Annotated in this window: 33 protein-coding genes and 2 tRNA genes (1 of these 35 running past the window's edge); 12 read left to right on the forward strand and 23 right to left on the reverse strand. The window is 72.1% G+C overall.

Going from position 1 to position 57,671, the window contains the following annotated elements:
- Nucleotides 1-46 precede the first annotated feature (46 nt).
- From ACSRUE_RS46680 to ACSRUE_RS46710, 7 genes are all read right to left on the reverse strand, one after another.
- A complete protein-coding gene (locus ACSRUE_RS46680; RefSeq protein ID WP_441289181.1) occupies nt 47-988 on the reverse strand; it encodes an alpha/beta fold hydrolase in 942 nt (313 codons plus the stop codon).
- Entirely contained in the window at nt 985-1,299 is a 315-nt protein-coding gene (locus ACSRUE_RS46685) for a hypothetical protein (RefSeq protein ID WP_441289182.1), read from the reverse strand. Before ACSRUE_RS46685 ends, ACSRUE_RS46680 begins: the two co-directional genes overlap by 4 nt.
- Nucleotides 1,300-1,681: 382 nt before the next feature.
- The gene (locus tag ACSRUE_RS46690) at nt 1,682-3,328 is read right to left on the reverse strand and encodes a fumarate hydratase (protein WP_437761958.1); all 1,647 of its coding nucleotides are present in this window, start codon (nt 3,326-3,328) and stop codon (nt 1,682-1,684) included.
- Nucleotides 3,329-3,484: 156 nt separating this feature from the next.
- Nucleotides 3,485-4,261: a thioesterase II family protein gene (locus ACSRUE_RS46695; RefSeq protein WP_441289183.1), complete on the reverse strand. Its 777-nt coding sequence runs from the start codon at nt 4,259-4,261 to the stop codon at nt 3,485-3,487.
- A gap of 40 nt (nt 4,262-4,301) precedes the next feature.
- The gene (locus ACSRUE_RS46700) at nt 4,302-5,252 is read right to left on the reverse strand and encodes a hypothetical protein (protein ID WP_441289184.1); all 951 of its coding nucleotides are present in this window, start codon (nt 5,250-5,252) and stop codon (nt 4,302-4,304) included.
- A gap of 187 nt (nt 5,253-5,439) precedes the next feature.
- The gene (locus ACSRUE_RS46705) at nt 5,440-6,432 is read right to left on the reverse strand and encodes a PEGA domain-containing protein (protein ID WP_441289185.1); all 993 of its coding nucleotides are present in this window, start codon (nt 6,430-6,432) and stop codon (nt 5,440-5,442) included.
- Nucleotides 6,429-8,054, reverse strand: coding sequence for a serine/threonine protein kinase (locus tag ACSRUE_RS46710; protein ID WP_441289186.1), 1,626 nt, complete (start codon nt 8,052-8,054; stop codon nt 6,429-6,431). The genes ACSRUE_RS46705 and ACSRUE_RS46710 overlap by 4 nt, the downstream gene beginning before the upstream one ends.
- A gap of 268 nt (nt 8,055-8,322) precedes the next feature.
- Here ACSRUE_RS46710 and ACSRUE_RS46715 point away from each other — a divergent pair, with 268 nt between their 5' ends.
- A complete protein-coding gene (locus tag ACSRUE_RS46715) occupies nt 8,323-9,819 on the forward strand; it encodes a hypothetical protein (RefSeq protein ID WP_441289187.1) in 1,497 nt (498 codons plus the stop codon).
- 34 nt (nt 9,820-9,853) lie between these two features.
- Here the strand turns inward: ACSRUE_RS46715 and ACSRUE_RS46720 are convergent, their stop codons facing one another.
- From ACSRUE_RS46720 to ACSRUE_RS46735, 4 genes are all read right to left on the reverse strand, one after another.
- Entirely contained in the window at nt 9,854-11,812 is a 1,959-nt protein-coding gene (locus ACSRUE_RS46720) for a 4-alpha-glucanotransferase (RefSeq protein ID WP_441289188.1), read from the reverse strand.
- Nucleotides 11,813-11,924: 112 nt separating this feature from the next.
- A complete protein-coding gene (locus ACSRUE_RS46725; RefSeq protein WP_441289189.1) occupies nt 11,925-13,796 on the reverse strand; it encodes an ATP-binding protein in 1,872 nt (623 codons plus the stop codon).
- Nucleotides 13,797-13,821: 25 nt separating this feature from the next.
- On the reverse strand, nt 13,822-15,015 hold the full coding sequence (locus ACSRUE_RS46730) for an FIST signal transduction protein (protein ID WP_441289190.1): 1,194 nt from the start codon (nt 15,013-15,015) through the stop codon (nt 13,822-13,824).
- A 518-nt stretch (nt 15,016-15,533) separates the two neighbouring features.
- Nucleotides 15,534-16,610 (reverse strand): hypothetical protein, encoded by a 1,077-nt coding sequence (locus ACSRUE_RS46735; protein WP_441289191.1) that lies wholly within the window; start codon nt 16,608-16,610, stop codon nt 15,534-15,536.
- A gap of 30 nt (nt 16,611-16,640) precedes the next feature.
- Between ACSRUE_RS46735 and ACSRUE_RS46740 the strand changes: the two genes are divergently transcribed.
- The 3 genes from ACSRUE_RS46740 to ACSRUE_RS46750 all read left to right on the forward strand — a co-directional run bounded on the left by ACSRUE_RS46740 (nt 16,641) and on the right by ACSRUE_RS46750 (nt 31,052).
- On the forward strand, nt 16,641-17,882 hold the full coding sequence (locus tag ACSRUE_RS46740; protein ID WP_441289192.1) for a class I SAM-dependent rRNA methyltransferase: 1,242 nt from the start codon (nt 16,641-16,643) through the stop codon (nt 17,880-17,882).
- Between the two features lie 470 nt (nt 17,883-18,352).
- Nucleotides 18,353-18,934: a cupin domain-containing protein gene (locus tag ACSRUE_RS46745; protein ID WP_441289193.1), complete on the forward strand. Its 582-nt coding sequence runs from the start codon at nt 18,353-18,355 to the stop codon at nt 18,932-18,934.
- A 553-nt stretch (nt 18,935-19,487) separates the two neighbouring features.
- Nucleotides 19,488-31,052: an amino acid adenylation domain-containing protein gene (locus tag ACSRUE_RS46750; protein ID WP_441289194.1), complete on the forward strand. Its 11,565-nt coding sequence runs from the start codon at nt 19,488-19,490 to the stop codon at nt 31,050-31,052.
- A 36-nt stretch (nt 31,053-31,088) separates the two neighbouring features.
- Here ACSRUE_RS46750 and ACSRUE_RS46755 read toward each other — a convergent pair whose 3' ends face one another.
- Together ACSRUE_RS46755 and ACSRUE_RS46760 are read right to left on the reverse strand one after the other, a co-directional pair.
- Nucleotides 31,089-36,149 (reverse strand): protein kinase domain-containing protein, encoded by a 5,061-nt coding sequence (locus tag ACSRUE_RS46755; protein WP_441289195.1) that lies wholly within the window; start codon nt 36,147-36,149, stop codon nt 31,089-31,091.
- A gap of 148 nt (nt 36,150-36,297) precedes the next feature.
- Nucleotides 36,298-37,458 carry a M20 family metallopeptidase gene (locus tag ACSRUE_RS46760; protein ID WP_441289196.1) on the reverse strand — a complete coding sequence of 387 codons (1,161 nt, stop codon included), beginning with the start codon at nt 37,456-37,458 and terminating at the stop codon, nt 36,298-36,300.
- Nucleotides 37,459-37,603: 145 nt separating this feature from the next.
- On the opposite strand from ACSRUE_RS46760, the gene argB reads away from it, so the two are divergent.
- Both argB and ACSRUE_RS46770 read left to right on the forward strand, forming a co-directional pair.
- Nucleotides 37,604-38,458, forward strand: coding sequence for an acetylglutamate kinase (argB, locus tag ACSRUE_RS46765; RefSeq protein ID WP_441289197.1), 855 nt, complete (start codon nt 37,604-37,606; stop codon nt 38,456-38,458).
- A gap of 78 nt (nt 38,459-38,536) precedes the next feature.
- Entirely contained in the window at nt 38,537-39,013 is a 477-nt protein-coding gene (locus tag ACSRUE_RS46770; protein WP_441289198.1) for a hypothetical protein, read from the forward strand.
- Here the strand turns inward: ACSRUE_RS46770 and ACSRUE_RS46775 are convergent.
- On the reverse strand, nt 38,956-39,246 hold the full coding sequence (locus tag ACSRUE_RS46775) for a hypothetical protein (RefSeq protein WP_441289199.1): 291 nt from the start codon (nt 39,244-39,246) through the stop codon (nt 38,956-38,958). The genes ACSRUE_RS46770 and ACSRUE_RS46775 overlap by 58 nt on opposite strands.
- Nucleotides 39,247-39,449: 203 nt before the next feature.
- On the opposite strand from ACSRUE_RS46775, the gene ACSRUE_RS46780 reads away from it, so the two are divergent.
- Both ACSRUE_RS46780 and ACSRUE_RS46785 read left to right on the forward strand, forming a co-directional pair.
- The gene (locus ACSRUE_RS46780; RefSeq protein ID WP_441289200.1) at nt 39,450-41,603 is read left to right on the forward strand and encodes a hypothetical protein; all 2,154 of its coding nucleotides are present in this window, start codon (nt 39,450-39,452) and stop codon (nt 41,601-41,603) included.
- Between the two features lie 315 nt (nt 41,604-41,918).
- Nucleotides 41,919-41,991: transfer RNA gene (locus ACSRUE_RS46785), tRNA-Ala, on the forward strand.
- Nucleotides 41,992-42,438: 447 nt separating this feature from the next.
- On the opposite strand, the gene rd is transcribed toward ACSRUE_RS46785, so the two are convergent.
- Both rd and ACSRUE_RS46795 read right to left on the reverse strand, forming a co-directional pair.
- Nucleotides 42,439-42,603 (reverse strand): rubredoxin, encoded by a 165-nt coding sequence (gene rd, locus ACSRUE_RS46790; protein ID WP_437761977.1) that lies wholly within the window; start codon nt 42,601-42,603, stop codon nt 42,439-42,441.
- 165 nt (nt 42,604-42,768) lie between these two features.
- On the reverse strand, nt 42,769-43,608 hold the full coding sequence (locus tag ACSRUE_RS46795) for an SDR family NAD(P)-dependent oxidoreductase (RefSeq protein ID WP_437761978.1): 840 nt from the start codon (nt 43,606-43,608) through the stop codon (nt 42,769-42,771).
- Between the two features lie 537 nt (nt 43,609-44,145).
- On the opposite strand from ACSRUE_RS46795, the gene ACSRUE_RS46800 reads away from it, so the two are divergent.
- From ACSRUE_RS46800 to ACSRUE_RS46810, 3 genes are all read left to right on the forward strand, one after another.
- Nucleotides 44,146-45,255, forward strand: a complete 1,110-nt coding sequence (locus ACSRUE_RS46800) for a cytochrome-c peroxidase (RefSeq protein WP_441289201.1) — start codon at nt 44,146-44,148, stop codon at nt 45,253-45,255.
- Nucleotides 45,256-45,336: 81 nt separating this feature from the next.
- Nucleotides 45,337-48,942: an AAA family ATPase gene (locus tag ACSRUE_RS46805; protein ID WP_441289202.1), complete on the forward strand. Its 3,606-nt coding sequence runs from the start codon at nt 45,337-45,339 to the stop codon at nt 48,940-48,942.
- Between the two features lie 26 nt (nt 48,943-48,968).
- Nucleotides 48,969-52,604 (forward strand): AAA family ATPase, encoded by a 3,636-nt coding sequence (locus ACSRUE_RS46810; protein ID WP_441289203.1) that lies wholly within the window; start codon nt 48,969-48,971, stop codon nt 52,602-52,604.
- A gap of 54 nt (nt 52,605-52,658) precedes the next feature.
- Here the strand turns inward: ACSRUE_RS46810 and ACSRUE_RS46815 are convergent, their stop codons facing one another.
- Both ACSRUE_RS46815 and ACSRUE_RS46820 read right to left on the reverse strand, forming a co-directional pair.
- Nucleotides 52,659-53,126 carry a hypothetical protein gene (locus ACSRUE_RS46815; RefSeq protein ID WP_437761982.1) on the reverse strand — a complete coding sequence of 156 codons (468 nt, stop codon included), beginning with the start codon at nt 53,124-53,126 and terminating at the stop codon, nt 52,659-52,661.
- Nucleotides 53,123-53,485, reverse strand: a complete 363-nt coding sequence (locus ACSRUE_RS46820) for a c-type cytochrome (RefSeq protein WP_437761983.1) — start codon at nt 53,483-53,485, stop codon at nt 53,123-53,125. The genes ACSRUE_RS46815 and ACSRUE_RS46820 overlap by 4 nt, the downstream gene beginning before the upstream one ends.
- A gap of 361 nt (nt 53,486-53,846) precedes the next feature.
- On the opposite strand from ACSRUE_RS46820, the gene ACSRUE_RS46825 reads away from it, so the two are divergent.
- Nucleotides 53,847-54,140: an SET domain-containing protein-lysine N-methyltransferase gene (locus tag ACSRUE_RS46825; RefSeq protein WP_441289204.1), complete on the forward strand. Its 294-nt coding sequence runs from the start codon at nt 53,847-53,849 to the stop codon at nt 54,138-54,140.
- Nucleotides 54,141-54,301: 161 nt separating this feature from the next.
- On the opposite strand, the gene ACSRUE_RS46830 is transcribed toward ACSRUE_RS46825, so the two are convergent.
- The 5 genes from ACSRUE_RS46830 to ACSRUE_RS46850 form a co-directional block, all read right to left on the reverse strand.
- Nucleotides 54,302-54,373, reverse strand: a tRNA-Cys gene (locus ACSRUE_RS46830).
- Nucleotides 54,374-54,622: 249 nt separating this feature from the next.
- Entirely contained in the window at nt 54,623-55,396 is a 774-nt protein-coding gene (locus ACSRUE_RS46835) for a hypothetical protein (RefSeq protein ID WP_441289205.1), read from the reverse strand.
- 272 nt (nt 55,397-55,668) lie between these two features.
- Nucleotides 55,669-56,574, reverse strand: coding sequence for a sulfate ABC transporter permease subunit CysW (gene cysW / locus ACSRUE_RS46840; protein ID WP_437761986.1), 906 nt, complete (start codon nt 56,572-56,574; stop codon nt 55,669-55,671).
- On the reverse strand, nt 56,574-57,428 hold the full coding sequence (gene cysT / locus ACSRUE_RS46845; protein WP_441289206.1) for a sulfate ABC transporter permease subunit CysT: 855 nt from the start codon (nt 57,426-57,428) through the stop codon (nt 56,574-56,576). Before cysT ends, cysW begins: the two co-directional genes overlap by 1 nt.
- Nucleotides 57,429-57,484: 56 nt before the next feature.
- Nucleotides 57,485-57,671, reverse strand: partial view of a sulfate ABC transporter substrate-binding protein gene (locus ACSRUE_RS46850; protein ID WP_441289207.1) — the 3' portion only. The gene runs 836 nt beyond the window's last position; only the last 187 of its 1,023 coding nucleotides appear in the window; its start codon lies off the right edge, out of view; its stop codon occupies nt 57,485-57,487.

Raw genomic sequence — 57,671 nt, forward strand, 5'->3', positions numbered from 1 at the left:
CGCGGAGCTCCCTACCAGGCTGTCCTGGTCGTTCTGTGGAGGAGAGCTACCAAGGGTCCTGCGCCCAGAACCTGCGCACGACATCGAGCGTGGCGTCGAGCTGCTCGAAGTGCGGGAGACCCAGCGTGGGCGCGATGCGGGCGGCTTCCACGCGGGCGTTCCGCTGCGTGAGCTCGGCGAGGCGCTCGAAGCCCGAATACGGGTCACGGTCGTGGAGGATCAGCGTGGCGACGGGCAGACGCGCATAGAGGCGCTGGAGAGCGTCGTCCGTGAACAGGGCACCGGCGATGAACGCGAGGGGGGCCTGGTGGGCAAAAGGCTCCTTCGACGCGCGGATGGCATAGTCGACGAGGCCCGGATCCGGCGCGCCGACGAAGCTCTTCTTCAGGAACCAGCGAATGCTGGGCGGCGCAGCCAGCACGCGAAAGAGCGCCTCCGCGGCGTAGGGGACGCGCGAGACAGCCCGGAGGAGGGCGCTCGCGCCGGGAGGTTCACGGCCGAGCCCCGTCGGGGAAATGAGCACGAGGCTGTGAACAATGCTCATCTCCTCGCAGGCGACGGCGGCGGCGAACTCCGAGGAGAGGGAGAGCGCGATGACGTCGGCGCCGCCCGGCGCGCGGACCACGTCCGTGAGGAAGCGGCGCAGCGCGGCGCGGTAGAGCTCGCGATCGTACACGCGGTCCGCCCGCTCCGAGAGGCCGAAGCCGGGAAGATCGAGCGCATAGACGGGCCGCTCGCCGCGGAGCGCATCGAACAGGGGCGCCATCTCCCTGGACGAGGCGGCCGCGTCGACCCCGTGCACGAGCACCACGGGGCGCCCCGCAGCGCGGGCGTCCACGTAATAGGCGAGGCGCCCCGCGCTCCACGTGTCGACGTGCCGTACCTCCGCGTCGAGCGCAGGGGCGAGGGGCGCGCGCTCCGCGGGGCGGAGCGCGCTCGGCACGAGCCGATCGACGAGCCCCTCGAGGCTCATCGCGCGTGCGCTCACGTCTCCCCCGGCGGCAGCATTCCCTCGTTGTCCGCGCGCTCGAGGTCGGCGATGCTCGGGTTCCTCGGCGCCGGACGCGACTTGACGCCGCCGTCACCGGGCTTCGCCTCCTGGCCCGCGTCGCTGCGCTTCTCGCGCTCGCGACGCTCTGCTTGACCAGCGATCTCCTGCGCTGCGCGCACCAGCCGATCCAGGCGATCCACCTCCAGCTGATGGCGAGATCCATCGGGGCCACCGTGCCGATCCTCGAAGCGGTGGTGCCCGGCGTCAGCGCGGCCATGAGACACCGTGCGATCAGGTCGAACCGTCATGCTCAGCTCCTTCCGCACGAGGTCAAAGCACGGACCGTGCCCCCGCGGACCGCGGCCCCAGCAGCGCTCGTCGAGCCGACATCGGGCTGAACAGGGGCCAAGACGCCTCGAATGTGACCATTTGCCTCGGTCACCCTCGTCATCCCCTGATGGCAGCAGGGGAAGCAGGCGACGAGCCGTGGCACGAACGGATGGAACCGGGCCTCGACGCCGATCCGGAGGAGACATCGTCGCCAGTCGACCTCGCTGTCGCTGCGCCGCCAAAGCGGAGTTTGCGCAGGTCCTGGAAGGTCTGGCGCGGATGGAGAGGGCGGCCGGCGCCGCCGCGCCGGCGCTGGAGGTAGAGGGGAGCTGCCCGGCCGCGATTCCCGGGCTCCGGACGTCAGCCGGCGACTTCGAGCTTCCGGCCGGCCGGCTTGTTGATGTCGGCGAAGAAGTCGTTGCCCTTGTCGTCCACCACGATGAAGGCGGGGAAATCCTCGACCTCGATCTTCCAGACCGCTTCCATTCCGAGCTCGGGGTACTCGAGCACCTCGACCTTCTTGATGCAGTCCTTCGCGAGGCGCGCGGCCGGACCGCCGATCGAGCCCAGGTAGAAGCCGCCGTGCTTCTTGCACGCCGCGGTGACGGCGGGCGAGCGGTTGCCCTTCGCGAGCATGACGTAGCTGCCGCCGCTCGCCTGGAAGAGGTCGACGTACGCGTCCATCCGGCCGGCCGTGGTGGGGCCGAACGAGCCGGAGGCGTAGCCCGCGGGCGTCTTCGCGGGCCCGGCGTAGTAGACCATGAACTCCTGCAGGTAGCTCGGCATGCCGTCGCCGCGATCGAGGCGCTCCTTGATCTTCGCGTGCGCGATGTCCCGCGCGACGATCATCGGGCCGCTCAGCGAGAGCCGCGTGCGGATGGGGTACTTCGAGAGCTCCGCGCGGATCTCGCTCATGGGACGGCGGAGGTCGAGCTTCACGACCTCGCCCTCGAGATCCGCGTCGGTGGTGTCGGGCAGGTACTTCGCGGGATCGGTCTCGAGCTGCTCGAGGAAGATGCCCTCGCGCGTGATCTTGCCGAGCGCCTGACGATCCGCAGAGCACGAGACGGCGATGCCGACAGGGCACGAGGCGCCGTGGCGCGGCAGGCGGATGACCCGGACGTCGTGGCAGAAGTACTTGCCCCCGAACTGCGCCCCGATCCCCGTCCGCTGCGCGAGCTCGAGCACCTTCTGCTCGAGCTCGCGGTCGCGGAAGCCGCGCCCGCGCGCGTTGCCGTCGGCCGGGAGCGTGTCGAGGTAGCGCGCGGAGGCGAGCTTCGCGACCTTGAGCGTGTACTCGGCCGACGTGCCGCCGACGACGATGGCGAGGTGGTACGGCGGGCACGCCGCGGTGCCGAGCGCGCGGATCTTCGCCTCGACGAAGGAGAGCAGGCTCTCCGGGTTCAGGAGCGCCTTGGTCTCCTGGTAAAGATAGCTCTTGTTCGCGGAGCCGCCGCCCTTCGCCATGAACAGGAGCTTGTAGGCGTCGCCGTCCGTCGCGAAGATCTCGATCTGCGCCGGCAGGTTGTCGTTCGTGTTGACCTCCCGGTACATGTCGAGCGGCGCGAGCTGCGAATAGCGCAGGTTCTGCGCGCGGTAGGTCTCGAAGACGCCGCGCGCGATCGCCGCCTCGTCGCCGCCGCCCGTGAAGACGAGCTGGCCCTTCTTGCCCATGACGACGGCCGTGCCGGTGTCCTGGCACGACGGGAGCACGCCCCCCGCGGCGATGCTCGCGTTCTTGAGGAGCTCGAGGGCGACGAAGCGATCGTTCGAGGAGGCCTCGGGATCGCCGAGGATCCGCGCGAGCTGCGCGAGGTGACCGGGCCGGAGGAGGTGGGCGATGTCGCGCATCGCCTCGCGCGCGAGCAGGGTGAGCCCCTCCGGCTCGACCTTGAGGAACGTCGAGCCGGCGGCCTCGAAGGTCGAGACATGGTCGCGGCTGACGAGGCGGTACGGGGTCTCGTCATGGCCGAGGGGGAGCATGTCCTGGTACTGGAAATCGGTCATCGTTCGGGTCTCCGGGGAAGCAGAGGAGCAGAGGAGCAGAGGAGCAGAGGAGCAGAGGAGCAGAGGAGCAGAGGAGCAAAGGGGCAGAGAGGCTGCGGGTCCCTCCTTCTTTGCATGGCTCCCGCCCCGGGCTCAACACCCACCCAGCGCCGGCCGTCACGCGGGGAGCGCGCGCTCGACGTCGCCGAGGACGGCCGAGATCGACCGCAGGAGCGGCTCCCGGGCGTTCCGCAGGAAGAAGTGTCCGCCGGGGAACATCTCGACCCGGAAGGCCCCGCGCGTGTGATGGCGCCAGCCCTCGAGATCGGCGCGGCCCGCGCGCTCGTCGTCGAGGCCCCCGAACGCGGAGATCGGACACTCGAGCGGGGCCCCCGGGACGAACGGCTCGACCTCGTTGACCGCGAAATCCGCGCGCAGGACAGGCAGGAAGAGCGCCAGGAGCTCCGGGTCGCGGAGCACCTCGTCGGGCGTGCCCCCCATGCGGCGGATCCGCTCCAGAAACTCGGGCTCGGGCAGGCCGTGGAGCGGCTCCGAGCCGCGAACGTGAGGAGGGCGCCGGCCGGACACGAAGAGGTGGCGCGGCAGCGGTGCGCCCCGGCGGCGGAGCTCGCGCGCGAGCTCGAAGCAGACGAGCGCGCCGAGGCTGTGGCCATACAGCGCGAACGGCTTCGTGAGCCATGGCTCGAGCGCGGTGGCGAGGGCCTGGACGAGCGGCGAGAGGCGCTCGAACGGCGGCTCGCTCATGCGCGCCTCCCGGCCGGGGAGCTTGAGCGGGCAGAGCTCCGTGTGCGCGGGGAGCTCGCGCCACCAGGCGCTGTAGATCGACGACCCGCCGCCCGCATAAGGCGCACAGAAGAGTCGAAGCCGGGCAGCAGGGTTCGGCCGCGGCACGCCGACCCAGGGGTCGCGGCTCGGGCTGGGGGTCGTCGTCACGGGCCGCTCAGCGTAGCTCGCCCCCCGCGGCGCTCGCTCCCTACCATTTGCTGCCCAGGGCGACGCGGATGGTGGCGACCTTCCCCTGATCGAGGCCGAAGCCGAGGTCGTCGTCGAGCGCGACCAGCGCGCCGACGCGGGTGAAGGAGCCCTTCACGAGCGGCTCCCAGCCGACGAACGGCTCCGCCGCGAGCTGGGCTGAGTTGCTCGAGGAGAGAGGGAACGCCGCCTGAAGGCGCATGCCGATGCCAAAGTTCCCGAACGGGCGGAACTCGATCTCGTTTCCCTGCTCGATCACGGTCTTCGTGTCCTCCCCGTCCCGGGTCGGAAAGAAGACCTGACTCGCGAGATCGTGGGTGAAGAACAGGACCTTGCCGACGTTGATCTCGGTCCCGACGCGCGCCCGGAAGGCCCAGTGGGCGAGCAGCACCCGTTGCGCATCGAAGTAAGCCCGCGCGGGGAAGTTCGCCACCGACGCGACCTCGAGCTCCGTCCCCGGGTGCGGGTGGAGCGGGATCGTCAAGCTCATGCCGCCGAAGAGCGCGAGGATGGGAAGGGCGTTGGCAGCGTAGTGGAGGCCGAACGTGGGATTGCCGATGAAGAACTGGCTGTATCCTGCGCCGCTCGTGAACCGCCTGCCGAACAGGTCTGTCGACTGGGGGCCCGAGACGTCGCCGTAGGCGAACGGGATCTCCGCGTCGAGGTGGAGGCCCGCGAAGAGCTTGTACTGGGCGGCGGCGGTGATGGCGACGCCGAGCCGCGACGACTCCTCGACGGAGGCCTCTTCGCCGGCAGCCGCCGCGATCTCCTGCTGGTAAGACGAGCTGAGGACGTCGATCTCGAAGCCGAACCGGCCTCCCTGGCTCTTCGCCCAACGCTCCTTCGTCTTGTCCGTGACGGGCTGCCGCGGCGCCGCCTCTTGCGCGAGCGCAGGCGCGGCCAGGGAGAGCATGAGGAACAGGGTCCCAAGAGACGCTTTGGTCGTGCTCACCTGGTGTCTCCCATCTCGTTCTCGACTCGCTGGCAGCGCGGGTGATTGACCACCTTGTCGCACCGTCGCCGCGGCGTCGCACGGGAGAGGCCCCCATGACCGCGGCGATCGCCCGGATCAATGCAGCTCCAGCGCGCTGGATGCAAGCGTTTTGACCGTCGCGACCCTGCGACGCTCTGCGTCGGTCCTAGAAAGAGCCCGCGAGCTCGAGAGACGCCGGCGCGATCGTGAGCCTCACCGGAGGAGATGACGCGCGCTCTCCATCGCCGCGCTCCGGGCCTGCGCCAGCGACAGTGAGGTAGATCGAGATGCCGCCGGCGAGCACGGCGGCGCCCGCGAGCAGGTCGGTGGTGAGCGCGAGCGCCTCGCTCCTCGCCCGCGCTCGCTCGACGGCGCGGGCGTCGCCGGGATACCGATCGAGCTCCGCGTCGAGGTCCCCGGAAGCGCCGAGCGCGAGGACCCCGGTGGCGGCCGCGCCCGCGGCGAGCGCGCCGGTCGCGAGCCAGGGGAACACGGGCACGCTCCGCTGCTGGCGAGGCGCGCGGTCCATCCGCAGCGCGCCAAGCGGAGCCGGCGCGCCGCCCGCGCCCTCGGCGGGGCCCTGCGGGGCGCGCGCTTCGGGGAGCTCGATCGTGAGCCGAACGTGATCGCCGCCGGCCACGTCGACGACCCTCAACACGGCCGGGCGGCCCGGCGCCTCGGCGGCGATGCGGCGGCGCCCGGCGCTCATCAGGAGGGGCTCGGGGAGCGGCGTCTTGCCCGCCGGCACGCCGTCCACGGAGATCTCGACGTCCGGCGCCGAGGTCGAGATCTCCACCGTCGCGACGCGGCTCCTCAGGACGGCGATGTCCCGCTCCACCTCGGCCCGCCGGCCGCCCGGGAGCTGCTCGCCACCGTCGGCGAGGTACCTCTCGAAGGCGCGCAGCGCGCAGGCGTAGTCCTTGAGCTGATAACACGTACCCGCGATGTTGTAGAGCACCTGATATGCGGGCGCGAGCTCGTAGGCGCGGCGAAACTCGGTGAGCGCAGCGCCATAATCCACCTCGTTGTAGAGCTCGACGCCTCGCCGGAAGCGGGCGTCGGCCTCCTCGGTCTTGTCACCGGCAGGCCGAGCGAACGCGCCGAGCGGGGCGCTGAGCACGATCGCGGCGCAGAGGGCGAGCGCTCTCGGGGTCTTCATCGGGCGTACGGGCTCTCCAGATCGATCCCCCGCTTCGGCTTCTGCTCGGCAGACGGCGGCGCGGGCGCGCTCGACGGCGGCGCGGCGGACGCAGGCGGCGCCGTGGCGACGCTCACCGGGGCGCTCCGACCGACGGCGGCGAGCCTCCCTGGCTGCGCTTGCGGTTCGCTCTTCAAGGCGAGGCTCACGAAGAGATCGTTGCTTGCCGTGACCTTCTCTTCCTGCGCGAGGAAACCCGGCGCCTCGGCGCGGATGACGTGCGCGCGGCCATCCCTGGCGAGGCGGCCCTCGTAGGCGCCGGTCGACATCGGCGAGCCGTCGATGGAGACCTTCGCGTCGACCGGCGAGACGCGCACGACGAGGCGGATGGCCTCTTCCTGCTTCGGAGAGGGCTCCGCCGCGGGCTGCGCGGCGACCTGCGCCTTGTGGTGATCGCTCGCGGCGATCCTCCATGGCTGCGCGCGCAAGACCCCGACGCTCACGGCTCCGCCGATGGCGACGAAGGTGGCCGCGATCATGAATATCGTGCGGTTCGGGCGCGCGGGGCGCTCCTTCGCGCCGGTCATGCTGACCGAGGGCAGCATCGAGCTCCCGTCCGAGGAGACGCTGACCGCCGCAGGCGCGGTCAAGGTCGGCGTCATCGACATCGGACCGGCGCTCAGCTTCGGCAGGTCGGGCGTCAGCGTGACCCTCGGATAGCTCCCGGTCCAGCGCACGCCGCGCAGCTGCTCCTCCACGACTTGCTTGATCCGCGCCCGGTCGTCCGCGAACTGGCCGGCCACGATCTCGCCGGCCTCCCGCGCGGACATGCCCCGGTGGCGCTCGCCGAGCCAGCGCTCGAGATCCGCCTGCAGCTCGGCCGCGGAGGCATAACGGTCCTCGAGCGCGGGCGCGAGCGCCTTCTGGCAGATCCGCTCGATCTCGGGGTCGAGCTCGACCCTGGACGCCTCTTCCGTGAGCCTCGGAACCTCTCCGATGGCGAGCCGCCCGAGGATCGCGAGGTCGTTGAAGCCCTTCCACATGCGCCTCCGGGCGATCGCCTCCCAGAGGATCACCCCCACCGAGAAGACGTCGGAGCGCCGGTCGACGCGCTCTCCGCGCGCTTGCTCCGGCGACATGTACGAGACCTTGCCCTTGAGCGTTCCGGTGCGCGTCTCCGTCAGCGAGTCGGCCGCCTTGGCGATGCCGAAGTCGACCACCTTGATCACGCCATCATAGGTGACGAAGATGTTCTGCGGGCTCACGTCGCGGTGGACGACGTGGATGGGTGTTCCGTCGAAATCGCGCAGGTTGTGCGCATAATGGAGCCCGGCCAGCGCGTCGCACAGGACGCGAACCTGGAGCGGGAGCGGGACCTTGTCGTGCCCCATGCGGGAGCGAATGCTGCCGAGCGGCTGGCCGTCGAGGTACTCCATGGCGATGAAGAAGCGCGCTCCCTCGTCGCCGACCTCGTACGTCTGAACCACGTTCGGATGATTCAATCGGGCCGCGAGCCGCGCCTCGTCGAGGAACATGGCCAGGATGTCGGCGTCCTCCACGAGCTCGGGCCGCACCCGCTTCAGCACGACGAGCTTGTTGAATCCCACGGGGCCCTGGGCGACCGCGAGGCAGACGTCGGCCATGCCTCCCCTGCCGATCTCGGCAATCGGGCGATATTTCCGCCAACCATTGGGATCGCTGGGAGCGCTCATTCGACCTGTGCCGGATCGATCCCCAGAGGGAGGCCAGCCCGGCCCGGAGAATGCCCGCGACCTGTTACCTCGAAGCGGCCGTCATGTGACGTTCTCGCGAATGCGATGGCCTGTCAGCGACGGTTTCGCCACGTCCCTGTCGGCCGGACAGCACAGTCCTGCGTGACAGAGACGATTCCCTTGCCATCGGGTGATTGCAATGAACCACGAGCGCAGCCCCGTCGATTCACCACCTGCCGCCGCCCTCGCGCTGGCCATGGGCGCGCTCGCCACGAGCGCCCTCGCGTGCTCGCTCATCATCGAGCAGCGGGATGTGCAATGCACTTCCGACGCGGACTGCGCGCAGTTCGACGGCGCCATCTGCAATCGGACGGACAGCACCTGCGTCCCCTCGTCGAGCGGCTCAGCCGGCGGCGAGGGCGGCGACCCGCCAGGCGGGTGCGCGGCGGCCGACAAGCCGACCGTCGAGATCACCGGTGATATCACGGAGGATTTCACGCTCAGATGTGACAAGAACTACATCCTCAAGGGCCAGGTGAACGTCTCGGCCGGGGCGACGCTGACCATCGAGAAGGGCACGACCGTCCTCGGCGAGACGAACCCGCAGGTCCCCGCGACGCTCGTGGTGCACCCCGGCTCCAAGCTCATCGCCGTGGGCACCCGGGATGAGCCCATCGTGTTCACGAGCAGCAAGGCCCCGGAGGATCGCATGGCCGGCGATTGGGGCGGCGTCATCCTCCTCGGCAACGCGCCGACCAACCACGTGGACGCGAACGGCGCACGCACCCCGGGCCAGATCGAGGGGTTGACGAACAACGGGCGATACGGGGGCATCGACGAGAACGACTCGAGCGGCACGCTCAAATACGTGCGCATCGAGTACTCCGGCGTGAAGATCGCGCCGAACAACGAGATCAACGGGCTCACCCTCGGCGGGGTCGGCAGGGGGACGATCATCGATTTCGTCCAGGTGAGGCACGTGTCCGACGACTGCTTCGAGTTCTTCGGGGGCACGGTGAACGCAAAGCACCTCGCCTGCCAGTACAGCGGCGACGACGCCTTCGACTGGGACCAGGGTTATCGCGGGAAGCTCCAGTTCCTCGTGGCGCAGCTGGACCCGAGCGTCGCGGAGGAGACGAACGGGTTCGAGGGGGACAACGACCCGCTCGCGCTCACGCCGGCGCTCGAGCCTCGGAGCGAGCCGACGATCTACAACGCGACGCTCTGCGGGAAGGGCGTGGACGTGGACAAGGAGCAGTACGGCATCCTCCTCCGCCGGTCGACGAAGGCGAACATCGCCAACACGATCGTCACGGGCTTCGAGTCGGGCCTCGACGTGCGCGACCCGGATCCCGAGCAGAACATATCGAGCTCGATCTTCTTCAATCTGGTGAATGACCTCGCCTACGCCGAGACGAGCGACGGGACAGGCATCCTCCAGGACGACGACGGCGGCTTCGATGAGATCGCGTTCCTGAGCGAGCCCGGTCGGAAGAATCGGGAGGAGGACCCGGGTATCCAGGGCTGCTTCGACCCGTCCGCGCCCGTGTTCGGCCCCGCGACGTCCCTGACCAAGGACGCGGTCGTGCCGCCGGACGGGTTCTTCGACACGAGCGCCGCGTTCATCGGGGCGTTCAAGGATGCGAGCGACACATGGGCCACCTCGGGGAAGTGGGCCGTGTGGAGCCCGAACTGAAGTATCTTCCCGGATTTTTCGGGGAAATTCTCGGCTAGCGCGGGCAGCGCTCCAGCCGCCGGGCGAGGTTCCCGCGCTCCACCGACCCCGCGCCTCCCCGCGCGCGCAGCGCGAGCGCGAGCGAACGCGGGAGATCGAGGGCCGCGCCGCGCGCGCGCATCTCCAGATAGGACCGCTCGTAATCGCGTGGGACCCGCAGCGACCAGTTGTCGTCGCCCACCGTGCCGGGCGTGTTGTAGATCTCCTTCATCCCGAGCAGATCGGCGAAGAAGACCATCACGTTCGACGCCGGGCTGGCGAAGAGGTCGGCGACCTTGGCCTGCGCCAGCGCGCGAGGGTCGGACGCGAGCGCGCGCGCCATCGCGCCCTCCTCGGCCGGCGAGGGCGCGAGGCGCGTCGCCAGGTACGCCGCCTGCCGCCCCAGCGCCGAGGCGCGCTCCCAGGTGTCGAGGAGCCTCCAGAGCGGCGGCGTGTCGTGGGTCCCCACCATGATCCAGTCGGCGGGCGCGGCGTTTTCGCTGCGATAGACGTCCTTCGGGTTGTCGAGATCGGCCTTCTGCGTGACCCGGAAGCGCCCCAGCCCGTGCCGTTCGAGGACGGCCCCGAGCGGGAAAGGGAGCGTGCTCAGGACCTCGCACACGACGTCGGAGATGGCGCGCCCGCGGGCCTCCGCGCAGCGCGCGATCGTGTCGAAAACGACGCTGTAGCGCCCGACCTGCTCCGGGGACAGCGAGGTGACCCAGTCGTCCGCATACCGGGGCACGGCGCGGTTCAGCTGACCGGGAGAGACGATGGCGTACCGCGCGAGCAACGGGTGCTCCGGCAGATCGGGCGACGAGAAGAGCCGCGCCCCACCCTGGACGGCGCGGAGGGGATCGGGGGCGTCGGCCGCATAGACCCAGGGACAGACGAGCCCGTGCGGGTGATCGAGGCGCACCCCGTCGAACTCGTCGAACATCTTGTCCATCCGCGCCCGGACGAGCGCGAGCCCGCCGGACGACGCGTCGGCGTACTGCGCGGGATCCAGGACAGGGTAGCTCCACACCTGGCCCTCCGGGTTGGTCCGGCTCGGCGGCGCCCCCATGAGATACCCCCTGAGGAAGACCGATTGATACGCCCAGGCATCCTGAGGCGAGTAGCCTATCTGCAGATCGCCGTAGAGCTTGAGCCCGAGCTCGGCCGTCACCGTCCGGAGCGCCGCGTGCTGCTCGTGCGCGAGGAGCTGGCAGAACGCGTAGAAGCGGAGCTCGTCGCGGTACCGGTCGAGGAGCGCTCTCCTGCGCTCCTCGCACGCGAGCACCTCGCCAGGGCCGGGCGCGTAGAGGCGCCGGTCCAGCTCCGGCTCGCCAGACCAGCCGTGAAACCAGCCGCTCCGGTGCTCGGCGCAGAGGGGGCCGTAGAGCCCGTCCCGCTCGAGCCACGCCGCGTTCCGCCGCGTAAAGGCGTCGAGGCGGCGCTCGAGGTCGGCGAGCTCGCCGAGCTCGCCGCGCCTCCGCCGGCCCTCGAACGACGCGTACGCCTCGCGGAGCGCGGCGCGCTGCGCGCGGTAGGCATGGCCGTGCTGCGCGCGAGCCTCGCTGCCAGGAGGCCGCCCGGCGACGATCTCCCGGAGCGACTCGGGGCGGAGGAGCGCGCCAGAGGGGCCGTCCTCGACCAGCCGGGCGAGCGCGATCGACAGCGTGCTCCGCGAGAAAATGGCGCCGTCGTACGGAGACGCGTTGTCGGCAGAGGTCTCCCCCTGCGGCCCCAGCTGGACGCCGTTGAAGCCGAGATCCCGCGCGAACCGGAGGAATCGGCGCCCCCCCTCGGTATTCGGGGACCCGCGCCCGATGTCCTCCGCGTCGTCCGAGGGAAAGCTCGGATCGTGGATCGCGAGCACGAGGTTGCGGATGCCCAGCAGCCCGAGCGCGGCCCCGACGAGCCCCCGCTCGTCATCGTCCCATCGAGCCTCGGCCGGCGCCGCATCGCCCCTGTCGTTCCCGACGTCCTTCATCGTGGCAAGGTATAGCGATGAACGGATCGGACCGCCAACACGCAAGGCGAAGAGACCCTCCTGCCTCGGTGATGTGATTACACCGCTGTACGGCAAACCCCGAAGGCCGCTGTCAGGCCCCGAGGCGCGTGCCTGCCGCGACTCCCGAGGTCGCGCTCGCGGCCTCCACCATCGGCAGCGTGAAGAAGAACGTGCTGCCCTCGCCCACCTTGCTCTCGACCCAGATCCGCCCGCCGTGCACCTCGACGAGCGCCTTCGCGATCGAGAGGCCGAGCCCCGTGCCCTTGTGGGCCGTCTCCTTCGCCTGCCAGTAGCGCTCGAAGATCCGCGCCCGCTGGTCCTCCGGGATGCCCGGGCCCGTGTCGCGCACCGAGAGGCGCACCTCCCGGCCCCACGGCTCGGCCCGGACGGCGACCTCGCCGCCGGCCGACGTGAACTTGATCGCGTTGCCGACGAGGTTGGCGATCACCTGCAGGATCCGCTCGCGATCGCAGAGCGCCCGATCGACGCCGAGCTCGACGCTCTGCTCGAGGCGCAGCGACTTCTCCGCCGCCTCCTCCCGCAGGAGCTCGATGGCGTCGCCGAGCAGGCCAGCGACGTCGTGGGGCACCGGCTGGATCGAGATGTGGCCGCCGTCGAGCTTCGCCAGGTCGAGCAGATCGCGGATGAGGCGGTTCATGCGATCGGCCGCCTTCTGGATGCGCTCGACAGGGCGCCGCACCTCGACCACCTCGTCCGCGCCCGGCAGCTTCCGGCGCAGGAGGCTCGTGTTCATGACGATGGTGGCGAGCGGGCTCTTGAGATCGTGCGACACCACCGCGACGAGCTCCTCCCGGGCCCGGATCGCCCGCTGCGCGCTCTCGTACAGCCGCGCGTTGTCGATCGCCAGCGCGGCCCTGCGCCCGAGATCCTCGGCGAGCGCCCGGTCCTCCACGCCGTACAGGAGATCGTCGCGGCCGGACGCGATGGTGAGCACGCCGAGCATCGTGCCGCGCGTGACGAGCGGCACGGAGATGTAACGCCGGAGGCCGAGCTCCATGAGGAGCGCCTCGCTGGCCGACACCGGCGGCTCGCTGTCGTACGAGCCGCGCTCGCTCTCCGGGGCGAGGGGCGCGCCCGCGACCTCGCAGAGCGCCGCCTCGCCCGTCTCCAGCACACGCGCGACGCCGGACGGGAGGACCGAGTCCATCGGCGTCTGGCCTTGCAGGAGGCGCGCGAGCTCGCTCTTCTGGGGATCGGCGTGGACGACGACCGCGCGCCGGAGCATCGCCTCGCGCTCGATGATGTCGACCATGCACCAGTCCGCGACGAACGGGACCGGCAGGCGCGCGACGCGCACCAGCGTCGCCTCGTAATTGAGCGAGCTCGAGAGCAGCCGGCTCGCCTCCGAGAGGAACGCCGCGCGCCGCTGCGCCGCCTCCGCCGCCGCGCGCCCCGCCTCCGCGGCGGCGAGGTTCCGCGCCCGCTCGCGCTCGTTCTCGATCATGCGGGCGTAGAGCAGGCGGTGCACCAGCGCCGTGCGGAACGTCGCCGTGAGCCGGCGCATCATGCCCCGGTACCGGGGCGCGAACGGGGGCTCGCTCTCGAAGCAGAGGAGGAGGCTGGACGCGCCGCTGTCGCCCTGCCCCTCCAGCGAGAAGTGCCACGTCACGAGCCCGGGCCGCGCGAGCTCGGGGTACGGCAAGGAGAGGCCCGCGCCCGCGCCGTTGGGCCCGCCCGCCGGGACGGGCGAGCGCAGCGGGATGGGCAGCGCGCGCGAGCTCGCCGACAGGCCGGCGGCGTCGAGGAGCCGCGGGGCGAGCGGGGCCGGCTCGACGAGCACGAGCACGGCGATGCAGCTCAGGCGCTCGGCGAGCCGCTCCAGGAAGACCCCCATCGACTGGTGCGGATCGAAGAGGTCGAGCGCCGCGACCGTGAGCTCCTGGAGGACGCTGAGGAGCGCCAGCCGTTCCTCCTGGATCTCGTGCTCTTCGCCGCTCGCCATGACAGGGCTCCAACCGCTCCCGCGCTCAGGCCCCCAGGGCGAGCACGACAGCGGTCTTGTTGTGAAACTGCGGTACGCCTCGGCCCAGCGTACCGACTTCGCCAAAGGTCAGACATCCCATCACCGGGACGCTCTCGCCGAGCTCGCTCTCGAAGGTCGTCAGCTCGTCGCGCACCGTGTCACCGAGCATCATGCACCGCGAGATGCAGTCGAACACGAACGCGCCGGCGATGGGCCCGGCCACCGCGTCGCGCGCCGTGGTCGCGGCCTCGCGCGCGGCGCCGACGAGGCCGATGGGGTCGCCCTCCATGACGCGGATGAGGCACCCGTCCGGGACCTCGCCGACGCAGTAGAGCCCCCCCGGCGAGACGACGCGCAGCGGATCGCGGATGACGTGCTCGCCGTCGGCCTGCGGGATGCCGAGCGGGTGGGTCATGGCGAACGTGGCGAAGCCGTCGATGTTCACCTGATCCCCCCTCGCGCGCGCGGTGCGCTGGTAGACCGAGAAGGCGCCCTCGTACTCGAGCTCGGCGAGGACCGTGCCCTCGGCGCGGGTGACCATCGTGGGCGGGCCATACGGCCGGAAGCCGTGGCGGATGCCGGTCGCCATGCGCGCCGGCGAGTCGATCGCGACCACGACCACGCTGTCCGAGTAGGCCCTGCCGCCCGCGAACTGCGCGGTGCGCACGAAGCGGAGGTTGTCGCCCGCGCCGCCGCCGGCCCAGACGACGCCCGTCCCGCCGACCTCGACCGCGCCGCGCACCACGTCGGCCCCGTTGCCCGTGACCGCGTCCGGCAGCACGATGAGCGCGCGGCTCCACCCGGGCGCGACGGACGACGGAAACCTCTCGAGGGCGCGCGAGGCGGCGAGCACGCCGGCGCGCCGCCCGTCCTGGCTCACCGGCTGCGCGACCCCGACGCCGACGCGCACGGTCTCCGAGGTGACAAGCCCCACCACGAGCCCCTGCCGGAGCAGCCGGCTGCCGGCAAAGACGCCGGCAGTGCAGCACCCCGCCCAGGGGACGCCCGGCAGCTGGCTCGTCACGGCCGCGGCGAGCGCGTCGGCGTCGTACTGGTCCGTCGATAAGACGAGGGCGAATACCGGTCGCGCCGCGTGCTCGGCGCGGGAAGACCCGCGGAGCGCCGCCGCCACGGCCTCTGAAGCAGCCTCCTTCGGATCCGCCGCGGAGCTCGCCCCGACAAATACCTGTGTCGCCATGTTCCCTCCCTCCCTCGGAATTTCGGCACTCGCGTTATACTGGAGATTCATCCGATCGTCACGGCGCCTGGTTGTCCCGTGATGGCATCCGTACAGGGCGCTCCCGTTCGTCGAGCGACTCACGATTTTCCCGGCGCGACGCTCCTCGCCGAAGAGTCAGGCAGAGCCATGAGGAGGCCCGCGAAGCGCTGTTCTGCGAGGAGAGGGGGGCGCCTGAGACCGAGGGGGCAGGCCCCTCATCCTCCGATAAGACAACGCGCGCTGCAAGCGCGGCAGACACACCAGACACACCCGAGTCGGCCGTACAGGAGCAATCAGGGCGTTGCGCAAATACCGGACAACACGGCACCCCACGCCAGGATCGTGGCATTGCGAACCGCGCTCGATGGAGCCTTGATGCCCGAGGCGGAATCAAGGCGAGTCCACAGCGCGCTGCCAGGCGAGGCGTGGTCGTTCCGTCCGACGAGAGACGGTGAACCCCGGAACCTCGCCGGTAAGGGGAGGATCCGGGAACAAGCTCAGGGATTCGCCCGCAAGAGCGAGTACGTCAGGGGATGCCAGAACCCGCCCTGCTCCGCCTCCGGAGCGGCCCCGACGGCGACAAGCACGAACCCCTGACCGTCCCTGATGTCCGCCGCCGGCACGTCGCTGCTCGCCAGGATCTCGCGCATCAGCACCGACGACGTCACCGTCCCCTGGAGGGGATCGCGGGTCTCGATCGCGACCTCGTCGAGCGCGCCGAGGTCGCCCACCGAGAACCCGGTGGACGGTGGGAACGGCGCGATCGCGCCGTAGGAGAGGTCCTGCGTGAGCGTCACCCCGGTCGCATCGTCGCGCCCGGGCGCCAGCGCCACATGGACCAGCGGCGTCGCCGCGCTCGCGTGCGCGACCTGCAGGCTCACCCTGCCGAAGCTCGTCCGCCGCGACATGGCGACCGCGACGAGGCCGGCGGTCGGCGTGTCGATCGTGTAGGCGTCGCCGCAGCCTTCCTTCTCGCTTTCGTGCGTGTGCCCCTCGCCGCCGAGGCATCCGGTGGCGACAACGAGGAGGCTCTTCTCCTCGGCGAACACGGGCGCCGGGAGCACGGGGAGCCCCGCGGCCACGATCGGGGCCGCGCTCTCCGCGGCGAGCGCGAGGATCTCCGCGCAGTCGAGCCCCTCCGTCGCGCGGAGGTCGCCGGCGATCACGTGCGCGCGCAGGCTCGTCCCCTCGGGGATCGCCGCGCCGAGCGGCTCGATCTCCTGGGCCCGGGCGAACGCGAGGCCCGCGGCGGCGCCCGGCCAGGGGTCCACGCCGGCGCCGGTCCCGTCGGGGTACGCGAGGAAGCAGAAGCGGACCGCGTCGTGATCGCTGATGCCGTTCACCACCGTGAGCTTCGTCGGCCCCGGCGGCTCGACCGCGCTGCCGCCCGCGCCCGTGGTCGTCGTCGATGCGCCGCTCGTGGTCGCCGCCGGGCCGCCGCCGGCGCCGGAGGTGCTCGCCCCGCCCGACGGATCCCGGCCGAGGACGCCGTGGTCCTGCGTGCAGCCTGCCGCGACGGCAAGCGAGATCCCCCCGAGGCAGGCCCATCCGGACGAACGAACTCGGTGCAGCACGCTGCGAGCTTACCGTGCTAGGCGGGGTCGATGCGGGTCCATCTCACCGCGCCAGCCGCCGCCGCCGTCCGCCGCGGCCACCCATGGGTCTACCGAGACGGCATCGCGGACGGCGGCGGACACGGGAGCAAGCGCGGCGAGGGCAAGCGCGGCGAGCGCGCGCACCGCGGCGGCGCCGCGGCGTCGGGCGACGTCGTCGAGCTGTCGGCCGAGGGGGCGCCGTTCCTCGGGCGAGGGCTCTGGGACGCGGACTCGGCGATCGCCGTCCGCGTCTTCCAGCGCACGCAGGCGCCGCCGCTCGACGAGCGGGCCCTCGCGGAGCGGCTCGATCGCGCCTTCGCCCTGCGCGACGGCTGGTTCGCCGGCCGCGACACGACGGCCTACCGGCTGTGCAACGGCGAGGGGGACCGGGTGCCGTCGCTCGTCATCGATCGGTACGACCGCGCCGCGGTGATCCGCCTCGACGGCGACATGCTGGCGCCCTGGCTCGATCGCCTGCTCCCGCACCTCGCGCGCGCGCTGGGCGCCCGCGGCGTGCGCTCGATCGGCCTGCGCGCGCGCGCGTCGGCGGCGGGCGAGGACGCGGACGGGAAGAAGCTCGCGCACCTGCACGGGCCGCCGCTGCCGGATCGCCTCTTCGTGAGGGAGACGGGGGTCGCGATGGAGGTCGATCTCGCGCGCGGGCAGAAGACGGGGGCGTTCCTCGACCAGCGCGACAACCGCGCCCGCGTGCGCGCGCTCGCGGCCGGGCGCCGGCGCGTGCTGAACCTGTTCAGCTATGCGGGGGGCTTCTCCGTGGCCGCGGCGCTCGGCGGCGCGGGCCGGGTCACCTCCGTCGACTCGGCGTCGGCCGCGCACGCGTCGGCGCAGCGCACGTTCCGCGAGAACGGCGTGGATCCGGCGGCCCACGAGTTCGTGACGGCGGACGCGTTCGACTTCCTCGAGAAGGCCCGCGCGCGCGGCGACCGGTACGATCTCATCATCTGCGACCCGCCGAGCTTCGCGCCGAGCGAGCGCGCCAAGCCGCGCGCGCTCGGCGCCTACCGGCGGCTGCACGCCGCGGTCGCGCGCGTGCTGGATCGAGGTGGCGTGTTGTGCGCGGCGTCGTGCTCGAGCCACATCACGGCGGAAGACTTCCTGGCGACGCTGGACGACGCCACGCTGGCGCGGGACGACCTGCGGATCCGGGCGATCCACGGGCAGCCGGAGGACCACCCGACGCTGCCGGCGTGGTGGGAGGGGCGGTATCTGAAGTTCGTGGTGCTGGAGTGACGCGCTGACACGCCCGCCGGATTCGCCGCCGGTGACGCGGGCGCTGCCGGCCTAGCGGAAACGGCTGTCCCTGGAATTCGCCAGTGACCACGGCGCTGCCGGCGCAGCGGAAACGGCTGTCCCTGGAATTCAATGTCGTTCACAAAGGCATGACCGACAGGCGCTGCGGCCGTATCGGCTCCACCGTCCGGCGCTCCGCGGGATCGGCAGCATCGCGTCTCGACGCTTCCGAGCTCCTCCAGAGAGCGGCCTTTCCGGGCCACGCTACTACACTGGCCCAGTATTGTCCATTGCTCAGCCAACACACGGTTCACGCGCGCCCCCCCGCGTGACACGCGACGATAGCGAGCGATAAAGTCGATTCGAAGCAAGGAATCGATCGAGCGCACCGCGATATCCCGCGGTATCTTTGGAGAAGAGCCGCGCCGAGCGCTCCAGGAGCTCGGCGCGGCAGACAAGGGGGATCGATCATGACGACGCTGAGGATCACCTCGGAGCAGATGCGCTCGCGCATCGCGCGGTTCGGCGAGCTCCGGGCTCACGTGAATCACACCACGGACACCAGCATCCCACAGGAGGCGTTCGACGCCGTGAACCCTCCTCTGTATCTCCTGATGGCGCACGCGGCGGAGGACGCGCGCGAGGGGACGGGGCCGGCCATCGTCGGCCCCAAAGGCATGAGCGTGGGCATCGTCAGCTGCAGGCCTGGCGACAAGGTCCCTCTGCACGCACACCGTCGCTCGAGGGAGGTATTTCTGTGCCTCACTGGACGCTTCGCGCTGCGCTGGAACGAGGGCGCCACGGACGAGACGACGCTCGAGCCGTTCGATATGGTCGACGTGCCCGTGGGCGTCTACCGCCAGTTCGAGAACGTCGGGCAGGAGCCCGGGCTGCTCCTCGCCATCATCACGGACGAGCGCGAAGACGAGCCGGGCGACATCGTCATCGCGCCCGAGGACAGGGCGCGCTTCGCCGAGCGCTTCGGGCCCGCCATCCTGGAGAAGCTCACGGCGACGACTGGTATGCTCTTCACCGATCCTCCCAAAGAGTAGCACCTGCCCTCGCGGCCCCTCCGCGGACAGCCTCCGCCGAGCCACGGAGGCGCCGGCTGTTCAGGGCCAAACGCGGTCCCCGGCCGGCGCGGCCCCGGGCGCCGCGCCGCGCCGACCAGCGCAGGGCGTGTCACAGATGAACTTATTTAGGCGGGAGCTCGAACATGATCGAGATGAGCCTTCCGCTCGTCGCCCGAACGATTTTGATCATTCCGCTTGGCAATACCACGATAAAGGATCATTATTAATACTGTAGACCAAAAAAAGGTGTCGCCGGGGGAGGCGAAGACGTCGAGTTCTCGCGTGATGGTTCCGTGACAGGCGTACGCCTGATGCGCGCTCGGGGATGAGTTGCGCGCTCGGGAGGAGGAGCGCCATGTCACCGAGGACATCGCTGAGCCGACAGCCGGCGCGCGAGCGAATGGAGTGCCTGACAACCTGCATGGGTGCCGCCTACGCGGCGCGCGTGAGCCCATTGCAAGGGCCTCTCCGAACGCTCGGAGCGGGAGGAGGGAGGTGCTCTCTAACATCAACGGACAGGAGGGCATGCGCCATGGTTGAGCTGACGTACGCGCCACTTTCCTTCGAGCAAGAGACGAAATGGCTCCTTGCTCGAGTCCATGGTCCCGCGCCGGTCATCCATGAAGGCGGCGCGGCCTGGCTCGACGGGGATCTCGATGTACCCAGATTGCGCCGCGCCGTCGAGGAGATCGCGGCGCGCCACGAGCCGCTCAGGACCTCCTTTGTCGAGCGCGAGGGAGAGCCCGCGCAGGTCGTCAGGCCCGCGGTGGCGATCGACCTCGGAGAGGTGGACCTGGCCCCGGACCTACAGCCCACCTCGGACGAGGCGGCGCTCGCGGCCGCCCGCGAGGAGGCCGCTCGCCCCTTCGATCTCGAGCGTGCCCCGCTCTGGCGGGTGACGCTCATCCGGGCGCACCCGCGCCGCCACCTGGTCGCGCTGTCCATGCACGGCCTCGTCTGCGACGGCGCCTTCAGCGTGGGGCTGTTCTTCTCGGAGCTCTGCGCCCTCTACCATTCCATGACGCCTCCGGCGCTGCCCATGCGTTATCAGGACCACGTCCGGCGGCAGCTCGACCGCGCCGCCGGCGATCGCCTCGACGCGCGGCTCGACCACTGGACACGGGAGCTCGCCGGCGCGCCGACTGCCCTGGATCTTCCGACGGACCGGCCGCGGCCCGCCGTGCATGCCTTCGACGGAGGGTCGGTCGAGCGCGCGCTCGACCCGTCGCTCCTCCAGCGCCTCGAAGCGGCGGCCCGGGACGAAGGAGCGCGCCTGTTCACCGCGCTGCTCGCGGGGATGCTGGCTGTCCTGCACCGGATCACCGGCGAGGAGGATGTCTTGATCGGCACGCCCCTGCCCGGGCGCGATACGCCGGACGTCCGGGAGCTCATCGGCCTCTTCGGCGGCCCGGTGATCGTGCGGGGCAGGTTCGGCGCACAGCCCTCGTTCCGACAGCTCCTGCGCCAGGTACACCGCTCCATCGAGGAGGGCAGAGCGAACAGCGAGGTTCCCGCCAGGGCGCTGCTGGAGAAGCTCGCCGCGCCGCGCGACCCGGGCCGCACGCCGCTCGTCCAGGTCCTCTTCGCGGCGGCGCCCCCGAGCCCCCCGCCGTGCAATGGGCCGCTGCTGACGCTGACCCGGACGAACCTCGTTCTGCCGTACGTCGGTCATGATCTCGTGGTGAGCGTCGAGGACGCCGCCGCAGGGGTCGTCGCGAGGCTCGATTACCGCCGCGATCTCTTCGAGCAGGCGACCGCGGTCAGGCTGCTCGAGCACTGGCAGGCGCTGCTCGGCGGCGCTGCCGAGGCCCCCGATCAGCGGATCTCGGATCTGCCTCTCCTGTCGGCCGACGCGCGGCGCCAGCTCCTCGTCGACTGGAGCAGCGGCGCGGCGACGGCCCCGCCGCGCGAGCTGGTCCACGAGCAGGTCGAGGAGCAGGCGCGCCGCGCCCCTTCCGCCGCCGCGGTGGCGTTCGAAGGCGAGCGGCTCACGTACGCCGAGCTGGATCGGCGGAGCAACCAGATCGCCCACTTCCTCAGGAAGAGCGGCGCCGGGCCTGGCGCGCTCGTCGGCATCTGCCTGGAGCGCTCGCCGGACATGATCGTGGCCGCGCTCGGCGTGCTCAAGGCGGGGGGCGCGTACGTCCCGCTCGACCCGGCCTATCCGGCGGCTCGGCTCGCGTTCATGCTGGAGGACGCGAAGGTGTCGGCGCTCCTGACCAGCGACGACCTCGCCTGCCGCGTGCCGAGCCGCGGGCTCCGCGTCGTTCGCCTCGACGCGGATCGGGCGATGCTCGATCGCGAGCCCGTGGACAAGGTGCCTCCGGCCGCTGGCCAGGCGCCGGACGACCTGGCGTACGTGATCTACACGTCGGGCTCGACGGGCCGGCCGAAAGGGGTGCTCGTGGAGCACCGCGGGCTCACCAACCTGGTCGCCTGGCACAGGCGGCGGTTCGCCCTGTCCAGCACGGATCGAACCACCCTCATCGCGAGCCCGGGCTTCGACGCCTCGGTCTGGGAGACGTGGCCCGCGCTCTGCGTCGGCGCGTGCCTGTACATCCCCTCCGAGCCCCTCCGCCGCTCGCCCCTGGAGCTCCAGCGGTGGCTGATCGAGCAGCAGATCACCGTCTCCTTCGTCCCCACCCCGATCGCCGAGGAGCTGCTGCGCCTCGACTGGCCCGCGCGCTGCTCGCTGCGCGCCCTGCTCACCGGCGGCGACAGACTACGGCGCTGGCCTCACCGCGCCATCCCCTTCGAGGTCGTCAACAACTACGGCCCCACCGAGGCCACCGTCGTCACCACCTCCTGCGCCCTCCCCAGGGACGCCCACGACGACCGCGCCCCCTCACGCGAGCCGCCCATCGGCCGGCCCATCGACAACGTGCGCGTCTACATCCTCGACCCGCGCCGACAGCCCGTCCCCGCCGGCGTCCCCGGCGAGCTCTACATCGGCGGCGACGGCCTCGCCCGCGGCTACCTCCACGACCCGGAGCTCACCCGCGAGCGCTTCCTCTCCGACCCCTTCTCCGACGCGCCCGGCGCGCGCATGTACCGCACCGGCGACCTCGTCCGCTGGCGGCACGACGGCGACATCGAGTTCCTCGGCCGGCTCGATCACCAGGTCAAGATCCGCGGCTTCCGCCTCGAGCTCGGCGAGATCGAGGCCGCGCTCAGGCAGCACCCCGCCCTCGACGACGCCGTCGTCCTCGCGACCGACGACGCCCACGGCGACAAGCGCCTCGTCGCCTACGTGGTCCCGACGCGCGGCGACGGAGCCTCCGCGCGAGGAGTGGAGAGCGTGGAGGCGTCGCCGGCGGCGCTCCGCGCTCACCTCCAGGGCAGGCTGCCCGAGTTCATGGTGCCGTCCGCCTTCGTCGCGCTCGACGCGCTGCCGATGACGGCGAACGGCAAGGTCGACCGGGCGGCGCTCCCGGCCCCCGGCCCCGCGCGGGCCGCGCTGGCGCACGCCTTCGTCGCGCCTCGCTCTCCCGTCGAGCGGGCGCTCGCCGAGATCTGGCAGGAGGTGCTGCGGCAGGAGCGCGTGGGGGTGCATGACAGCTTCCTCGAGCTGGGCGGCAGCTCTGTCCATGCCGTGCGGCTGCTCTCCCGGGTGCGCAGCGCGCTCGGGGTCGAACTCGCGTTCCAGGAGCTCTTCCGCCGCCCGACCATCGCCGAGCTCGCGCCCCTCGTGAGGCAGGAGCCCGCGGCGCGCGGGGCCGAGCGCGCGATCTCGCCCGTCCCGCGCCTCGGGCCGCTGCCCCTGTCCTTCGGGCAAGAGCGCCTCTGGTTCCTCCAGCGGCTGGCGCCGGAGAGCCGGGCCTACAACTGCTTGTTCCCGTTCCGCCTGCGCGGGCGCGTCGATACCGGGGCGCTGGACAAGAGCCTCCGCGAGCTCGCGCAGCGGCACGAGATCCTGCGGACGACCTACGCGGAGCGCGACGGGCGGCCGGTCCAGATCATCGCCCCGCAGGGCTCGTTGCAGCTCAACGTGATGGATCTCCAGCACCTCTCCCCGGAAGAGCGGGAGGTCGCGGCGCACCAGCGCATCAACGCGGAGGCGCAGACCCTCTTCGACCTCGAGCGAGGCCCCCTGCTCCGGGCCTGCCTGCTCAAGCTCGGGCCGGAGGACCACGTCCTGTGGCTCCACCTCCATCACATCGCGACCGACGGCTGGTCCATCGAGCTCGCGTTCCGCGAGCTCGCCATCCTCTACGACGGCCACCGCCGGGGCGCCCCCGCGGCGCTGCCCGAGCTCGCGATCCAGTACGCCGACTTCGCCGCGTGGCAACGCGAACAGATGAGGGACAGCGCCCGAGCAGCGCTGCTCGCCTGGTGGAAAGAGCGGCTGCTCCACGCGCCGCCCCTGCTCGATCTGCCGAGCGATCACCCGCGGCCGGCGATCCAGAGCCTGCGCGGCGCCACCGTCTCCTTCCGGATCGACGCGCCGCTCGCGGAGCGCCTCGGGGAGCTCAGCGCCCAGCGGGGCATGACGGTGACGATGGTCCTCATGGCCGCCTTTGCCGTCCTGCTGCACCGCTACACGCAGCGCGACGACCTCTTGATCGGAATGCCGAGCGCCAACCGGGCGCGCATGGATCTCGAGGAGATCATGGGCTTCTTCGTGAACATCGTGCCCCTGCGCGTCGATCTGTCCGGCGACCCGAGCTTCGACGAGCTGCTCCAGCGGGTGCGGCAGCTGTGCCTGGAGGCCTACGAGCACGACATGCTGCCCTTCGATGTGCTCGTGCAGGAGCTGAGGCCCGAGCGCAGCCCGGGCTACAACCCGGTCGTGCAGATCGCCTTCGCCCCGCAGAGCCCCGCGGAGCGCGATCTCGCGCTCGCCGGGGTCGAGGTCCGTCCCATCGAGGCCGACGCCAAGAAGACGATCTTCGACCTCTCGCTGTACTCCTGGGAGAGCCCCGGCGGCGTGACGGCGATGTTCGAGTACAGCACCGATCTCTTCGACCGAGCGACGATCGAGCGGATGGCGGAGCACCTGCTGACGGTGCTCTCCACCGCGGCCTCGGGGCCGGATCAGCCGGTGTCGTCGCTGCCGCTGCTCACGCGCGTCGAGCAGCGGAGGCTCGTGATCGAGATGAACGACACGGCGGTCGATCCTCCAGGAGACCGGTGCGTCCTCGACCTGTTCGAGGAGCAGGCGGCGCGCGCGCCGCATGCCTTGGCCGCCGTGACCGACCGCGGCTCGTTGACGTACGGCGAGCTCGATCGCCGGGCGAACCAGCTCGCCCACCGCCTGCGCGAGGCCGGCGTGGAGCCGGGGACGGCGGTCGCGATCCACGCAGAGCGGTCGCTCGCTCTCCTGATCGGCATCGTCGGGGTCCTCAAGGCTTCCGGGGCGTACGTCCCCTTCGGCCCCGAGAGCTCGAGCGAGCGGCTGGAGCTCATGCTGAACGACTCCAGGGCGCCGGTGCTCATCACCGGGGCGCGCCTCGCCGACCGCATCCCCGCGTTCGGCGGCGTGGTGATCCGCCTCGACGCCGACGGGCGGGCGCTCACCGGGCAGCCTGATTCGGCGCCGCCGAGGAGCACGGGCCCCTCCGACCCGGCGTATGTCATCTACACGTCGGGCTCGACGGGCCGGCCGAAAGGGGTGCTCGTGGAGCACCGCGGGCTCACCAACCTGGTCGCCTGGCACAGGCGGCGGTTCGCCCTGTCCAGCACGGATCGAACCACCCTCATCGCGAGCCCGGGCTTCGACGCCTCCGTCTGGGAGATGTGGCCCTCGCTCTGCTCCGGGGCCTGCCTGTACATCCCCTCCGAGCCCCTCCGCCGCTCGCCCCTGGAGCTCCAGCAGTGGCTGCTGGAACAGCACATCTCGGTCTCCTTCGTCCCCACCCCGATCGCCGAGGAGCTGCTGCGCCTCGACTGGCCCGCGCGCTGCTCGCTGCGCGCCCTGCTCACCGGCGGCGACAGGCTACGGCGCTGGCCTCACCGCGCCATCCCCTTCGAGGTCGTCAACAACTACGGCCCCACCGAGGCCACCGTCGTCACCACCTCCTGCGCCCTCGCCAGGGGCGCCCACGACGACCGCGACGCCTCACGAAAGCCGCCCATCGGCCGGCCCATCGACAACGTGCGCGTCTACGTCCTCGACCCGCGCCGACAGCCCGTCCCCGTCGGCGTCCCTGGCGAGCTCTACATCGGCGGCGACGGCCTCGCCCGCGGTTACCTCCACGACCCGCAGCTCACAGAAGACCGCTTCCTCCCCGACCCCTTCTCCGACGCGCCCGGCGCCCGCATGTACCGCACCGGCGACCTCGTCCGCTGGTTGCACGACGGCAACATCGAGTTCCTCGGCAGGCTCGACCACCAGGTCAAGGTCCGCGGCTTCCGCCTCGAGCTCGGCGAGATCGAGGCCGCGCTCAGGCAGCACCCCGCCCTCGACGACGCCGTCGTCCTCGCGACCGACGACGCCCACGGCGACAAGCGCCTCGTCGCCTACGTGGTCCCGACGAGCGGCGGGCAGCCCGCGGCGCACGACGCGAGCCTCCAGGCGGGCCACGTCACGGAGTGGCGCGCGCTGTACGACGACACCTACGCGAAGGACACCGCCGTCACCGATCCGGACCTCGACATCACGGGCTGGAACAGCAGCTACACCGGCGCGCCCATCGAGGCGGCGGAGATGCGCGCGTGGCGCGATTTCACGGTCGAGCGGATCCTGTCCTTCCAGCCGAAGCGGGTCTGGGAGATCGGCTGCGGGACAGGCCTCCTGCTCCTGAAGACGGCGCCCCGCTGCGAAGCCTACCTGGGGACCGACTTCTCCGAGCAGGCCATCTCCCTGCTCCGCCCCAGGCTCGCCGCCGGGGCGTATGCACACGTGACGCTGGCGCGCCGCGAGGCCAACGACTTCAGCCACGTCGAGCCCGGAAGCTTCGACGTGATCGTCCTCAACTCGATCGTGCAGTACTTCCCCGGCGCCGACTACCTGCGATCGGTGCTCGAAGGCGCCGTCCGCTCGGTCGCCCCCGGCGGGCTCGTGTTCATCGGCGACGTGCGGAGCCTCCCGCTCCTCGAGGCGTTCCACGCGTCGGTGCAGCTCCACCGGGCGTCGCCGGATACCGCGGCCGAGGAGCTGCGTGGCCGGGTGCGGCGGGCGCTCTCGACCGAGGAAGAGCTCGTCGTCGCGCCCGACTACTTCCGCGCCCTGCACGGCCGGATCCCGGGCGTGAGCCAGGTGGAGATCTGGCTCAAGCGCGGCCACGGCGCCGAGGAGATGACCCGCTACCGGTACGACGTCGTGCTGTTCGTGGGCGCGGCGGCGGAGCCGGCCGCGATCGCGCGATCGATCGGCGGGCCGGCGCCGGCGGACATCGATGAGATCGAGCGATCGCTGCGGGAGGACCGCCCCGAGGCGCTGGAGGTGCTGGGCATCCCGAACGCGCGCGTGCACGCGGACGTCGCCCTGGCAGCGGCGCTCTCGACGGCGAGCGGGACCAAGGAGGACCTCTGCGCCGCGGGCCCCGCGCGCGCCGGCGCCGCGATCCAGCCGGAGGCGCTCTGGGAGCTCGGCGGCAGGCTGGGCTACGCGGTCCGCGTCACCTGGTCGCGGACCGGAGGCCCCGAGCGCATGGACGTCCTCTTCGAGCGCGACGGGGATCCTCGGAGGCCGCGCGCCCTCCTCGGCGCGAGCGCCGCCGAGGGACAGGCGCGCTCGCCGCTGATCAACGACCCGCTCCGCGCGAAGCAGGCGCGCGCGCTCCTCCCGGCCCTGCGGGCGTTCCTTGCGGCGAAGCTCCCCGAGTACATGGTCCCGGCGATCTTCGTGAAGCTCGACGCGCTGCCGCTCAACGCGAGCGGGAAGGTCGATCGGCGCGCGCTCCCCGCGCCCGAGCGCCCGACGCCGAGCGCCGAGCCCAGGACCGCCGCGCCGGCCTCGGACATCGAGGCCGTCCTGAGCGAGATCTGGCGCAAGGTGCTCGACCTCGACCGCGTGGGGCTCGATGATCGGTTCTTCGAGCTCGGCGGCCACTCGCTCCTGCTCGTGCAGGTCCAGGCCGCGCTCCAGGCGCGCCTCGGCCGGAGCGTGCCGATCGTGGAGCTGTTCCAGCACCCGACGATCCGCAGCCTGGCCGCTCACCTCGGGGCGGCCTCGCGGGCCGCGGAGGCAGACGAGACCGCGGCGCCGGCGCCGCCGACGCGCCCCTCGAGCAACCGGGCCCCCGCGCCGGAGCGCAAGGCGGCGCCCGCGAACGCCGTCGCGATCGTCGGGATGTCGGGGCGCTACCCCAGGGCGCGCGACGTCGACACGCTCTGGTTCAACCTGCGCAACGGCGTCGAGGGCATCCGCTTCTTCACACCCGAGGAGCTGGAGGCCTCGGGCGTCGATCTGGAGCTGATCCGCGCGCCGAACCTCGTGCCGGCGTGCGGCGTGCTGGACGACGCGATGTGCTTCGACGCGCGGTTCTTCGGCTACAGCCCGAACGAGGCGATGCTCATGGACCCGCAGCACCGAATCTTCCTCGAGTGCGCCTGGGAGGCGATGGAGAGGGCCGGCTACGACCCGCTCTCGTGCGAGCAATCGGTCGGCGTCTTCGCCGGGAGCGACGCCCCGCTGTACTGGCTGGAGCGCGTCGGCATGCCCAAGGCGCCGCTGAGCGCCGAGTACTACCGGATCCTCACCGGGAACGTCAGCGACGGCCTGACGACGCGGGTGGCGTACAAGCTGGGCCTCCGCGGGCCCGCCGTGACGGTGCTGACCGCGTGCTCGACGTCGCTCGTCGCGGTGCACCTGGCCTGCCAGAGCCTCGCCACGAAGGAGTGCGACATGGTCCTCGCGGGCGGCGTCGTGGTCCTCCCGCCGACGCGGCTCGGCCACGTCCACGAGGAGGGCTCGCTCGCGTCGCCGGACGGCCACTGCCGGCCGTTCGACGCCGACGCGCAGGGGACCGTGGCCGGCAGCGGCGTGTCGGTGGTCGTGCTCAAGCGGCTGGAGGACGCGCTGCGCGACGGCGACCACATCCACGCCGTCATCCTCGGATCCGCGATCACCAACGACGGCTCGCGCAAGGTCGGCTACGCCGCGCCGGGTACGGACGGGCAGGCGCAGGCGATCCTCAAGGCGCACGCCGCCGCGGGGGTGGAGCCGGAGAGCATCACCTTCGTCGAGGGCCACGGGACGGGCACCAGGCTCGGCGATCCGATCGAGGTCGCCGCCCTGTCGCGCGCCTTCGGAAATGGCACTGACAAAGTCGGGTTCTGCGCGCTGGGCTCGGTGAAGAGCAACCTGGGGCACCTGGGGGCGGCCGCCGGGGCCACCGGGCTCATCAAGGCCGCGCTCTCGCTCGAGCACGAGCTGATCCCGCCCACGCTCCACTTCCGGCGCCCGAACCCCGAGCTCCACCTGGAGAGCAGCCCGTTCTTCGTCAACGCCGCGCCGCTCGCCTGGAAGCGCGGAACGCGCCCGCGCCGCGCCGGGGTCAGCGCCTTCGGGATGGGGGGCACGAACGCCCACGTGGTCCTGGAGGAAGCGCCCGCGCTGGAGCCGTCCGGCCCGTCGCGGGCTTGCCAGCTGCTGGTCCTGTCCGCGCAGACGAGCGAAGCGCTCGAGGGCATGACGGATCGGCTGGCCGGGCACCTGCGGCACGCGGCGCACGTCTCCCTCCCCGACGTCGCCTTCACGCTCCAGCAGGGGCGGGCGCGCTTCGCGCATCGCCGCGCCGTCGTCTGCCGCGAGCCGGTCTCGGCGGCCGCCCGCCTGCGAGCGCGCGATCCCGCCCACGCCTTCGGCGACGTCGCCGAGGGCCGCGCGCCGAAGGTGGTGTTCCTCTTCCCCGGCGGAGGCTCCCAGCGGGTGGACATGGGGCGAGAGCTGTACGGGAGCGAGCGCGTCTTCCGGGAGAGCCTCGATCAGTGCGCCACGCTGTTCCAGCGCGCGCTCTCCATGGATATCCGGGCGCTGCTCTTCCCGGGCCCCGAGGAGCAGGAGCGCGCGGCCGAGCAGCTGCGCGCCCCCTGCGCGAACATGGCGGCCATCTTCTCGACCGAGGTCGCGACGGCGCGGCTCCTCCTGTCGTGGGGCATCCGCCCCGCGGCGGTCAGCGGACACAGCCTGGGCGAGTACACCGCCGCCTGCGTCGCGGGCGTGCTGTCGCTCGAGGCCGCGGTGACGCTCATCGCGGCGCGCGGGCGCCTGTACGAGCAGCTGCCCAGGGACGTGGCGACGCTCGTCGTGCATCTCTCCGAGGACGCGCTGCTCGATCGGCTCGGCGACGGCCTCTCCCTGGCCGCCGTCAACGGCCCGGAGGTGTGCGTCGTCTCCGGGACGTTGCCGGCGATCGAGCGCCTCGAGCGGGAGTGCGCGCGCGAGGGCCACGAGACCCGGCGCTTGCCGATCGCCACGGCGGCGCACTCCTCGCTCGTCGGCCCGCTCGCGGACCGCTTGACCCAGCTGGCGGCCTCCCTGGAGCGACGGGCGCCGCGCATCCCGATGCTCTCGAACCTGACCGGCACGTGGATGACGGACGCCGATGCCCAGGATCCGTCCTACTGGGCTCGGCACCTCCGGGGGACCGTCCGCTTCGGGCGAGGGCTCGCAGCGCTGCTCCTCGACCCGGAGCACGTCTTCGTCGAGGTCGGGCCCGGGCGGACGCTGTCCACGCTGGCGAGCCAGCACCCCGACGCCGGCGCGGGGCGGCTCATCCTCACCACGATGGCGAGCTCGGGCTCCGATCGGACGGACCTGGAGGCGCTGCTCGCCGCCGTCGGCCAGCTCTGGTGCGCCGGCGCCGACGTCGACTGGGCGGCGTTCTCCCGGGACGAGCGGCGCCGGCGCGTCCCGCTGCCGACGTACCCGTTCAAGCGCACGCCGTACGTGCTCGGCGCCTCGCGCCCGGCGCTTGCGACGGCGGCGGCGCCCTCGTCGGCGCTCGACAGCGGCGACGCGGCGTCGCGCCCGGCGCCTGCGACGGACCGGGGCGACGCGAGCTCCGAGCAGAGGGCCGGGGCGCCTGCGGATCACGCGGCGCGCGCGCTCGCGGGCATCTTCAGGGAGGTGCTCGGCGTGGCCAAGGTGCGGCCGCACGACAACTTCTTCGACCTCGGCGGGGACTCCTTGAGCGCGATCGCGGTGCGGACCCTGATCAAGGAGCGGCTGAAGGTCGAGCTCTCGGTGCACACGCTGCTGGAGCTCCGCACCGTCGCGGCGCTCGCCGAGCACATCCACGAGAGCCAGCCTTCGAGCGCCGCCGCGCCGCCCACCCACAGGAGCGCCAGCGTGGCGTCGGGGCGCGGGCGCGGCCGGCTCACCGTCCCGCTCCACGTCGGGTCGCACCGCAAGGGGCCGCTGTTCCTTGTGCAGCCCATCGGCGGCACGATCTTCATCTACCGCGAGCTGGCGCGGCAGATGGGCGCCGAGCTGTCCATCTACGGGATCCGGGCGTCGGGGATGGAGCCCGACGAGCCCGTCTTCACCGAGATCCCCGCCATGGCGGCGCGGTACGTTCAAGAGCTGCGCGCCGTCCAGCCGGAGGGCCCGTACCTCCTGGGCGGCCACTCTGCCGGCGGCGTGATCGCCTACGAGATGGCGCAGCAGCTCCTGGCGGAAGGGAAGAAGGTGCAGCTCCTCCTGCTGGACACCGGATCCCTGGCGGCCGCGCGGGGCGCGTCGATCGAGAGCGCCGACGACGTGCTCCGGCAGCTGATCGGGCTCAAGGACGCGGCCCCCAAGGCGTACCAGGGCTTCGTCGCCGCGCTCCAGGAGGACGCGCCGTTCCGCGCCATCGTGCTGAGCACCTGGCGCGCCATGACGCTCTACGAGCCGCGCCCGACGGAAGCCAGCGTCCTGTTCGTGCGCGCGCGCGAGCAGCTCGACGCGAGCGAATCCGACGACGTCGACTACTGGAGGGACCTCACCCGCGGACGGTTCGTCATGCACCAGGTCCCGGGCAACCATTTCACCATGATGGAGCCGCCTCAGGTCGCGTCCGTGGCCCGCGTCGTCCGGGCGCACATCACGGCGCAGAGCCGCGTGCGGGCCAGGATCCCCGAGAGCACCGCGCGTTCGGGGTTGAGCCGATGGAGCTCCCGGAGAAGCGGCCCGGACAGCAGCCCCGACAGCGGAGAGGCGAGGACCTGAGCCGGTCGAGCCGGCGCCGCGCTCAACGCGCGGCGCTCAACGCGCGGCGCTCTTCACGAGGCCGTCGGTCCTCCCGGTCCTCTGCAGCGCGTACGCGATGCCGCTCTGGAGCGTCCCCCGCGTCACGATCTCCCTGAACTCGATCTGCAGGCCCGTGAGGGTCGTCGCGACCTCGGGGCGGATGCCCGTGATCACGGCCTGCGCCCCGAGCATCCGGAGGGCCCTCGCCGTGGCCATCAGCGTGCTCGCGACGTCGCTGTCGACGAGCTTCACGCCGGTGATGTCGATGATCACGACCTCGGCGCCGTTCGACTCGACCCCGTGCAGGGCGGTGCTGAGCGCCTGCTGGGCCCGCGCGCTGTCCATCATCCCGATCAGCGGCATGACCATGATCCGGTCGGTGATCGGGATGATGGGGGTGGACAGCTCCGCGAGCCGGTCGTTCTGCACCCGGATGATCTCTTCCTGCAAGGACAGGCGCTCCCGCTCGCTCCGCTCTCGCCCGGCGAACTCGACCCCGAGCCGCTGCTCGGCCTCCTGGAGCGCCGCCGTGCGGTGCTCCAGGTGCTCGTAGAGCAGCGCGTTCTCCACGGCCGTCCCGGCCTGCGTCAGAAGGAGCCTGACGAGCTCCTGCCGCGCCGGCTTGAAGGTGCTCGGGGCGAGCCGGTTCTCCAGGTAGATGATCCCCTTGGTCCGGCCCTGGTGGACCATGGCCAGGCACAGGATCGACCTCGGGGCGTACGCGGCGATGTACGGGTCGCCCGCGAACCGGGACTCCTGGGTCGCGTCCGCCAGGATCACGGGCTCCTTCGTCCTCGCGACGTACTGCACGATGGAGACCGGCACGTCGGCGCTCCCCTCGAGCGGGGCGGCCAGGCCCGCCCGGAGCGAGCTCGGCTCCGCCGTGACGACCGCCTCGACGAGCAGGTGCTGCTCGCGCTCGAGGATGAGGGCGCCCTTCTGCGCGCCGGAGTTCTTGATGACGATCTCCATCAGCCGGCTCACGACGCTCTCCAGGACGACCTCGCCCGCGAGCGCCTGCGCAGCCTGGATGACCGCTTCCACGTCGAGGATGCTGGTGCTGAGCCGCGTCGTCGACGTGGTCTGCGCCCTGCCGGAGCGCGACGAGGCGACCACGCTGCGCGGCCCGAGGAGCCCTCCGTCGGCGGGCACGAGGTGGGGAGCGACCCGCGCCAGGCTCTCCACCTTGGCTGTCGCCCCCCACAAGAGGTACGCGTGGTAGGCGTCCGTCATGAAGGCCCGAGCGGACCGGAGCAGCCCCTCGGCCTCGTACAGCTTCGCCGCGATCTCGTTCGCGATCGCCTCGTCGCGCACGAACCGGCTCGCCCTCGCCGCTTCGATCGCCTTCTCGTAGAGCATCATCGCGTCCCGGGTCCTCCCCGAGAGGCGCGCCACCTCGCCCGCCACGAGGGTGCTCTTGTGGGCGTAGTTGGACGGGCTCAGCTCCGCCCAGTGGTTCAGCTTCGCCTCGAGCCTCGCGATCGCCTCCATGTGCTCTGCCCGCTCGCCGTCCGACGCCCCGTCGCACGACGCCGCGAGCGTCAAGCAGCCGAAGAACACGATCTCCGTCGCCCAGGCGTGGGTCGTCCACCCCACGCTCTGCCGCTCGGCCGTGGCCAGGAGCGAGCGCGCGGACGCGTAGTCCCCGTGGAGGTAGCTCAGCTGGAGCTTGAAGGCGCTGTACCAGCTGGCCACGTAGCCGAGCTCCGGCCCCTCGATCGACCTCGTGAACTCGGCCTCGTCGAACGACCCGCCGCTCAGGGAGTGCCCCCCTTCGGTTCGACCCGTGAGGTTCGCGACCACCTGCTTCGCGCAGACCAGGCCGTGAATCGTGGTCAGGTCGCCGATCCGCCGCACGAGCGCGAGGTTCTGCTCGATCTCGTCCGCGAGCGCGTCCAGATCGTCGCCGAGGTTCAGCTTCGCCGCCGCGATGTGCATGCAGCAATACGACGCATAGACCAGGTCGCCGCTCGCCAGCCCGGCCTGGCGGGAACGCCCGAAGCAGTCGATCGTCGCCGAGAGATGCTCGAACAGATGGAGTGTCGCCGCGAAGTAGATCAGCAGCTTGCAGGTGAGGCGAACGTTGTTGAGCTTCTCGTTGAGCGCGATCCCGAGCTTCGCGAACTCGTACCCTTCCTCGTATCGCTGTGGGTTGTCCCGGAACAGGGGCAGATCGTTCCCCAGCATGCTGCCGAACGAGACGTACCCCAGGGCGGACGTGGCCGAGTTGCCGTGCTTTATCGACAGGTTGATCTGCTTGACCACCACGAGCAAGGCGAGGGTGGGATCCACGGCGTTCGCCGGCGTCGCCAGCTCGGCCAGGAGGCCCAGGGTCATCTGTGTCTCCTCGCTGGAGGCCAGCGGCAGGTCGATGAGCTCGGCGATCGCGCGCCCCTCCAGGCTCGCGCGCAAGGCGGCGAGCTCCGCGCGCAGCATCACCTCGCGCTCCTCGGCGGCCTGCGGGAGCTCGACCCCGAGGAGCCCGAGCGCCTCCAGCGCCTGGTCTATCACCCGGTTGATCTGGCCGAGCATCAGGTAGAAGGTCATGCGCAGCACGCAGACCTTCGCGCGATCCAGCGTGCTCTTCGCCTGGGTCGCGAGGACGTCGAACAGCGGCTCGGCCGCCTCGAAGCCGCCGCTCAGGCACCTGCACTCCGCGAGCTCGGCGTGGAGCGCGAACGCGAGCTCGTACTCGCTCTTCCAGCTCTCGGCGTCGAGCAGCGATGTCCCGATCTCGAGGTAATGGACCGCGGCGTCATAGGCCGCCCCCATCTTCGCCCGCTTGCCGGCGTCGAGGTTCAGCCGCGAGAGCGCCCGCTTCTCGCGATCGTCCGTGATCAGGGAAACACCCCTGTTCATGTGGCCCACGATGTCGAACAGCTCGGCCTCGGACTGTTCTCGCCTGCTGTCCTCCAGCATCAGCCGCCCGATCTGGAGGTGCGCCGCCTGCTTGTCCGCGTCGTCCATGAGCGCGTAGGCGGCCTGCTGCACGCGATCGTGCAAGAACCTGTAAGAGACGTTGAGCTCCTCGCCGGAGCCGTCCTCCGCGACGGCGAGCTCACCGTCCATGGCGATATCGAAGAACCTGGACTCCGCGTCCACGGGGAGGATGAAGCCCTCGCGGAGCACGCCCCAGAGCTCGCGGGCCGCCTCCAGGCGCGACCGCCTCGTCACGATCGCCAGCGTCGTCAGGTCGAACTGGTGGCCGACGCACGCCGCGAGGGAGAGGATGCGCTGGGCGCGCTCGGGCAGCCGGCGCATCTTGCCCACCATGAGCTCGACCACGTTCTCCGAGGCCTTCGCCTCGCGGATGCGATCGATGTCCCATGTCCACGAGAAGCCGCCGGGGTCGAACGAGAGGAGCCTCTCGGCGTGCAGGCTCTTCATGAGCTGGCTCATGAAGAACGGGTTGCCCCGGGTCTTGTCGAAGACGAGCCTCGCGAAGGGCTCCGCGCGGTGAGGATCGCAGCTCAACGTGTCGGCGACGAGCTGGTTCACGTCGGCGAAGGCGAGCGGCTTGAGCGTCAGCTCGCTCACCGCCGCCGCCTTCTTGCGGAGCTCCCCGAGGACCACGGAGAACAGGTGGCTCGCGTCGACCTCGTTGTCGCGGTACGCGCCGATCATGAGCATGTAGGGGATCCGCGCCTCGGCCGCGATGGTCTGGAGGAACTTGAGCGACGCCGCGTCCGCCCACTGCAGGTCATCGAAGAAGAGGACCAGGGGGCGCTCCTTGGAGGGGAAGGCGCGGCAGAAGTTCTGGAGCGTCAGCTGGAACCGCGCCTGCGACTCGGTGGGGCCGAGCGCCTGGACGGCCGGCTGAGGGCCGAGGAGGAGCTCGAGCTCCGGTATCAGATCGACGAGGAGCTGCCCGTTCGAGCCGATCGCCGCCGCCAGCCTGCGCTTCCACTGCGCCAGCGCCTCGGCGGACTCCGCCATGATGTTGCGGATGAGCTCCTGGTAGACGTGCGCGACGGCCGCGTACGGCGTGGTCCGGTTGAGCTGGTCGAACTTGCCGGTCGCGAAATACCCTCTCTCGCGAACGACGCTCTTCTGGAGCTCGTTCACGAGGACCGACTTGCCGATCCCGGAGTAGCCGGAGACAAGGACGGATTCGCTCCCGCCCTGCCTCGTGCGGACCCACGCGTCGGAGAGGAGCGCGACCTCGGTCTCCCGGCCGTAAAGCTTCTGAGGCGCCCGCAGCTCATCGACGTAGTCGTATCGGCCGGCGGGGAACGGCTCGATCTTCCCCTTCGCGGAGAGCTGCGACGAGCACTCTTCCAGGTCGACCTTGAGCCCGTGCGCGCTCTGATACCTGTCGTCGGGGCTCTTGGCGAGGAGCTTCATCACGATGTCGGAGACGGCGCTCGGCACCGCGGGCGACACGGTGTGCGGCGCCGGCGGGGTCCGCGCGATGTGGCTGTGCACGAGATCCATGAGGTCCGTCGTCCGGAAGGGGAGGACGCCCGTCACCATCTCGTACAGGGTGACGCCCAGGGAGTAGAGGTCCGTGCGGCGATCGATGACGACGTTCAGCCGCCCGCTCTGCTCCGGCGACATGTAGGCCAGGGTCCCCTCGAAGGACGCGAAGCGGTTCGCTTTATGGGCTTCCTGCGACAGGCGCGTCGCGCTGCCGAAATCCGTCAGCTTCGCCTCCAGCGTCTCCGCGTTGACGAGGATGTTGTGCGGCTTGACGTCCATGTGAGTGACGCCTCTCCGATGGATCGACTCCAGGGCGTCCGCGATCGAGATCGCGATACGGAGCGCGTCCTCCAGCTTCAGCTTGCCCGCGCTGATGAGCTCGTTGAGCGGGCGCTCGCCCGCGTCCTCCATGATGAGCGCCAGGCTGCTCCCCACCATCTCGATCCCATAGACCCTCACGACGCCCTGCAGCGCGAGGTCTCGGGCGATGGCGTATTCGTACTTGAGCTTCGCGATCTCGACAGGCAGCGGGCGCTCGCTCTTGAGCCGCTTGATCGCCACCGGGGAGCGGTCGCTCTCTCGAACCCCCCGGTAGACCGTCGTCGCCGAGGATTCGTGGATGACGCCCGTCAATGTGTAAGCTGCCCCACTTGCCATAAATACATTCTCGCGGGTTCGGGTCATGGCAGCAAGGGAATCCCTTACAGGCGCAACCTGACGGAGCCGCCCAGGTGATCCACTGGGGTCGGACGTAGCAGCCCGCGGCAGGCGAGCGTCGGCGTCGCGCGCGCCGCCCGTCCGCCCCTCAGGCGCGCCGGCCCAGCAGGAACGCCGCCAGCGCCTCCGCCTTCGGGACCAGCGTGCCCACCTCGAGGAGCTCGTCCTTCGTGTGGAAGCCGCTCCCCCGCGGCCCCAGCCCGTCGATGGACGGGATCCCGATCTCGGCCGTCGAGCTGGCGTCGGATCCGCCGCCGAGGAGGGGCGCCTCGGCGTCGCCGAGCCCCGCCGCCCGCGCGCAGGCCGCGTACTCACGGCAGAGCGCCGCGCTCGCGTCGGTCCGCGCGAGCGGCGACCGCGCGATCTCGCCCTCGACCTGCACGGCGGTGCCGGGCACCTCGGCGGCCGCCTCGCGCGCCGCCGCGGCGAGCGCCGCCAGCATCGCCTCGCCGTCCGCGCGGCTCACGAAGCGGAGGTCGACCTGCGCCTCCGCCGCGTCGGGCACCGTGTTCCTGCCCTGCCCTCCGCTCACCTTGCCGACGTTGACGGTCACCCCCCGCCCGTAGTCGGTGAGCTGCTGCGCCCGGTCGACGAAGCGCGCGAGCGCCCAGATGGCGTTCGCGCCCTGCCGGTGCGCGTTGCCGGCGTGCGCCGCCTTGCCCGTGGCCCTCACCGTCGCGCCCCCCGTGCCCTTGCGCGCGGTGATGATCCGGTCCCCCTCGCGCCCCGCCTCGAACACGAGCGCGCACGCGGCGCCCGCGAGCTCGCGCTGCAGCAGCGGGCGCCCCTCGGGCGACCCGACCTCCTCGTCCGCCACGATCGCGAACCGCACCGGGATCGCCGGCAGCGCGCCGATCCGCTCGAGCGCCCTGAGCGCCTCGATCACCACCACGAGCCCGCCCTTCATGTCGAGCACGCCGGGCCCGCGCGCGAGCTCCCCGTCCAGGCGGAAGCCCTCGAAGACCCCCGGGGGGAACACCGTGTCGAGGTGCCCGACGAGGGCGACGTGCCCCGCCGGCGACGCCTTGGCCGCCTCGCTCTCCGCCACCCAGTGCGCCGCGTAGCGCGCGCTCGCGAACCGCCGCACGCACAGGCCGGGGATCGTCGAGAGCTCGTTGGCCAGGACCTCGCCCACCGCGTCGCCGCCGCGCGGGTTGTCCGTGAACGAGTTGAGGTTCACCAGCCGCTCGAGGAGCGCGAGCATCGGCTCCGCGCGGCCGGACAGCGCCTGTCGGAGGGCCTGGATCACCGCGCCAGCATGCCACGGAAGCCACGGAGGGCCGAGCGCCGCCCGCGCGGGGTGGCGCCGGCGCCCGCCCGCGCTGCCACCCCGCGCGCGCGCCGGCGACCTCTGCCCTGGCCGCAGCAGAAGTGGTACGTGTGTCCCTCATGAAATGTCCCAGAGCAGCGCGGAGGCGCCCGTGACCACGGCGACGGGCCCGCTCGTCATCAAGCTCGGCGGCGAGGTCGTGGGCGGCCCTGCCCTCGCCATCCTCTCCAGCGACCTCGCGGCGCTCACCCGCGCGGGCGCGCGCGCGATCGTCGTCCACGGCGGCGGCGCGCAGGCCACCCGGCTGCAGGAGCGCCTCGGCATCCCCGTCCGGCAGGTCGCCGGTCAGCGCGTCACCGACGCCGACACGCTCGACGTCATGAAGATGGTCGTCGCCGGCAAGCTCAACGTCGACCTCTGCGCCGCGCTCGTCGCCGCGGGCGCGAGGCCTGTGGGGCTCCACGGCGCGAGCGGGCCCGCCCTCTCGGCGGTCAAGCGGCCGCCGCAGGTCTACGCCGGCGCCGGGCCCGAGCCGGTGGACCTCGGCCTCGTCGGCGACATCACGGGCGTCGATCGCGGGCTGCTCGAGCTGCTCGGGGGCGGCGGCTACTTGCCCGTCCTCGCCTGCCTCGGGGCCGGCGCGGACGGGCAGGCGTACAACATCAACGCCGACACGGTCGCCAACCGGGTCGCCGTCGAGCTCGGCGCGGCGGGGCTCTTCCTCGTCAGCGACGTGCCGGGCGTGCTGCGCGACGTCTCCGATCCCGCCTCGCGCATCCCGAGCCTCACGGTCGCCGAAGGGCGCGCCCTCATCGCGAGCGGCGCCGTCACGCGCGGGATGATCCCGAAGCTCGAGGAGTCGTTCGCCGCGCTCGCCGAAGGGGTCCGCCGCATCCACATCCTGGGGCGGCTCAAGCCCGGCGATCTCGCGCGCGAGGCGAGCGAGCCCGGCGCGATCGGCACCGTGCTCGTCCCCTGAGCCGCCCGGCGCGCCTCGCCCGAGCCGGCCGCGCGCCGTATGCTCTGGCCTCGTCGCCGTATGTCCTCCGCCTCATCGATGACGGACGCCGCCCTCGGGTTCGCCGAGGCGCACCGCGAGCAGCTCGCCATCGGCGTGGGCGTGTGCCTCGCCAGCTTCATCGCGGGCATGGCGCTCGTCACTGTCGTGCTCGTCCGGCTGCCAGACGACTACCTGGAGAGGCAGGAGGAGTCGCCCTTCCTGGAGGGGCGTCCGGCCTGGGTGCGCGGGGCGGCGCGCGTCGGGAAGAACCTGCTCGGCGTGATGGCCGTCACGCTCGGGATCCTGCTGTCGCTGCCCGGCGTCCCCGGTCCGGGCGCGCTGGTGATCCTGATCGGCGTGATGCTCCTCGACATCCCCGGCAAGCGGCGGCTGGAACAGCGGCTCCTCGGGGCGCCGCGGGTGCGCGCCGTCGCCGACCGCGTGCGCGCCCGCTTCGGCCGCCCTCCGCTGCGCGTTCAGGCTGGCGCCCGCGGCTCTTCACCCGGCTCACCCGGCTCACCCGGCGCGCCCTGAGCGCCGCGGGCGCCCTGCGCGGGCGCCGCCGGCCCTCCCTTCGGGGCCGCGGCGCGCCGCCGGAGGTGCCACCCGAAGAGCGCCGCAGCGAGCGCGAGCGACAGCCCCGCCGAGATCCACTCGCGCGGCGCGAGCAGGATGCAGCCGGCCACGAAGGCGCAGCTCGCGAGCGCGAGGCGCTCTTCAGCGTCGGGCGCGTCGGGCGCGTCGGGCGCGTCGGGCGCGTTGGACATGGGGCACACGTCGCCCTCCTCGTTACCGTCCCGCGCCGCGCGCATCAAGCACGCCGTGCCGTCGCGATCCTGCCCACAGGGCGTGACCCGTCGCGCTCGCGCGTCGCGCTCCTGGTCGCCTCGTGCGGCGCCCGCGCGGTTGCGGTAGGTAGGGGATGGGAACGGCGAGCGCTCCGCTCGCGCAGCATCGATCTCGACGCCTTATGAACGCAAAAGACGATCGCGACGAGGGTGGGCCCGAGGGCGCGCTCCGGAACGAGGACCCCGGCGAGAGCCGCGAAGCAGGCCCGGAGGCCGCCGCCGCGAGCGGCGCGGGCGACGGCGCAGCGCGCGCGGCGCAGCGCGACGGGGCCGCCGGGGACGACGGCGCCGCGGAGGGCGGGCACGACGAGGAAGACGGCGCGGCGCCGGAGCCGCCTCCGCGGCCGCGCGGGCCCTCGATGTGGGACATCCTCCGGGACAGCTTCTTCACGTTCGACCGGCGGACGCTCGGCTTCACGCGCATCCTGCTCGGCTTCTTCCTGATCGGCGACCTGTTCCGCCGCAGCTGGGCGTGGTCCGACATGTTCGCGGACATCGGCGTCCTGCCGAACCACGTGAACCTCTGGCGCCCGCAGGGCGGCGGGAACTTCTCGCTCGTCAACGCGTTCTCCACGCCGGGCGAGCTCTGGGTCCTCTGGGCCGTGATCTTCGCCACCTACGTCTGCCTGCTCATCGGCTGGAAGACGAAGCTCATGCAGGTGCTCTCGCTCGTGTTCGTCACGAGCATGAACGGGCGCGTCCTGCTCATCGAGAACGGCGGCTACGTCGTCCACAACCTGCTGCTGCTCTGGACGTGCTTCCTGCCGCTGGGCGATCGCTTCTCCGTCGACGCGCTCCTCGCGTCGCTGAAGCGGAGCCGCGAGCGGACCGCGGACGATCTGAACGACCGCTCCACGCTCGACGACCCCCGGAAGCCGGACGCCTATGTGACCGTCCTCGGGCCCGTCCTGCTGATCCAGCTCTCGGCGATCTACTTCTTCAACGTGGTGCACAAGACCGGCCCCGCCTGGAAGAACGGGACCGCGGTCCACTTCGTGCTCTACGTCGACCGGATGGTGACGCCGATCGTGGCGGACATCCGCGACTACGCGCCGAACTTCCTCATCCTGTTCATGACGAGGATGGTGATCTCGTTCGAGGCGGCCATCCCGGTGTGCCTGCTGTCGCCCCTCGGCCGGGTGTGGGCGCGGCGGCTCACGCTCGTGATGATGAACCTGCTCCACGTCGGGTTCGGCACGACGTTCGTGCTGGGCCCGTTCGCGTGGGCGCTCTGCGTGTTCTCCACGCTCCTCATCAGCCGCGAGGACTGGGAGATCGCCGCGCGCACGATGCGGCGCGTGCATCGGACCCGCGTGGTGCTGTTCGACCCGCGCTCGCCGGGCGCCGTGCTCGCCTGCCGCGTGCTGAAGCGGATGGACCGGTTCGGCCTGCTCACCTTCGAGGCGTCGAGCTCCGCGCCCTACGGGCTCGCCGTGCGGCGTCCTGGCGGCGAGGCGGCCGAGGGGGCCGCGGCGCTCGCCGACGTCATCGCGGCGATCCCGCTCGGCCCCGCCGTGGCGTGGGCGCTCCGCCTGCCGCTCGTGCGCGACGCGGCGACCGCGGCGATGGCGGCGGCGCACCGCCGCAGCCTGGGCCGGGCGCTCGGCGCGCGGATCCCGGAGCGCTCCGAGATCGCGCCCCCGCCGGCGCCGCTCCGGCTGGCCGGCCGGAAGGTGCTCGCGACGTTTCGCGAGCTCGCCGTGCTCGTGATGTTCGCCGGCGCGGTCAACCAGGCGGCGGTCGAGCTCTGGGTCATCAAGAACCGCTGGAAGGTGCCTCACCCCGAGCCGACGCGTGTCCTCTCGCAGAAGCTCCGGTTCCTCCAGGGCTGGTTCATGTTCTCACCGAACCCCGTGATGGACGACGGGACGATCGTCGTCGACGCCATCACGGTCGACGGCCGCCACATCAACCCCTTCACCGGCGAGCCGCCGAACTTCGACCTCCTGCACGCGAAGAGCTTCGCGTACACCCAGATCTGGTGCGACTACTTCGCCCGCATCAAGCTGCCGGCGAACACCGCGTACCGGGACGCGATGAAGGAGTACATCTACCGGTACCCCGAGCGCACGGGCCGGCCCGAGGACGCGATCGTCTCCGGGGAGGTGTACTGGGTGAAGGACTGGAACCCGAAGTGGGGCAGCACGCAGAGCTACGGGGAGGAGCGCGAGAAGCTCTTCCTCTTCCAGAACCCGAAGGCCCAGGCGCGCGCGCAGGCGGAGCCGGCGCCCGGCGCGCCCGGCGCGCCCGCGGCGCCGCCGAGCCCTGCCAACTAGCGCTGCTGCGGGAAGTCGGCCGGGGAAGGGAACCGCCAAGCCGCCAAGGACGCCAAGAAAACCGGGGAATAGGGCGGATGCCCGGACGGCCCCCTTCCCCCTCTCCCCCTTGGCGTCCTTGGCGGCTTGGCGGTTTTTCTGCCGCTCCGGGGCAACCTCCTGCAGTCGTGCTCGGGCGCGGGGAACCAGGGGAAGCAGGGGGACCTGGTGGGGCGCCCAGGGTCCTCCCCAACGACTGACCGGCGGTGGAGAAAAACCGCGATCCATGCTTGACAGCGGCGCCCCGGCGAGTAGAGTCCGCGCTCTCGAAAGCGAGGGCCTGTAGCTCAGTTGGGAGAGCGCTAGAATCGCACTCTAGAGGTCGCAGGTTCGATCCCTGTCAGGTCCACCCTCGAAGCAGCTCAGTTCTCTTTCTTAGCCGTTCTTCTTAATCTCCCCGCAATCGCTCTTCGCTCGAGAGCGTGCAGGCCGCATGAGAGGCGGTCTGCGCAGCTCGTACGAGCTCACGCGATTGCGCGACGACGCCCGCAGATGTGTTGCCATCTGCACCGGGTCAGCTTGCAGCGCGCTGCGCTGGGCGCCCGCTGCGATGCGCGCCTCGACGTCGCCCTGTGCGCTCGCTCCACGCTGCTGCGGCTGGCGCGCACCTCGCCGCGTGAGCCAGGCCGATCCGCGGTGGATTGGTGTGGAGCGCCCGCCAGGACCGCGCGCGGCGCGATCCGATGAGCAGCACATCGGCGCGCGGTGACCACGCGGCCGATGTGCTCACCCCGCCGGCGCCTCCGCGCTGTCCGCGGCGCGAGGCTCGCCGAGACGGCGCGGAGGAGCGGCCCGCTCACTCGTCGATCGGCTCGAAATCGGCCTTGGTCGCGCCGCACTCCGGGCACATCCAGGTGTCAGGCAGGTCCTCGAACGAGGTCCCGGGCGCAACGCCTGTGTCGGGGTCACCGACCGCCGGGTCATAGACGAATCCGCAGACCAGACACCGATATTTCTTCATCCGTGGTTCTCCTCAGGAGCTCGACGAGCGGCGCAAGACGCTACCACGAGGGCGGACACGGCCGCAGATGAACCTTCTGGTCCGCAGCTCTCGCCGCAGCGCCCAGGTCCTGCGCCACGAGCGCGCGCGCCGCCCCGGCGATCGTGGGCCCGAGGGGCGGGCGCCTCAGGGCGGCGCCGGAGCGTCGCGCACCGCGCGCTGCTTCTTCCGCAGCACGCGCGCGATCGGCCCGTAGGCGAGCCGGAGCAGCCACCGCGGGCAGATGACGCCGAGATGGATGACGAGCCACGCCACCACCCCGGGCACCACGAGCGCGCGGCCGCGGTCCACCGCGCGGACCAGCGCGCGCGCGCAGCGCTCCGGGGCGATCGACAGGAGCGCGGGCGGCTCGAGGCCCGTGAAGTTGCCGGCCACCTCGTTGAACTCGGTCCGCACGGGCCCCGGACAGACCTGCGTCACCCGCACGCCGGTGCCGGCGAGGTCGAGGCGGAGCGCTTCGGTAAAGCTCGTGACGAAGTGCTTCGTGCCGACGTACGAGGCCATCCCGGGCCCGAACGTCAGCCCGAAGCCGGAGCTCACGTTCGCGATCGCGCCGCGCCCGCGCGACACCATCGGGCCGACGAGCCGGTGCGTGAGGTACGCGAGGCTCGTCACGTTCAGCGCGATCATCTGCTCGGTGCGCGACCACGCGGAGAGATCGAACACGCCGATGTCACCGAAGCCGGCGTTGTTGACGAGGACGTCGACCCCCCCGACCTCGGCCTCGACGGCGAGCAGCATCGCGTCGACCGCCGCCCGATCGGTGACATCGCAGCCGAAGGCGAGCACGGCGAGCGCCGGGCGCGCCGCGGCGAGCTCGGCGCGCAGCGCCTCCAGGCGATCCTTGCGGCGCGCGACCAGCACGAGCACCCGGGCGCGCTGGGCGATCTCGTGCGCCAGCGCGCGGCCGATGCCCGACGACGCGCCGGTGATGAGCACGACCCCGCTGTCGATCGGCGATTGCACGGCCGAAGGGTTGCCCGGCGCCCCCCGGGCGCGCAAGGGGCCCCTCGCCGACCGGCCTCGCATCGTCCCGTCCAGGCTCCCACGCTTCCGCCCTCCGGCGTTTCCGCGCTTCCACGCTTCCGCCCTCCGGCGTTTCCGCGCTTCCACGCTTCCGCCCTCCGGCGTTTCCGCGCTTCCACGCTTCCACGCTCCGGCGTTTCCGCGCCTCCGCGCTTCCGCCCTACCGCAGCTCGCCCGCTACACCCCGCAGGCCGCGCGAGCGCGCCGCGCGACACCTCGGAGAAATCCGGCGAAACGGAGAAGCGCACCTCGGAGGAGATAGGCGTGCAGGAGGCACCTCGACATCCATTGCGCTACCTTCGAGACCGCGAGTCGCAACCGGCCGGTAACACGCATCACCCCGGGGGCGCCCCCCGCGACCGCCGCCAGCTCCGCGCGTTGGCCGGCGAGCGGCGACGGCGCGGCCGCGGCGCGCGTTGACGTCCACGGCGGCTCTCTCATACCGTGGACGGCGTCCTCACGAAGCCAGGAGACCTCATGCGTTGGCCCTCATCTCTCATCAGTGTGCTCTTCCTCGCCGCCGGGCTGGGCGCCTGCGAACGATCCGCGGAGTACGAGCACAAGGCCCCCCCGGCCTCGAGCACGGCGAAGCCCGCCGCGGCGACAAGCGACGTGAAGCCGCTCGTCTTCGATCCGAACGACGTCAAGTCCTTCAAGGTCCTGCCCGCAAAATTCGAGACGGACAAGAACACGATCACCGATGACAAGGTGAGCCTGGGAAGGATGCTGTGGTACGAGACGCGCCTCTCGAAGAACCACGACATCTCCTGCAACTCGTGTCATGGCCTCTCGACCTACGGCGTCGACAACAAGCAGTTCTCCTCCGGGCACAAGGGCCAGCTCGGCGGCCGCAACTCGCCCACTGCGTACAACGCGGGCCCCCACATCGCCCAGTTCTGGGACGGCCGCGCGGCCACGCTCGAGGACCAGGCCAAAGGGCCTATCCTGAACCCCGTCGAGATGGCCATGCCGGACGAGAAGCGGGTCATCACGACGCTCAAGTCGATCCCCGAGTACGTGAAGCTCTTCAAGACGGCCTTCCCCGACGACAAGGAGCCGATCACCTACGACAACATGGCCAAGGCGATCGGCGCGTTCGAGCGCGGCCTGGTCACGCCGTCGCGCTTCGACAAGTTCCTGGGCGGCGACGACAAGGCCCTTACCGCCGAGGAGAAGGCCGGGTTCCACAAGTTCATCTCGCTCGGATGCCCGACCTGCCACACGGGCGTCGCCGTCGGCGGCTCGACGTTCCAGAAGCTCGGCCTCGTGAAGGAGTTCCCCGGCCTCAAGGACAACGGGCGCTTCGACGCCACGAAGGACGAGAAGGACAAGTTCTTCTTCCGCGTCCCGAGCCTCAGGAACGTCGAGAAGACCTTCCCGTACTTCCACGACGGCTCGATCGCGACGCTCGACGAGACCGTGACCAAGATGGCGTGGCACCAGCTCGGCGTGGAGGCCAAGCCCGAAGAGGTGAAGGCGATCGTCGCGTTCCTCAAGTCGCTCACCGGCGATCTCCCGACCGACTACATCAAGCAGCCCGAGCTGCCCCCGAGCGGGCCGACCACGCCCAAGGCCGACCCGACGTGAGCGGATCACGCGAATCACGCGGATCACGCTGATCACCTGATTGCGCCGGGAGGGCGGATCGGCTCTGCTCCGCCCTCCCGGATGAGCACGAGCTCCAGCGACGACGGGCGATCCGCGCCCGCTCCCGAGGACGGAGCGGGCGCGTCCGCGGAAGGGGCTCGCGACGCGAGCGAGGGGCGCACCGCGAGGGCGCTCGTCTTCGTGCGCGAGCGCTTCGACGGCGCGTGCCTCGCCTTCCCCGTCGCGGCGGCGGACATCGCGAGCTTCGGCCGCGACGAGGAGGTCCTCGTCGAGCAGCAGCTCTTCCTGCGCGAGCACGCCGCGCGCGCCCGGCCCGAGGCGGTCTCCCGGCTCTCATTCCCGCAAGGGACGGGGCTCCTCTCCGTGAGCGTCCCCGTCCCGCGCGACGACCTGCCGCGCAAGCTGCGGAACGAGGTGCCGGTGAGCTTCCCCTGCGTCGTCGTGCCGGCCGGCGAGCTGGACGCGCGCGGGCAGGCGGAGACGCCGGCGGCGGAGCGAGGGGATCGCGACGCGTGGGTGCTCGTCCCGAGCCTCGGGCACGCGTTCTACGTGGAGGCGGGCGAGCCGATCGAGGCGGCGATCCGGCACGAGGTGCGCCGGCTGCTCGCGTCGCAGGTCCTGTCGACGTGGGAGCACCTGGGGCTCCTGCCCGGGAGCGCGCACCGCCTGGAGGTGCTCCACGCGCCGCTGCCCGAGCCCGAGCGTGCGGGCGGGCACGGGCCGCGCGGCGCCTCGATCGTGGAGCGCGCGCTGCGGAAGAAGGCCGTCGAGACGCTCGTCGCGGTGGCGACGCCGCTCCACGTGGCGGCGCAGCGGAGCCCGCTCGCGACGCCGCCGCTCACCTGCCGCGACGCGGAGCTCGCGCGCCTCGCGGCGCTGCTCGACGGCGAGGAGCGCCTCGGCGTGCTGCTCGTGGGCCCGGAGCACGCCGGGAAGACCGCGCTCGCGCTGGCGTACGTCGCCCGCCAGACGCGGCTCGTCTACGCGACGTCGGGCGCGCAGCTCATCGCGGGCATGAGCGGGCTCGGGCAGTGGCAGGAGCGCATCCACGGCGTGATGGAGGCCGCCGCCGCGCTCGACGCGGTGCTCTACTTCGAGAACCTCGACGATCTCCTGGCCGAGCGCGTCGACGGGGGGCACGTGGACCTGGCCGGCGCGATGCGGCCCTACCTCGACGAGGGGCGGGTGCGCGTCCTGTGCGAGCTCCGGGACGACCGGCTCGACGCGCTCGAGGGGCGGCACTGGGCCTTCTTCGCGGGCCTGAGCCGCGTCCGGATCGATCCGCTCTCGGCCGCCGATACCCGGAAGGCGCTCGCCGCGCGCGCCGAGCGCGACGGCCGCGTCGAGCCGCACCGCCCCGCGGTCGCGGGCGACGCGCTGACGGCGCTCGTCGATCTCGCGGAGCGCTACCTGCCCTACAGCGCCTTCCCGGGCAAGGCGGTCCGCCTCTACGAGGACCTGCGCGCCGTGCACGAGCGGGAGCGGACCGCGCAGGGGGAGCCGGTCACGCTCGGGCGGAGCGATCTCCGCGAGCTGTTCTCGATGCGCACGGGGATGCCGGCGTTCCTGCTGCGCGACGATCTCCCGCTCCGCGTCGACCGCGTGGCGCGCGACCTCGGCGCGAGCGTGGTCGGGCAGGAGCGCGCGGTGCGCGCGCTCGCCGAGACGATCGCCGTGGTGAAGGCGGGGCTCTCGCCGCCGGACAAGCCGCTCGCGGCGTTCCTCTTCGTGGGGCCGACGGGCGTCGGCAAGACCGAGCTCGCCCGCGCGCTCGCCGGGCTGCTCTTCGGCTCGCCCGAGCGGCTCTCGCGGTTCGACATGAGCGAGTTCTCGAGCGAGGGCGCGGCCGATCGCCTGATCCGCGGGACCGACGGCGCGGGCGGGCTGCTCACGCAGCGCGTGCGCGAGCAGCCGTTCTGCGTGCTCCTGCTCGACGAGATCGAGAAGGCCCACCGGGCCGTGTTCGATCTCCTGCTGCAGGTGCTCGGCGAGGGGCGCCTGTCCGACGCGCGCGGCAGGACGGCGTACTTCCACAACGCGATCGTGATCATGACGTCGAACCTCGGCGCGGCGGAGCGGCGCGCGCGGGCGGGGTTCGCCGGCGAGCGAGGCGCGGAGCGGCCGGAGGATCAGGCCGCGCTGGACGAGGCGCACTACCAGCGCGTCGTCGCTGGCGCGTTCCGGCAGGAGTTCGTGAACCGCATCGATCGCGTGGTGCCGTTCCGGGCGCTGACCCGGGCGGAGCTCGCCGAGGTCGCGCGCCTCACGGCGCGGCGCCTCGCCCAGCGCCGCGGGCTGTCCGAGGCGGGCGTCGCGCTCGAGGTGTCGGAGCGGGCGCTCGCGCGGCTCGCCGAGGACGGCCACGCGCCGGCGTACGGGGCGCGGGCGCTGCGGCGCCACGTCGAGGAGCACCTCGCTGCGCCGCTCGCGCGGCTGCTCGCGAGGCTCGGGGGCGACGCGCGGGATCTCACGGTGTGGGTGACCGAGGCGGGCGAGCCTGAAGCGACGGCGCCCGCCGACGGCGCCGTGGTCGCCCGCGCCGAGACGCCAGCGCTCCGCCTCGTGGCGCGGCGGCGGCGCGCGGCGAAGGCCGCGCAGCAGGCGTTCGGCGTCGAGCAGGTCGGCGAGCTCCGGCGCGAGGTGGACCGGTGGATGGGCCTCGGGCCGCTCGAACAGCTGAAGGAGCAGATCGACTTCCTGCTGACGCAGCTGAGCCTCGCGAGCGGGCCGTCGCGCGATCGGCGGAAGGAGATCGACGCCGCGGCGCTGCAGGCCGAGCACCACCGGCTGAGCGAGCTCTGGGGGCAGCTCGAGCGCGCGCAGGAGGAGATGCACGGCGTCGAGGAGCTCGCCCTGATGGCGCTGCTCGAGGGCGAGGAGGTGCGCGGGCTCGCGGGCGAGGCGCGCGCGGCGTGGGAGGGCGTGCGCAAGGTGCTGCCCCGCGCGCTCGTCGCGACCGAGTCGCGGCGCGACGCGATCACGCTGATCCTGGAGGAGCTCGACGCGGGGGCGTTCGAGCGGTGGCTCGCGCCGCTCCTCAGGGAGCTCCCGCGGCGCGGGTGGGGCGCGACGCTGCACATCGACGGCGACCGGGCCGGGCCCGGCGACGGCGCGTGGCCCGCGAGCCGGCGGTGGGGCCCGCCGCGCGCTCCGGGCGACGTGCTGGACGCGCTCGACGAGCCGAAGCGCGGGTTCCGGAGCATGCTCCTCCGCTGCACCGGCGCGTACGCCGGGGCGTTCCTCTCGCTGGAGCGGGGGCTCCACCGGGTGGTCGCGCGCAAGCGGGACGCGGGCGAGGCGGGCGAGGCGGGCGAGGCGTCAAAGGACGGCCGGCTGCACGTGTTCGTGCACTTCGCCGCGCACGCGGCCGACATCGCCGAGGACCAGTGGGATCACCGGTCGCTCGCCCCGCCGCCCGCGGGCTCGGCCGCGGCGCGGCGGCGCGGGGCCGCCGCGCGCGAGCTCGACGAGGTCGAGGGCGCGGCGCTGATCGCGGGGCGCAGGGCGCGGATCGCGATGGATCCGGCGTGGTACTGGGAGCGGCTCGACGAGGTCGCGCTGACGCACCTGCTCCTGCTCGAGGACGAGGGGAGCGGGCTGGATCGGAGCGCGTACTTCAGCGCGGGCGGGGACGGCCCGGCGCTGGATGATTTGCCCGACGCCTGACCTGGCAGAGCCACTACCCTGAGGCCGTGCACTTCACGATCCCGCTCTTCGAACGGCGGACGACGAACGTCGAGTGCGTGACGCTCGGCCTCGGCCCGAGCACGCGCTCGCGGGAGGGGCGGCACGCGGAGCGCGTCCGGCGCCTGCTCACCGACGAGCTCAGGCCCGTCTTCGAGAAGGCGCGCGCGACCGAGCTCGCGCGCTTCGAGTTCCCCCGCGGCATCCGGCTCGAGAAGGTGCGCCTCGAGCTCACGCTCTCCGGCGCCGCCGAGCGGCGCAAGGTGAGCGGGCTCTGTCCCGTCGTGCTCGAGCCGCGCTGGGCCTCGGAGCAGGAGCGCGTCGTCTTCGCCTACCACCCCGCCCGCCAGGGCGAGGCCGCGCCGATCCGCGAGGATCTCCCGCTGGACGAGCAGCTCCGCGCGCTGTTCCAGGTCGCGTGGGCCGCGCTCGACGACGACGAGATCGCGCGGCTCTGGAGCCGGGGCAAGGAGCGCATCACGGCGCTGTCGTTCTCGTGCGCCCCGCGCTCGGCGCTCGCCGATCTGCCGGATCGACCGGGCGACGACGACACCGGCGCCGATCCGGCGTTCCGCTGGAAGAAGCGCCGGGGCCTCAAGGTCCTGCCGAGCCTCGGCGTGAGCCTCACGCAGCGCGCGGCCCAGGGCAACCTCGACGCGGGCGTGCCGCGATCGCCGCAGCGGGAGCAGCTCGCGCTGCTGCTCGGCGCGGGCAGGGCGCAGCCGGTCGTCGTCGTCGGCCCGCCGGGGTGCGGCAAGACGACCCTGATCCACCGGGCGGTGCTCGACCTCCTCGCGGCCGACGGGTACGGCGCGCACAAGAACCTCGACCGCGTCCGCGACGTCGTCGCCGTGAGCGGCCGCAGGCTCATCGCCGGAATGAGCCACCTCGGCGACTGGGAGAAGCGGTGCGTCGAGCTCGTCGAGGACGCGCGCAGCCGCGGCGCGATCCTCGTGATCGACGACCTCCACCACTTCGGCCGGATCGGCAGGTCGCGCGAGAGCGAGCGCTCGCTCGCCGATTTCTTCCGCGGCCCGCTCTCCCGCCGCGAGATCGTGATGGTCGGCGAGTGCTCCCCCGAGGCGTTCCGCCTCCTCGAGCAGGAGTCCCCGTCGTTCGCGGCCCTGTTCACGCCGCTCTTCCTCCCCGAGGCGACGCCCTCCGAGACGTTCCGCCTCATGGTGCGGGAGGTCCGCGCGCTCGAGCAGCGCCACGCCGCCCGCGTGAGCCCGTACGTGCTGCGGACGATCCTCGACCTCGGCGGCTCGCTCCTCTCGGCGCAGGCGCTGCCGGGCAAGGCCGTCGACCTCCTGCGCGAGGTCGTCCGCGCGGGCGTGACGCCCTCGCCCTCCGGGGAGCCGGGGCCGGCGCGCGGCCACGCGCCGCGGCCGGTCGGCTCGCAGGACGTGCTGCGGCTCCTGTCGCAGAAGACCGGCGTGCCGCGGCTCCTCCTCGGTGGCGACGAGCCGCTCGACGCCGGCGCGCTGGAGGACCAGCTCGGCCGGCGGGTGATCGGCCAGCCGGAGGCCGTGCGCGCGACGGCGGACCTCGTGGCGCGCATCAAGGCGGGCCTCGTGGATCCTCGGCGCCCGTACGGCGTGTACCTCTTCACCGGGCCGACGGGGACCGGCAAGACCGAGCTCGCCAGGTGCATGGCGGAGCTCATCTACGGCAGCGCGTCGCGCCTGCTCCGCTTCGACATGAGCGAGCAGAGCGGCCCGGACGCGCCGGCGCGGCTCGTCGGCGATCGCTACGCGCCCGACGGGCTCCTGACGCAGCGGGTGCGGGAGCAGCCGTTCTCGCTGGTGCTGCTCGACGAGATCGAGAAGGCGCACCCGTCGGTGCACGGCCTCTTGCTCCAGCTCTTCGAGGACGGGCGGCTCACGGACGCGGCGGCGAGGCCCGCGCACTTCCACCACGCGGTGGTGGTGATGACGTCCAACCTGGGCGCGCGGTCGCGGGCGCTGGTCGGCTTCGGCGGCGCGGGGCTGTCGGAGGCGCGGGCGCTCGCGATCGCAGAGGAGTCGGCCCAGGAGGTCGCGCGGGCGGTGCGCGACTTCTTCCCGCCGGAGCTGTTCAACCGGATCGATCGCGTCGTGCCGTTCCGGCCGCTGACGCCCGAGGTGGCGGTACGGGTAGCCGAGAAGGAGCTCGACCGGCTGCTCGGCCGGCGCGGGCTCGCCGAGCGGAGCGTCTTCGTGCGCCGGGGCGCCGGCGTGGCCGAGCGGATCGCGCGCGAGGCGTTCGTGGCCGAGGACGGCGCCCGCTCGGTGAAGCGGTTCATCGAGGACGAGATCGGATCGCTGCTGAGCGACGCGCTCACCCGCGGCGCGCCCGCCGCGATGCAGGTGATCCGCATCTTCACGACCGCGCGCGGCGAGGGCGCCGCCGCGGCGGGCGAGGGCGCCGCGTCACCCGGGTCACCCGCGTCACCCGCGTCACCCGCGTTTGCGCTGCACCGCGAGGCGCTCGCGGAGGCCGAGCCCGCGGCCGCGGCGTGGGCCCTCGCGCCGCTCATGGCGAGGCCGCTCGGCGCGCTCACGGCGGAGCTCTCGCCGCTGCTCGAGTTCGTCGACGCGCTCGATCGGAGCGACGGCCTCGCGCGCCTCTCCGAGCGGATCCGCTACCACCTCGCGGAGCACGGCCGGACCGCCGCGGAGGGGCCCGAGGCGCACGAGCACGCGGAGGCGATCTACAACCTCGACGCCATGCGCGGCGCGATCCGGGCGTTCCGCGAGCGGATCGACCTCGTCCGGCGGCGGAGCGGCGACGACGACGAGCAGCAGCACCTCGACCTGGAGGTGCGGCGGTTCGGCTACGTGACGGTCGAGGACGAGTGGAGCCGCTCCCGGGTGCGCCTGTTCCACCGGCGCCAGCTGCCGGGCCCGCTGCGCCGGCCGGCGAAGCAGGAGGTCCTGGAGTGCATCGCGGAGGGCCACGCGCTCCGGCGCGCGCTCCGGAAGGTGGACGAGCCGGGCCAGCACGCGGTCCTGATCGAGCTGCTCCGCGCGGCGCGCTTCGACGAGAGGCCGGCCGGCGCGCGCGACGAGCCCGAGGAGGGGCTCTTCGAGGCGCTCGCGCGCGCCTACGGCGAGGCGGGGGGCGAGGTGGAGGGGTGGGCGTGCGCGCCGCTCGGCAGCGCGTCCGACGGCGACGGGCGCGCGCGCGTGGTCGAGCAGGGCCGCGGGGCGGCGGGGCTCGAGGCGATGCTCACCGCCCCCGGGCGCGGGGCGGAGCTCCTCGTCCTGAGCGTCGTGGGCCTGTGCGTGATGGACTTCTTCGAGCTCGAGACGGGCGCGCACGTCTGGACGTCGCTCTCGCGCGGCCCCGAGGTGGTGCGGGTGCGCGTCCTGCCGGCCCGGCCGGGCCTCTCGCCGGCGGGCGCGGTCCGGGAGCACCTCGACCTGCAGGCGGCGTTCGACGAGGCGGCGCGGCGCGGGCGCGCGCTCCCGCCGAACCCGGCCGAGCTCCTCCCGGTGGTGCGGCGGGTCCGGTTCGACCCGCCGCGCCGCCCGGGTGCGACCGCGCCGATCGAGATCGAGGACTACGTGATGGGGTACGCCGAGTCGTCGCTGGTGCGGAGCCTGTCGCAGGCGCTGGCCCCGCTGTGGCTGCTCCGGATGAGCCGGGAGGACGTCGCGTAGCCGGCCGCCCCGGGCTGCTGCCCCGGGGACGCGCCGGCGACGGCGGACGGCCTTTCAGGGCAGCCGGAAGAGCGGGCGACCGTACGCCATGGAGGGCCAGGGGATGGCGGCGAGGATGACGAGCAGCGTGACGAGGACGCCGAGCGCCAGGCGCCGGTGCTGCGCGGTGGGGTCCGGGGCTCGCTTCGCCCGGGCCCAGGCGACGTGGGCGACCGCCACCGCCACGATCATGCCGAAGATGTGCTCGACGGCGAAGAAGCGCAGCGCCGCGATGGGCATGGCGGCCTTCAGCGCGGCCAGCGACGTGGGCCTGAGCGGGCTGAGCGCGGTGTAGAGCAAGACGCCGAGGAGGAGCTGGGCGTCGAGCGAACCGACGAACGCCGCGCCGACCTTGCGATCCGCCGCCGTCCAGGGCCCCCGCTGGGCCCAGCCGCGGACCGACCGCGCGAGCGCCAGGAGCCCGAGCAGCAGGACGACCCAGCGCAGCCACGAGTGCGCGACGAGGACGAACGAATAGATCATGGACCTTGCTTTCCGGCCGCGGTGCCGGCCTCGATGATGTACTGCGCGATGTCGGCGAGATCCGACTCCCGGACGCCGCGGAAGCTGGGCATCGGGGGGACGTCGGCGCGCTTGCGCCCCGGGGTCACGGCCCAGCGGACGATGCCCGCGGGATCGGTCCTGTAGAGCCCTGCGATCTCGCTGAGCGGAGGGCCGACCAGCTTGGCGCTGGGGGCGTGGCACGCCGCGCAGAGGGTGGAGAACAGGGCCTTGCCCTTCGCGGCCTGCGGCGAGAGCGCGACCGCCTCCTCGGCGGGGTCGGGCTTCTTGCACGCGGCCGCGAGCAGGAGCAGGGCGGCGAGGATCGGCGACCACTTCATGCGGGCGGGCCGGAACATAGCGCGCGGCGGCGCCGCGTGGGGCCGGCGTCGTGCGGCGAGGATCGCCAGGGCGCCGCGCGCCCGGCCAGCCCGAGCTGGAGGCCGCGGCGCGGGGCGCCGAAGAAGCCGGGGCGCCTCGCGACGGTCACTGCGTCTTGAAGAGGTCCAGGATCCCCTGCCCGATCGCGGCCGGGTCCGGCACCGCGACGCCGGTCGGCTCGGTGCCCTCGAGGAACACCTCTTTCACGGCGCCCTCCTGGCCCGGGAACGCCGCCATCCCGCTCGCCGGGCGCCCCTCTCTCGCCGCTCTGCTCGAGCGCGAGCTCCGGACCGCACGTGGCACCGCGTATCCTGCTGGAGCGTGGCTGTGATCCGAGAGTGGGGCGCTGTCGGCTGCTTCCACGCCTCGGATCTGAAGACCGAGGACCACCGCGACGGACAGGCTCTCCATCACGTGTTCACGTGGGGGGAGGAGCCGGAGCGGCAGAAGGCGTATGCGTGGGGGCTGCTCGCGCTCTACAACCACTCGGCGACACCCAACGTCATGAATGACGGTCCGGTGCCGGACTCGATGGCTGCCATCGCGCTCCACGACATCCACGCGGACGAGGAGCTCTGCTTCGACTACGGCTACACCTGGTTCGCTCCTCGCTGAGGCGAGGACGCGAGCGCCGTTGCGACGACCGTACCGCTCCGGCTCACGTCGACGATGCCGGCGCGCTGGCAAGCGCCCGTCAGCTTCGCCGGCGCACCGCGCTCGCCTCGTGAGGCCGCGGCATCTCGGTCAACGCTCGGACCGGACTGTCGTCGTTGCGGAGGTGAGGACGGGATTCGAACCCGCGTATAACGGTTTTGCAAACCGTTGCCTAACCACTTGGCTACCTCACCGACTGTTCGAAGCGGCGGGAGGTCATGCCTCATCTCTGCCCTGCTGTCAACGCCTTTGATACCCCGTCTACCTTCACGCGGCCGAGCCGCCCCTTCAGCCGGCGCTCCAGCGCGCTCGTTCCGTCGTCGTTCCCCGCCGTCGTTCCCCGTCGTCGTTCCGGCTTCCAGTTCCCTCCCGTCCCGATCCTGGAGCCGGCGGAGGGGGCTCCGGCACCTCCCCTCCGCAGCCCTCCGGAACACCCGCGCCGCTTACTGTTCGCGCCCGCCGCGCCGTGGCCTTCCCGCGCGCGGCACCCTCTCCCGCCCCCCCAGGGCTCGCCCGAGGTAGCTGGCCGTGTAGACCGCCCGCCGCGTCGCCTGGAGCAGCCCGCGCGGCACGATCCCCTTCCCCGTCTGGAACGGGTTGAAGCGGAGGGCGCGCTGGTCGATGTCCACCGGCTCGTACAGCTCCATATCGGCCACTGCCATCCACCGCGCGCGCGAGCCCGCTCGCCTCACCTCGAGGCGCAGCAGCGCGAGCCCCGCCGCAGCGGCGCGCTCCAGCTTCTCCACGCGGTTGCCTTTCACCACCGCCGCGCGCAGCGGCACCAGGCGGAACTCCGCGCGACCGAAGCCGGCCACGTCGAACCGCGCCAGCGCGTAGTAGTCGTTGTCCAGGAAGTCGTGCCTCTTCGTCGTGAAGACGGCGAACGGGAGCAGCAAGAGTCGGCGCGCGCTCACGAAGATGAGGTCCTGATCGCCGGCGCTCGCGGCCGGCGTCACCTCTTCGCTGGTCCGGAAGCGCACCGCGACCCCCAGCACGTCCGGACGGCGCTCGCCCTTGCCGCCCCGCCATCGCCATATCCCGCCCGAGAGCCGCACGAGCGCCGGCCCCGCCAGCCGTTGCGCCAGCGGGCCGACCTCGCCCTCCACCGCGAGCGCCTTCACCCCCGCGCAGTAGACCACGCCGTCGGGATGGAACAGCCTCGCTCTCCGGATGAAGCTGCCCCCAAAGGCGATGGGAGACAGCGCTACCCCGATCACACGCCCAATCGCTTCCAAGAACCGCATGGTGACCCCTCCCTCGAACCTGGAGCGCCGGGGGCCAATCGCAAGTTGGGCGCGCCCCGACAGCGCACCTCCCGCGGCGCTCACCCGCGGCGAAGCGCCGAGATCCGCTGTTCTCCACGGGCCATCCGTTCTCCCGCGCGACGGCGATTCCAGGGAAGCGCCGTGTCCCCGGCGCTCCCTCTCGTACCGCTCGTGTCGAGCCCTCCAGCGGCCCTCGCTCCGTCGCGCGCGACGGAGCGCGCGCGTCACCCCGCGCCGGCCTTCGCCGCCGGGTCGATCTCCGGAGCGGCGTCTCGCTGCGCCCGGTGCTCGATAAGGCGCTTCGCCACGAGCGTCAGGAGCGCGAGCAGGACGAGCAACGAGGCGACCGCGAACGCCGCCGAGAAGTGGAACTCGTTGTAGAGCACCTCGACGTGCAGCGGCATGGTGTTGGTCTGCCCCCGGATATGCCCCGAGACGACCGACACCGCGCCGAACTCGCCCATCGCCCGCGCGTTGCAGAGCACCACGCCGTAGAGCAGGCCCCACTTCGCGTTGGGGAGGGTGATGCGGAAGAACATGCTCCACCCGCTCGCGCCGAGCGACAGCGCCGCGTGCTCCTCGTCGGCCCCCTGGCTCTCCAGGAACGGGATGAGCTCGCGCGCGACGAACGGGAACGTCACGAACGTCGTCGCGAGGATGATCCCCGGACGATCGAAGATGACCCGGAGGTCGTGCTCGATGAGCCAGGGGCCGAACACCCCTTGCGCCCCGAAGAGCAGGACGAAGATCATGCCGGAGATCACCGGCGAGACCGCGAACGGCAGATCGATGAGCGTGACGAGGAGGCTCTTCCCCGTGAACTCGAAGCGCGCGATCGCCCAGGCCGCGGCCACGCCGAAGACGAGGTTGAGCGGCACGGCGACGACCGCGGTCGTGAGCGTCAGCTCGATGGCGGCGATGGCGTCCGGCGCGGTGATCGCCCGCCAGTACCCCGCGAGGCCGTCCTTCAACGCCTCGATGAACACCGCCACGACCGGCAGGAAGAGGAAGAACCCGAGGAACGCGAGCGCCCCCGCCGTCAGCGCCCAGCGCACCAGCGGGGGCTCGGACGTCGCGCCGCGCACCGCCCCGCGCGACCTGACCCGCAGCTTGCCGGCCGCGCCAGCCACTACGGCGCGACCCCGGGCGCTCTGGTCCCCGCGGGCCGCTCGGGCGCGGGCTGGGGCGCTTCGACAGCGCTCCGCGACGACCCGCGCGCGCCGCTCCAGGACTGGAGTCGGTTGATCAGGAAGAGGAGCACGAAGGAGCAGAGCAGCATCACGAGCGCGAGCGCCGTCGCGCCCGCGTAGTCGTACTGCTCGAGCTTGGTCATGATGACGAGCGGCGCGATCTCCGTCTTGAAGGGCATGTTCCCGGAGATGAACACGACCGACCCGTACTCGCCGAACGCCCTCGCGAACGACATCGCGAACCCCGTGAGGATCGATGGCCAGAGCGCGGGCAGGAGGATGCGACGGAAGATCTCGAAGCGGCCCGCGCCGAGCGACGCCGCCGCCTCTTCCTGGTCGGCCTCGAGCTCCTCCATCACCGGCTGGACGGTCCGCACGACGAACGGGAGCCCCACGAAGGTGAGCGCGATGACGACGCCCAGGCGGCTGAACGCGCTCTGGATCCCGAGCGGGTACAGGAACCGGCCGACCCACCCCTGCTGCGCATAGATGGCCGTGAGCGCGATGCCGCCGACCGCCGTCGGGAGCGCGAAGGGCAGATCGACGAGCGCGTCGACGATCGACTTGCCCGGGAAGCTGTAGCGCACGAGCACCCACGCCACGAGGACGCCGAAGACCGCGTTGATGCCCGCCGCGATGAGCGACGCGGCAAAGCTCATCTTCAACGAGGCGACGGCGCGCGGCGAGGTCACCACCGCCCAGATCTCGGCGGGCTGGAGCGTCGCCGTCTTGAGGAAGATCATCGACAGCGGGACGAGCACGAGCAGCGACAGGTACGTTACCGTAATCCCCATCGCCAGCCCGAAGCCGGGCAGAACGCTCTGTCGCCGCCAGAGAAGAGCCACGAAGTCTACTTACCGGCCTGGTAGATCTGGTCGAAGACGCCGCCGTCGGAGAAGTGCGCCTTCTGGGCTTTTTGCCACCCGCCGAAGACCTCGTCAATCGAGAAGAGCGCGACCTTCTGGAAGACACCCTCCGACTCGGCCGCCGCGAGGATCGCCGGGTTGCGCGGGCGGTAGAAGTGCTTCACCGCGATG

The sequence above is a fragment of the Sorangium sp. KYC3313 genome, from assembly GCF_052075895.1.
In the GTDB taxonomy this organism is placed as follows: Bacteria; Myxococcota_A; Polyangia; order Polyangiales; family Polyangiaceae; genus Sorangium; species Sorangium cellulosum_B.

Excerpts from the sequence above, each read along its gene's own strand:
- ACSRUE_RS46740 (WP_441289192.1), top strand. The coding sequence starts at position 16,641 with ATGCGGGTCCATCTCACCGCGCCAGCCGCCGCCGCCGTCCGCCGCGGC.
- ACSRUE_RS46730 (WP_441289190.1), bottom strand. The coding sequence starts at position 15,015 with ATGGCGACACAGGTATTTGTCGGGGCGAGCTCCGCGGCGGATCCGAAG.
- ACSRUE_RS46780 (WP_441289200.1), top strand. The coding sequence starts at position 39,450 with ATGAACGCAAAAGACGATCGCGACGAGGGTGGGCCCGAGGGCGCGCTC.
- ACSRUE_RS46750 (WP_441289194.1), top strand. The coding sequence starts at position 19,488 with ATGGTTGAGCTGACGTACGCGCCACTTTCCTTCGAGCAAGAGACGAAA.
- ACSRUE_RS46725 (WP_441289189.1), bottom strand. The coding sequence starts at position 13,796 with ATGGCGAGCGGCGAAGAGCACGAGATCCAGGAGGAACGGCTGGCGCTC.
- ACSRUE_RS46805 (WP_441289202.1), top strand. The coding sequence starts at position 45,337 with ATGAGCACGAGCTCCAGCGACGACGGGCGATCCGCGCCCGCTCCCGAG.
- ACSRUE_RS46705 (WP_441289185.1), bottom strand. The coding sequence starts at position 6,432 with ATGAAGACCCCGAGAGCGCTCGCCCTCTGCGCCGCGATCGTGCTCAGC.
- ACSRUE_RS46800 (WP_441289201.1), top strand. The coding sequence starts at position 44,146 with ATGCGTTGGCCCTCATCTCTCATCAGTGTGCTCTTCCTCGCCGCCGGG.
- ACSRUE_RS46715 (WP_441289187.1), top strand. The coding sequence starts at position 8,323 with ATGAACCACGAGCGCAGCCCCGTCGATTCACCACCTGCCGCCGCCCTC.
- cysT (WP_441289206.1), bottom strand. The coding sequence starts at position 57,428 with ATGGGGATTACGGTAACGTACCTGTCGCTGCTCGTGCTCGTCCCGCTG.
- ACSRUE_RS46690 (WP_437761958.1), bottom strand. The coding sequence starts at position 3,328 with ATGACCGATTTCCAGTACCAGGACATGCTCCCCCTCGGCCATGACGAG.
- ACSRUE_RS46815 (WP_437761982.1), bottom strand. The coding sequence starts at position 53,126 with ATGATCTATTCGTTCGTCCTCGTCGCGCACTCGTGGCTGCGCTGGGTC.
- ACSRUE_RS46720 (WP_441289188.1), bottom strand. The coding sequence starts at position 11,812 with ATGAAGGACGTCGGGAACGACAGGGGCGATGCGGCGCCGGCCGAGGCT.
- ACSRUE_RS46770 (WP_441289198.1), top strand. The coding sequence starts at position 38,537 with ATGACGGACGCCGCCCTCGGGTTCGCCGAGGCGCACCGCGAGCAGCTC.
- ACSRUE_RS46745 (WP_441289193.1), top strand. The coding sequence starts at position 18,353 with ATGACGACGCTGAGGATCACCTCGGAGCAGATGCGCTCGCGCATCGCG.
- rd (WP_437761977.1), bottom strand. The coding sequence starts at position 42,603 with ATGAAGAAATATCGGTGTCTGGTCTGCGGATTCGTCTATGACCCGGCG.
- ACSRUE_RS46775 (WP_441289199.1), bottom strand. The coding sequence starts at position 39,246 with ATGTCCAACGCGCCCGACGCGCCCGACGCGCCCGACGCGCCCGACGCT.
- ACSRUE_RS46755 (WP_441289195.1), bottom strand. The coding sequence starts at position 36,149 with ATGGCAAGTGGGGCAGCTTACACATTGACGGGCGTCATCCACGAATCC.
- ACSRUE_RS46710 (WP_441289186.1), bottom strand. The coding sequence starts at position 8,054 with ATGGCCGACGTCTGCCTCGCGGTCGCCCAGGGCCCCGTGGGATTCAAC.
- argB (WP_441289197.1), top strand. The coding sequence starts at position 37,604 with ATGTCCCAGAGCAGCGCGGAGGCGCCCGTGACCACGGCGACGGGCCCG.
- ACSRUE_RS46820 (WP_437761983.1), bottom strand. The coding sequence starts at position 53,485 with ATGAAGTGGTCGCCGATCCTCGCCGCCCTGCTCCTGCTCGCGGCCGCG.
- ACSRUE_RS46685 (WP_441289182.1), bottom strand. The coding sequence starts at position 1,299 with ATGACGGTTCGACCTGATCGCACGGTGTCTCATGGCCGCGCTGACGCC.